The organism is Rhodocyclus purpureus, assembly GCF_016653115.1.
Lineage (GTDB): Bacteria > Pseudomonadota > Gammaproteobacteria > Burkholderiales > Rhodocyclaceae > Rhodocyclus > Rhodocyclus purpureus.
This window is the reverse complement of sequence record NZ_NHRX01000069.1, coordinates 1-55863: the sequence shown is the minus strand read 5'-3', so window position 1 is coordinate 55863 and position 55863 is coordinate 1. Positions and strand designations below refer to the sequence as shown.

The window sequence follows — 55863 nt, the reverse complement described above, 5'->3', positions numbered from 1 at the left end:
ACTGTGGAGGTTCGAGTCCTCTCCTGGGCACCAAGATTCAGAAAAAGCCGACTTTCGAGTCGGCTTTTTTGTTTTCAGCCTTCCCTGCTGCGCCGACGCGCGCTGTAGCGATGGCACATCATACCAGCCTGCAGCCGGCAAGGCCCGCGCATCCGACGCGCCGCCCTTCATGGGAGGGGCGGCAGCCGCGACGCCGCCTGGCACCTTGCTGCCTGTCACACGCCCATTCGCGGCTGCCGCCGCTCCCACGAGCAGCGCACGCAGCCTCAGCCTGGGGTGGGAGGGCCGGCAGGCCCGAATGCAGGACCTGCCCCGCTGAAGTTTCACGTTAAAATGCGGCCGACGCGTACCGGAACGGAGCGAGGAATACCGTTGCGGGCGCCTTGCAGAAGCATCGGGACAAGGATCCCTACCGTCACACCCCTCACGGAGCACGCAAGCCCATGGAAACCGGCACCTCTTCTTCCGTCGCACAAAAGACCAACTCGGCGCTGCTCGGCCTCATCGTCATGGCCCTGGTCGCACCGGTGGTCGGCTGGATGTGGATCTACTGGAAACTGCCCGCCCTCATCTTCTCGGGCGTCGTCCTGCTCGGCGGGACGAAATTCCTGCCCAAGGGCGCGCGCTGGCAAAGCTTCGGCAGCTTCCTTGTCTACGGCACCTTCCTCGGCACCGTCGTCGCACTCGTCGTCGAGTTCTTCTACTTCGGCATATAGAGGGATCGCGCGGGGCGCTGCCTCACGCCAGGTCGCGCGCAGATTCGTGGCTTACGCCACTCCCACGAAAAGCGCTCCCGCGGCATTCGCCTGCCGTGGGAGGGCCGGAAGGCCCGAATCGAGGCCTTCCCGCCCGGAAAGTTTCAGGGTAAGGAGCGCAGCCCCGGGCGCCCGATCTGGTCAGCGGCGGCGCTTGTCCAACTTCACTGCGGGTGCCTTCGCAGCACGCGGCGCCCGCCTGGCTTCCCCGTTTGCAGCCCCCTTCCCCGCTCGCGGCGTCGTTGCGCGCGCGACCGTTCCGTTGCGCTGCGGCTCATTGCGCCGCAGCGCCGGCCGCTGATCGCCGCGACCGGGCAGAGCCCCCGGACTCGTCTCGCCGCGCTGCAGCGTGTGCCGCACCCCGGCCCTGCCCGTGCCGGCGCCTGCAGCATGCGCGTCGACGAAACCAGCCGGCTGATGCGCCGGAATCAGGTGCTTCTTGCCCGGACCGATCAGGTCGGCACGACCGATGCTCTTCAGCGCGTCGCGCAGCATGGGCCAGTTGGCCGGGTCGTGGTAGCGCAGGAAAGCCTTCTGCAGGCGGCGACCGCGACCGCTGCGCTCGGTCTCGAGTGGCGCCGAATCACGCTTCAACGGCCGTAGCGGGTTGCGCCGCGAGTGGTACATGGTCGTCGCCAGCGCCATCGGCGTCGGCAGGAAGGTCTGCACCTGGTCGAGGCGGAAGTTGTTGCGCTTCAGCCACAGCGCCAGATTGACCATGTCCTGCAGGCTGGTCCCCGGATGCGCGGCGATGAAGTACGGGATCAGGTACTGCTCCTTGCCCGCCGACTGCGAGAAGCGGTCGAACAGCTCCTTGAACTTCTCGTAGTCGCCGATCCCCGGCTTCATCATCGCCGACAGCGGCCCTTCCTCGGTGTGCTCGGGGGCGATCTTCAGGTAGCCGCCGACATGGTGCGCGGCCAGTTCGCGCACGTACTCGGGCGAGCGCACGGCGAGGTCGTAGCGCACGCCGGAACCGATCAGCACCTTCTTGATGCCGGGCAGCGCGCGCGCCTTGCGGTAGAGCTGGACCAGCGGCGAATGGTCGGTATCGAGGTTCTCGCAGATGCCCGGATAGACGCAGGACAGCCGCCGGCAGCTCTGCTCGATCGCGCGGTCGCGGCAACCGAGGCGGTACATGTTGGCGCTCGGCCCGCCCAGGTCGGAAATGACGCCGGTGAAGCCCGGCGTGCGGTCGCGGATTTCCTCGATCTCGCGCAGGACCGACTCCTCCGAACGGCTCTGGATGATGCGCCCCTCGTGCTCGGTGATCGAGCAGAAGGTGCAGCCACCGAAGCAGCCGCGCATGATGCTCACCGAGAAGCGGATCATCTCGTAGGCGGGAATGCGCGCCTTGCCGTAGGACGGGTGCGGCCGCCGCTGGAAAGGCAGGGCATAGACCGCGTCCATCTCGGCAGTCGTCAGCGGGATCGGCGGCGGGTTGAGCCAGACGTCGCGCTCGCCGTGCGCCTGTACCAGCGCGCGCGCGTTGCCGGGGTTCGATTCGAGGTGCAGCGTGCGCGAGGCGTGCGCGTAGAGCACGCGGTCGTCGCGCACCGCTTCGTAGGAAGGCAGGCGGACGACGCTGTGCGCACGTGCCGCGCGCCGGTACTCCATCCGCGCCAGCCGCGTCACGCGTGCCTCGGGGTCGATGCGCACCGGCTGCAGGTCCTCGTACGGACTCTGGTGCGGGTCCACGATGCGCGGGATGTCGAAGCTGGTCGAGTCGACCTCGATCCAGCCGCGCTCGGCGAGGGCGCCGCGCTGAGTCAGATAGGCGGTGCCGCGCAGGTCGCGGATCGATTCGATCGACTCGCCGAGCGCGAGCCGGTGCGTGAGTTCGACCAGCGCGCGTTCGGCGTTGCCGTAGATGAGGAGGTCGGCCTTGGCGTCGGCCAGCGCCGAGCGGCGCACCTTGTCCGACCAGTAGTCGTAATGCGCGATGCGCCGCAGGCTGGCCTCGATCGAGCCCATCACCACGGGAACTCCCGCGTAGGCCTCGCGGCAGCGCTGCGCATAGACGACCGCAGCGTGGTCGGGCCGCCGGCCGGGCTCCGCGTCGGGCGTGTAGGCGTCGTCGCTGCGGATCTTGCGGTCGGCCGTGTAGCGATTGACCATCGAATCCATGTTGCCGGCAGTGACGCCGAAGTACAGGTTCGGCCGGCCGAGCACGCGGAAGGGGTCGGCCGAACGCCAGTCGGGCTGGCTGATGATGCCGACGCGGAAGCCCTGCGCTTCGAGCAGGCGGCCGATCAGCGCCATGCCGAAGCTCGGGTGGTCGATGTAGGCGTCGCCGGTGACGAGGATCACGTCGCAGGAGTCCCAGCCGAGATTGTCCATCTCGGCGCGCGACATCGGCAGGAAAGGGGCGATCCCGAAGCGCCTGGCCCAGTACGGGCGCCAGGAGAAGAGGCCTTTCGGCGGCGAGAACGGCGAGGGGGGGAGGACGATGGCGGTCATTTGCGCGCGATTGTACAGGCTGCCGGAGCCAGCCGGGCGGCGACGCGAGTTCCGTTGAGGGCATGCTTGATTCTCACGAAACAGGCAGGCCCTCAACGAAAAATGCAAATTGCATCATGCGGCAAGCTCGGCTAGGATTAACCATGCTTCTTGCAGGTCATTTAACTTGCCTCGCGTCCTTGCCGCACAGCATCCGAGCGACAGTGGCCGCGCAACTCATTGCGGGAGAACACGAATGATGAAGAGCAGTGTCCTGTCGGTCGCCCTGATTGCCAGCTTCGCAGGAGCGGTCGCTGTCGACCCGGCGCAAGCCGCGGGCAAGGAACCGATCCAGCCGATCGCGCCAGCCAGGATCACCAATCCGGCGCTGGTCGAACTCGGCAAGAAGCTCTTCTTCGACCCGCGCCTCTCCAGGTCGGGCTTCATTTCGTGCAACTCCTGCCACAACCTGTCGCTGGGCGGCACCGATAACCTGAAGACCTCGATCGGCCACAACTGGAACGAAGGCCCGATCAACTCGCCGACGGTGCTCAATGCGAAGTTCAACATCGCCCAGTTCTGGGACGGTCGCGCCGCCAACCTGCAGGCACAGGCGGGCGGGCCGATCGCCAACCCCGGGGAAATGGCTTTCAGCCACGAGCTCGCGGTCGAAATATTGCAGTCGATCCCCGGTTACGTGAGCGAGTTCAAGAGGGCGCTCGGCTCCGACAAGATCGACATCGACAAGATCACCAAGGCCATCGCCGCCTTCGAGGAAACCCTGGTCACCCCGAACTCGCGTTTCGACAAGTGGCTGAAGGGCGACAAGAAGGCGCTCAGCCAGCAGGAACTGGCAGGTTACCAGTTGTTCAAGGAGGTCGGCTGCATCGCCTGCCACAACGGCACTGCAGTCGGCGGCAATTCGTTCCAGAAGCTGGGCGTCGTCGAGCCCTACGTGACGAGCAACCCGGAGCAAGGCCGCATCGAAGTCACCGGCAAGGACGCCGACCGCTTCAAGTTCAAGGTCCCGACCCTGCGCAACGTCGAACTGACCTACCCTTACTTCCACGACGGTGCCGCCAACACCCTGCCCGAAGCCGTCAACACCATGGCACGCATCCAGCTCGGCCGCTCGCTCACGGTCGACGAGAACGCCAAAATCGTCGCCTTCCTGAAGACGCTGACCGGCGATCAGCCGAACTTCAAGCTGCCGATCCTGCCACCTTCGGCCGACAACACGCCGCGCCCGACGCCGTTCGCGAAGAAGTAGGCGCCCTTCAATTCCCCAGACCTCTTGCACAGTGCAACCCAAGCTGATGTAATAACGTTGTTATTACTCTCTCGGAGAACCGCCATGCGTACCGCTGTCAGGAAGATCGGAAACTCTCGTGGCGTGCTCATTCCGGCGGCGCTGCTCACCGAATGTGGCATCACCAACGAAGTCGAACTCCGACTCGATGGCACGCGAATCGTGATCGAACCAGTAAAGCCCGCCCGAGAAGGCTGGTTTGACGGTTATCGAGCCGAAGCCGATGCAGACGCGTGGGAAGGACTTCCCGCCGATGCCGACAGCGGAGAATGGGAATGGTGAGGGCAGAAACCCGAGTTCGCCGTGGCGACGTCTACTGGGTCAATCTTGACCCCACCATCGGCAGCGAGATCAAGAAAACTCGTCCGGCACTGGTGGTGTCGCCGGACGACATGAACGCCGCCTTGCCACGCGTGATCGTCGCCCCCATCACCAGCCGTGGTCAGCCTCTGGGATGTCGTCCCGAACTGACGTTCAACGGCAAACCCGCCCGCATCCTGCTCGACCAGATTCGCTGCGTAGACAAGGCACGGCTCGCAGGCAAGCTCGGGGAAATTCCCGCCTCGGTTTGGCAAGGCGTGCTGCTGGAAATGCTCGAATAGCCCCTATCCCCCCGCCCGCAGCGCGTGCATCGGCGGCGTCGCCAGCAGGCGCGAGGCGGCGATCCAGCCGGCGCCGGCGACGAGTACTGCGCCGCTGCTGGTGGCGAGCAGCGGTAGCCACGGGTCGAGCGGCAGGGTGACGTTGAAGATGCGCCCGGCGAGCAACTGCCCGACCGCCATCGCGCCGATCGCGGCGATCAGGCCGGAGAGCGCGCCGATCGCCGCGTATTCGCCGAGCAGCGCGCGCGCCAGTTGCGCGCGGCGGGCACCGAGCGCGCGCAGCAGAGCGAGTTCGTAGCGGCGTTCGTCGGCGGCCGAGACCAGCGCCGCCCAGAGCACGACCAGCCCGGCGGCGAGCGTGAACAGGAAGATGAACTCGATCGCGTGCGAGACGAGGTCGAGGATGGCCTGCAACTGCGCGAGGATCGCGCCGACGTCGATCACCGTCAGGTTGGGAAACTCGCCGACCAGGCGGTTGACGAAGGCGGCGTCGGCAGCTGGCAGGTGGAAGGAAGTGATCCAGCTTGCCGGATACGCTTCGAGCACCCCCGACGGGGTGATGATGAAGAAATTGACGCGCATCGAGTCCCAGTCGAGCTTGCGCAAGGCGACCACCTCGACGGCGAGCGCCTCGCCGGCGACGTCGAAGAGCAGCCGGTCACCGACCTGCAGTCCGAGCGTCCGGGCGAGCCCCGCCTCGACCGAGACGACGCCGCGACCGCGGTCGGCGTCGGCGAACCAGCGACCGGCGACGAGCTTGTTCCCCTCGGGCGGCGCGTCGCGCCAGGACAGGTTGAACTCGCGCTCGATCAGCCGTTGCGCGCGCGTGTCGGTGAAGCCGTCGGCGCTGACCGCCGCGTCGTTGATCTGCGTCAGCCGGCCGCGCACCATCGGTGCGAACTCGGGCCGATAGCCGGCGTCGGCAAAGAAGCCGCGCACCGCGTCGAGCTGGTCGGGCTGGATGTTGATGACGAAGCGGTTCGGCGCATCGGGCGGTGCCGAAGCGCGCCAGGCAGCGATCAGGTCGCCACGGATCGCGGTAAGCAGGAGCAGCGCCATCAGCCCGATCGCCAGCGCGCTGATCTGGATCACGCTGGCGCCCGCGCGCCGCTCGATGCCGAGCAGGCCCTGCCGCCAGCCGCGCCCGCGCTCGCCGGCCACGAGCGGCCAGCGCCGTGCGGAGAGCGCAACCAGCCAGACGGTTGTGCGCCCGATGAGCGCGAAGGCGAGCAGCGCCGCAGCGAAGCCGCCGAACACCCAGGCACCGAGCTTCAGGTCGCCGGCGATCCAGAGCATCAGTCCAGCCAGCGCAGCGATGCCGACGGCAACACCGCCGAGCACTCCGGCGCCCGGCGCGCCGAGGTCGCGGCGCAGCACGCGCAAGGTCGACACGCGCCGCAATTGCAGCAGCGGCGGTGCGGCGAAGGCGAACAGCAGGGTCAGGCCGAGCACCAGACCCTGCGCCGCCGGCCGCCAGCCGGGCGCGGGCAAGGGACTGGCAAGCAGTTCGGCGATCACCGCGTGCAGGACGAAATGCGCGGCGTAGCCGAGCGCACAGCCCGCCGCCGCTGCAAGCAGCCCGAGCAGGACGAACTGGCAGCCGAACAGCGCGAGCAGTTGCCCCTGCGTGGCACCGAGGCAGCGCATCACCGCGCAGGCGTCGAGGTGGCGCTGCGTGTAGCGGCGCGTCGCCAAGGCGACTGCGACCGCGGCGAGGATCGCCGTCAACAGCGCCGCCAGACCGAGGAAGCTGCCGGCGCGGTCGAGCGCCGAGCGGATCTCGGGACGCGCGCCCTGGGTGTCCTCGAGGCGCTGCCCGCGCACGAGCAGCGGCGTCACCGCGCTGCGGAAATCGGACAAGCTAGCCTCGTCGCCGGCGAGCAGCAGCCGGTGAGCGATGCGCGCGCCCGGCTGGACGAGGCCGCTGGCGTCGAGGTCGGCGAGGTTCATCATCAGGCGCGGCGCGACCGAGAAGAAGCTGACGCCGCGATCGGGCTCCTGCGTCAGGATGGCGCCGACCGCGAGCGTCGCCTTGCCGACCGCGATGCGGTCGCCGGGCGCCGCGGCGAGCGCGAGTGCGAGCCGCTCGTCGATCCAGACGACACCGGGCGACGGCACGCCGACGGCGGCGGCGTCGGGCGCGTTCAGCGCCGGCGCGATGCGCAGCCTGCCACGCAGGGGATAGCCTTCACTCACCGCCTTCACGTCGGCCAGGTTCGAACGCGCGCCCTGCCCCGCCGCTGCGGACGAGTCGGCGAGCTTGCTCACCATGCTCGGGAAGGACTGGGTGCGCGCCGTGCGCAGGCCCGGACGCGCGGCGAGCGCATCGACCTGCGCCGACGGCGGATGATCGGAGACGAGCACCAGATCGGCGGCGAGCAGCTGGCGCGCCTCGGTGTCGAGCGCGAGGCGGACGCGGTCGGCTGAGAAGCCCACCGCGCTCAGTGCGGCGACGGCGATCGCCAGCGCCGCGGCGAGCAGGCGCAGTTCACCGCCGCGCGCGTCGCGTTTGAGCATGCGCCAGGCCAGTCGCCAGATGTTCAAGCCGGTCTCTCCTTGGTTGTGTCTGCGCTTCGATAGTTAAGGTGAAACGTGGAACAATTTCGTGAAACATCGGCCGACGCGATCTTCGGAAGCCATCGCGACCAGCAGCCCGTCAGTCGGCGGGGCCGCGAAATTGGAAGAACGAACTGGATTGCCACGGCGCTACGCGCCTCGCAATGACGGCAGCAAATCTGCGTTTCATGCGCAGTGGTGGCACGACTCGCCATGAACGTTAGTCGGGATTGTCGGCTTACGGTTCCCCGAGCCGGGCCGGCAGCATTGGCGGCGGCCGCCGCACAAAAACCGCTGCTACAGTCGTGGGAGGGCCGTGAGGCCCGAATCATAGAGCACCCCCTGAGGTCCCTTGGTAAACCTTACTCCAGCTCGCGCAGGCGCGACACCGCTTCCTCGACGCGCGCCACCGCGATCGTCTCGATGCCCTCGATCGGCTGCTTGGGCGCATTGGCCACCGGGATCAAGGCGCGCGTGAAGCCGAGCTTGGCGGCTTCGCGCAGGCGCTCCTGGCCACGCGGCGCCGGCCTGATTTCGCCGGTCAGGCCGATCTCGCCGAAGACGATCAGCTTCTCGGGCAGCGCGCGGTTGGTGAGCGAGGAGACGATCGCCAGCGTCACCGCGAGGTCGGCGGCCGGCTCGATGATGCGCACGCCGCCGACGGCGTTGACGAACACGTCCTGGTCGAAGCAGACGATGCCCGCATGCCGGTGCAGCACCGCGAGCAGCATCGCCAGGCGCTGCGCGTCGAGGCCGACGGTCAGCCTCCGCGGATTGCCGTGGGCGGCGTCGACCAGCGCCTGGATTTCGACCAGGAGCGGCCGCGTCCCCTCCTGCGTCACCATCACGCAGGCGCCGGGCGCCGCCTGCACGCGCGAGGGCAGGAACAGCGCCGACGGGTTGCTGACCCCCTTCAGCCCGCGTTCGGTCATGGCGAAGACGCCGATCTCGTTCACCGCGCCGAAGCGGTTCTTCACCGCGCGGATCAGGCGGAAGGCCGAGTGCGTGTCGCCCTCGAAGTAGAGCACCGTATCGACGATGTGTTCGAGCACGCGCGGGCCGGCGATCGCGCCCTCCTTGGTGACGTGGCCGACGAGCAGGATGCTGGTGCCGCTCTGCTTGGCGAGCCTTGTGAGTTGCGCCGCGCACTCGCGCACCTGCGCGACCGATCCCGGCGCCGACGACAGCGCGTCCGACCACAAGGTCTGGATCGAATCGATCACGGCGACAGCGGGCTGGTCGCGCCGGAGAACGTCGAGGATCTGTTCGAGCTTGATCTCGGCGAAGAGGCGCAGCGCGCCGGTGTCGAGCGACAGGCGCCGTGCGCGCATCGCCACCTGCTCGCCCGACTCCTCGCCGGAGACGTAGAGCACGCGTTGCGTCGCCGCGAGGCTGGCCAGCGCCTGCAGCAGCAGCGTGCTCTTGCCGATGCCGGGGTCGCCGCCGATCAGGGTGACGCCGCCGGCGACCAAGCCGCCGCCGAGCGCGCGGTCGAACTCGCCGATTCCGGTGGGAAAGCGCTCGGCCTCGCGCGCCTCGATCTCGGCAAGGACGCGCGGCAGCGCGGTCGTCCCGGCGAGCGCGGCAAAGCGCGGCGAGGCAGCCGGCGCCGCGCGCGTCTCGATGAGCGTATTCCAGGCGCCGCAGGCCGGGCACTGCCCCTGCCACTTCGGCGCCGTGCCACCGCACTCGGCGCAGACATAGACGTTCTTCTCGCGCGACACGCTCAGTCCCCGCCTGTCTCGATCACCGGCACCCGCTTCGTCAGCGCGCAGAACATCTCGTAGCTGAGCGTTCCTGCTGCCGCCGCGACCTCGTCGGCCGACAGGCCCTCGCCGAACAGGGTGACCGGGCTGCCGACTCCCGCACCGGGAAGTTCGCTCAGGTCGCAGGCGAGCATGTCCATCGACACGCGGCCGATCGTCTGCGTGCGCCGGCCGTCGACCAGGATCGGCGTCCCGCCCGGCGCATGGCGCGGGTAGCCGTCGCCGTAGCCGCAGGCGACGACGCCGACCCGCGTCGGCTGCGTCGCGGTGAACAGTCCGCCGTAGCCTACCCGCTCGCCGGCAGCGACTTCCTGTACGGCGATGATGCGGCTGCCGAGCGTCATCACCGGCAGCAGGCCGAGGCTCTCCGCGCTTTCGTCGGCGAAGGGGCTGCCACCGTAGAGCACGAGGCCGGGGCGGACCCAGTCGTGCACGGTGTGCGCGTGACGCAGGAGCGCCGCCGAGTTGGCGAGCGACACTTCACCCGCGAAGTCCGCGATCAGGGGCGCCAGGCGACGGTACTGTTCGTCTACACCGCGCGGGCCGTCGGCGTCGGCGAAGTGGCTCATCAGCAGCACCGACTCGACCGCCGGCAGCGTGCGCAGTTCGGCGAGCACCGCCGGCACCACTGCGGGGCGGAAGCCGAGCCGGTTCATGCCGCTATTGACCTTGAGGCCGACCGCAAGCCGGACCCCGGGCGGCGCCGCGCGCAGCATCGCAATCTGCTCGGCGCAGTGGATCGCCGGGCGCAGGCCGTATTCGGCGCAGACGGCGACGTCGCCAGTTGCGAAGATTCCTTCGAGCAGGACGATCGGCTGGGTGATGCCGGCATCGCGCAGCGCGACCGCATCGGCGAGGTCGAGCAGCGCGAAACCGTCGGCGAGGTCGCGGAGCGCGCGCACCGTGCGCAGCAATCCGTGGCCGTAGGCATCGGCCTTGACCACGGCGAAGGCGCGCGCAGCGCCGGCATGTCGGCGCGCGACGAGGTAATTGTGGCGCAAGGCGGCGAGGTCGATACGCGCCCGGATCGGGCGCGAGATCAGCGAGGGCTTGGAATGGGACACGGAAGGGACACGGAAGGGAGGCGCGACGGGGGATGGCGGGTTCGAGGACTGAGCGCTGCGCTGAGCATGGCTGCGCGCTGACGGGAGTTGCGCCCGACAGTAGCGAGGCATCGGCAAGCTGGATGAGGCAGGAAGGGGTGCCATTCAAGCACAAAAAGCCGGATCCCGACAGAGCCAAAGGCGGGAGCCGACGATCTTCCGTGGCGAAGAAAATGCAGGAAAACGCCGGCAACTGACCTGCTCCGGGCACTTTGGCCGCCGACCCGGCAGACCATTCGGGAGCTAACAAGTTCAGGGCGTTCATGGTATAAACGGCCGAAATCCTTTGGGAAGTTGCTTCCGGATGCCTTTCGGCTTCTACATCATCATGGCCGCGCAGTTCTTTTCCGCGCTGGCCGACAATGCCTTGCTCATCGCTTCGATCGCCGCCCTGCGCGACATGCACGCGCCGAGCGAGTACGAGCCATTGCTGAAGACCTTCTTCACGGTTTCCTACGTCGTCCTCGCCGCCTTCGTCGGCGCCTTTGCCGACTCGATGCCGAAGTGGCGGGTGATGTTCATCAGCAACACGATCAAGATCGGCGGCTGCGCACTGATGTTCTACAGCGTGCATCCGCTCGTCGCCTACGCCGTCGTCGGCCTCGGCGCGGCGGCCTACTCGCCGGCCAAGTACGGCATCCTCACCGAGTACCTGCCGCACCGCCTGCTGGTCGTCGCCAACGGCTGGATCGAAGGACTGACCGTCGGCGCGATCATCCTCGGCGTCGTCATCGGCGGCGCGCTGATCAAGCCCGACATCTCCGCGGCGCTTCTCGCCTTCGACTTCCCGCTGATCGACACAGGCATCGACACCCCCGGCGAAATGGCGATCTGCGTCGTCGGCGTGCTCTACATCCTGGCCGCACTGTTCAACCTGTACATCCCGGACACCGGCGTCGACCACAAGCCGCTCAAGCGCAATCCCTTCTACCTGATCCACGAGTTCAATCATTGCCTGATGCTGCTCTGGCGCGACCGGCTCGGGCAGGTCTCGCTGGCGGTGACGACGCTGTTCTGGGGCGCCGGCGCCACCCTGCAGTTCATCGTCATCAAGTGGGCGGAAGCCGCGCTGGGGCTCGACCTCGCGCATTCGAGCATGCTCCAGGGCGTCTGCGCCGTCGGCGTCGCGCTCGGCGCCGCGGTGGCGGCAAAGATGATCACGCTGCGCAAGTCGGTCCGCGTCATCCCGCTCGGCATCGCCATGGGGCTGATCGTGCTGGTCATGAACTTCGTGAACAGCATCTGGATCGCCATCCCGCTGCTGGTCATCATCGGCGGCCTGTCCGGCTTCTTCGTCGTGCCGATGAACGCGCTGCTGCAGCACCGCGGCCACATCCTGATGGGCGCCGGCCACTCGATCGCCGTGCAGAACTTCAACGAGAACCTGTCGATCCTGGTGATGACCGGGCTCTACTACGCGATGGTCAAGGCCGACCTGTCGGTATACTGGGTGCTGACCCTGTTCGGCCTGTTCGTCAGCAGCGCGATGTTCCTGGTCAAGCGCCGGCACGAAGCCAACCAGCGCGAGCGCGACGACGTGATCCACCTCGACGACGGCGGAACGCACTGATTGTCAGCACCTCGCGGCAAACGCGGGAGAACAGGAGGCGGGCATGGACATCGAACTGCGAGCGGCAACCGCCGCTGACGCCGAACGCTGCGGTCAAATCTGTCACGCCGCCTTCGCCGATATCGGCGGCCGTCACGGCTTCCCGTCGGATATGCCCGAGCTTGAATGGGCGATCGCCGATTTCATGCGCTGGATCGCCCACCCCGGTTACCACGTCATCGTCGCCACCGACGAAGCCGGAGCCATCGTCGGCTGCATGGCCATCGACGAACGCTCGACGATCAGCGGCCTTGGCCCGATCGCCGTCGAACCGACGCTGCAAAGCCGGTCGGTCGGACTCAAGCTGCTCAACGCGGCCTTGAACCGCTCGCGCCGACGCGAAGTCCCCGGCGTGCGCCTCGTCCAGGCTGCGTTCAACGGCTGCACCATGGGCCTCTGCGCGCGCGCCGGCTTCGTCGTCCGCGAGCCGCTCGTCACGCTCCAGGGACCGGCGCTGGCGCTGGCGATCCCCGGCTACCGCGTGCGCATCGCCACCGAATCCGACCTCGCCGCCGCCGACGCTCTGTGCCGGCGCATCCATGGCCACGAGCGCAGCGGCGAACTGCGCGACGCGATCGCCACCGGCAGCGCGCGCATCGTCGAGCACGACGGGAGAATCACCGGCTACGCCAGCGAACTCGGCTTCGGCGGCCACGCGCTCGGCGAGAGCAACGAAGCCCTCAAGGCGCTGATCGGCGCCGCAGGGGAATTCACCGGACAAGGCTTCAACCTGCCGACGCGCAACAGCGAACTTTTCCGCTGGTGCCTCGAACACGGGCTGCGCATCGTTCAGCCGTTGACGCTGATGAGCCTGGGCCTCTACAACGAGCCGCAGGGCATGTTCCTGCCGTCGATCACCTATTGAGCGACGGCCCGGGTAAGCGCCGCAGTGCCTGCATGTGACCTGTCACAGGCGCACGGCCAGGGACGCGACGGACCTTGCCACTGCTCCAGCGCGCTCAGAGCAGCAGCGGCTCGTCGGGCAGCTCGTTGGGGTTGTCGCCGAGGGGCGGGTAGTGACGGGCGAGTTCGCCGCCGATCGTCTCGATCGCCGCGAGCGCGCCGCGAAGGAAATCACCATGGGCGAAAGCGGTTTCCATGTCGCGGCAGACGGACTGCCAGAAGCTTTCGCCGAGTCGCGCGTCGATGCCGCGGTCCGCGACGATCTCGACGCGGCGGTCGACGAGCTGGACGTAGATGAGCACGCCACTATTGTCCTGCGTATCCCAGACGCCGAGCTGAGCAAACAGCTCGAGCGCGCGCTGGCGCGGGCTCCGCCCGTGCCAGAGGTCGGCGATCGGTAGACCGCCCTCGACGACGAAACGGAGTTCACCGCGATGCCTGGTCTCGGAGGCGGCGATCGCCGCCGTGATCGCCTGCTGCGCCGCCGGCGGGAACTGGCGCTGCGACCACCAGTGCGGCAGCGCGCTGTGGCGCAGAAATCTCGACCACTGCATCACCACCTCCCCGAGGCACCGCCGCCGCCGAAGCCGCCGCCACCGCCGGAAAATCCACCGCCTCCGGAGAATCCGCCGCCGCCACCGAAGCCTCCCCCCGGGGGAAAGCCGGAGCGGGTCGCGGCCAGTCCGGCGAACAGGGAGACCACGAAGGCGAGCAATCCGGCGCCGAGGGCGACCAGCAGCGCGCCGACCAGGAACCAGGCGAACGCGGCCGCGGCCAGCCCGATCAGCAGCGCGGCGGGCAGGCGCCCGAGCAGGCTGCGCAGGATGCCGCCGACGAAGAAGACGAGGATGAAGCCGACGAAGAACAGGGTATCGAGCGGATTATCGCCGGCGATGGGATCACGCTGCGCGGGCGGCGGCAGCGACTCGCCGGCAGCGACCGCCATCATCGCCGTCACGCCGGCGTCGATGGCGCCGTAGACCTCGCCCGCCTTGAGCTTCGGCACGATCACCTCGGCGATGATGCGCTTGCAGACGGCGTCGTTGAGCACGCCTTCCAGCCCGTAGCCGACCTCGATGCGCAACTCGCGGTCCTTGAGCGCGAGCAGCAGCAGGGCGCCGTCGTCGATTCCCTTGCGCCCGAGCTTCCAGGCCTCGACGACGCGGATTCCGTACTGCTCGATCGTCTCCGGCTGTACCGTGTCGGTGACGAGCACGGCGATCTGCGTGCCGCGCTCGCGCTCGTAGGCGGCGAGCTTCTGCTCGAGCGTCGTTCGCTGCTGCGCCGTCAGCGCGGCGACGCGGTCGGTGACGCGTGCCGTCAGGCTCGGCACCGGCTGCAGCGTCTGCGCCGCGGCGAGCCCGGCGAAAGTGGAAAAGGCGGCGCCGACGAGGGCGCAGACGGCAGCAAAGAAGAGCGCGCCGGGCGTCCCGCGCCGCAGCCCGAACATCAGCCGGCTCCGTTCAGCGCTGCGCCGCAGCCGGGCGGCCGAAATCGACCTTCGGCGCCTTCGCCACGGAGGCTTCGTCCTCGACCGTGAAGTTGGGCTTCACGTGATAGCCGAAGGCCATCGCCGTCAGGTTGTTGGGGAAAGTGCGCACCGAGACGTTGTAGGCCTCGACCGCCTTGATGTAGCGGTTGCGCGCGACGGTGATGCGGTTCTCGGTGCCTTCGAGCTGCGCCTGCAGGTCGCGGAAGGCAGCGTCGGCCTTCAGCTGCGGATAGTTCTCGGAGACCACCAGGAGCCGCGACAGCGCGCTGGTGAGGCCGGCCTGCGCCTGCTGGAAGCGGGCAAAAGCCGCCGGGTCGTTGATCAACTCCGGCGTCGCCTGGAGGCTGCCGACCGTCGCGCGCGCCTGCGTCACCGCGGTCAGCACTTCCCGCTCGTGGCTGGCGTAGCCCTGGACGGTGCTGACCAGGTTGGGAACGAGGTCGGCGCGGCGCTGGTACTGGTTGATCACTTCCGACCACGCCGCCTTGGCCGCTTCGTCGCCGCTCTGGAACTGGTTGTAGCCGCAGCCCGACAACAGGCTGACGACGAAGGCAAGGACGATGAGGAGTCTGTTGCGCATGCTGTTCTCCCGATGATTCCGCATACCGTGCCGGCCACGCTGCTCTGCGGCCGAGGCCATGCACCTGCCCGCCCAGATGGCGGCGGGCGGCCGGATCTCAAGCGCCCTTGGCCTCGCGCATCAGGGCGCGCGCCCGGCACAGGTCTTCCCAGGCACGCGCCTTGTCGAGCGGCGTACGCAGAAGATACGCCGGATGGTAGCTGATGACAACGGGAATCCTGCGGCCGGCAACTTCCCAGAAGTGGGTGCGCCCGCGCAGGCTGCCGAGCGGCGCGTCGAGGCCGAGCGTCGCCTGCACCGCGGGTTTGCCGAGGACGAACACCAGACGCGGTTGCAGCAGCGCCACCTGCCGCTCCAGGTACGGCCGGCAGGTGGCGATCTCGGCAGCGGTCGGCGTGCGGTTGTTGGGCGGGCGGCATTTCACCGCGTTGGCGATGTAGACGTCTTCGCCGCGCTTCAGGTCGATCGCTGCCAGCATCGCGTCGAGCAGCTTGCCGGCCGGACCGACGAAAGGCTCGCCGCGCCTGTCCTCCTCGGCACCCGGTCCCTCGCCGATGAACAGCCAGTCGGCATGCACATCGCCGACACCGAGCACCGCCTGCTGGCGCTGTTCGCACAGGCCGCAGGCACGGCAGCCGGCCACCTCGCGGCGCAGCGCGTCCCAGGATTCAGCCTCGTTCGCCTCCACGAGCGGCGCTGGCGCGCAGGGCGCCTGCTCGATGGCGGCGGGCGCGGCCGTGGGCCCCCCCTCCTCCACGCTTGCGCTCGCGGCCCCAGGGCGAACATCCGCGGGAACGGCCTCGGGAGACAGTGGCGGACGGCGCAGTTTCCACAGCGGACCGAGGCCCATTTCGAGCAGCATCTCGTCGCGCGAGAGCTTCACGCCGGCAGCTCCTCGACGCTGCGCGTGAGCACCAGCGCGTCCTCGCGCCCGCTCGCGGCCGGATAGTAGCCGCGGCGGACACCGATCTGCCGAAAGCCGAAGCCCTGGTAGAGCGCCAGCGCACGCAGGTTCGACGGCCGCACTTCGAGCAGCAAGGTCGTCGCCCCGAGCGTACGCGCGACCGCCAGCGCGTCGGCGAGCAGTTGCGCGCCATAACCCTTGCCCTGCGCGCGCGCGGCGACGCTGATGTTGAGCAGGTGCGCCTCGTCGACCACCGGCATGATCACCGCGTAGCCGAGCAGTTCGCCGCCGACGCGCAGCACCCGGCCATGGTAGCCGGCCGCCAGCGAATCGGTGAAATTGCCGCGACTCCAGGGGTGCGAGTAGACGTCGTATTCGATGCGCAGGACTTCGTCGAGGTCGCTCTCGCACATCGGCGCGATCAGGCAGCGCGGTTCGCCCCCGGCTGCTGCCCCTGCCTCGTCCCCGGCGGCCGGCAGCGCCAGGCTCATGCCCGCCCGCCCTGCGCCAGGCGTTCGGCGACGGTGAGCGCGACCTTGTCGCGGACATAGACCGGAACGGCGTCGGCGGCGGCGATGCGCTCGCCGCGCGCGAGCCGCGGTGCCGCCAGCCGGGCGACGGCGGCCGCGGCAGGCAAGAGGTCCGGCAGGCAGCGCGTCACCCTGCCCTGCAGCCGGTCCGCGAGTTGCGGATAGGCGGCGAGCGCGTTGCCGCAGGCTAGCCAGTCGTCGCCTTCCGGCAGCGTGATCGCCTCGGGCGGCAGGACGACGAGCGGCGCCTGCGCGACGCCGCCGACGTAGGCGCCGAAGTAGATTTCCCCCATGCGCGCGTCGAGTGCAACGAGAACGCGTTCGCCGCCGCTGGCCAGCGCCATCGCCTCCAGCGTCCCGACCGGGAACAGTGGCAGATCGTGCGCGAAGGCGAGACCCTGCGCGATCGCGCAGCCGACGCGCAGGCTGGTGAAGGCACCGGGACCGGCGGCAAAGGCGATGCCGTCGAGGTCGGCGCAGCCGAGGTCGGCTTCGGCGAGGAGGCCGAGGATGCACGGCAGCAGCGTCTGCGAATGCGTCGTTCCGGTAGGCTCGCCGGAAGGACAGGCACGCTCGACGATCCCGCCGTCACGCCAGAGCGCGATCGATCCGGCGTCGGTCGAGGTTTCCAGCGCGAGCAGGTTCATCGTCTCTCCCAGCACGATTCGCGCGGTCGGCATACCGTCATCGCGAGCCCGAAGGGCGTGGCGATCCAGTCTGTAGGGCTGTTGCCGATTCTTCCGCGGCTATCGGCTGACGACACAAATACAGAGGTACGAACTGGATCGCCACGGCCTGCGGCCTCGCGATGACGGAAGCTGGGCGCCGCGAATGGACGCGGTGCATGGCGGCGACCGCCGCTTCGCGCCCGCCGGCGCTCCCGCGACGGCAGGCGTCGCCGCGTCGATTCAACGCCAGCCTGGGCGGGAGTCGCCATGGTCCTCAGAGGAACGGGTGCCGGCGCAGGATCGTCTCGTCGCGCTCGGGGCCGGTCGAGATGATGTCGATCGGTGTCTCGACGATTTCCTCGATGCGCGCAAGGTAGGCGCGCGCCGTCTCCGGCAGGTCGGCGAGGCTGCGCGCGCCGAAGGTGGATTCGCTCCAGCCGGGCATCGTTTCCAGGATCGGCTCGCAGCCGGCGATCTCTTCGGCCGACAGCGGCAGGAGGTCGACGACGCGGCCGTCGAGCTTGTAGCCGGTGCAGATCTTCAGTTCGGGCAGGCCGTCGAGGACGTCGAGCTTGGTGATGCACAGGCCGGTGACGCCGTTGATCTGGATCGAACGCTTCAGCGCGGCGAGGTCGAGCCAGCCGCAGCGACGCTTGCGTCCGGTGACCGTGCCGAATTCGCGGCCGACCACCGACATCTGCGTGCCGGGCAGGCCTTCGCCCTCGATGTCGAGTTCGCTCGGGAAGGGGCCGCCGCCGACGCGCGTGCAGTAGGCCTTGGTGATGCCGAGGATGTAGTTGAGCTTGCCCGGGCCGACGCCCGAGCCGGCAGCCGCCTGACCGGCGACGCAGTTCGACGAGGTGACGAAGGGGTAGGTACCGTGGTCGATATCGAGCAGCGCGCCCTGCGCGCCTTCGAAGAGCAGGTTGCCGCCGGCGCGGTTGACCGCGTGCAGTTCGGCCGAGACGTCGACCACCATCGGCTTCAGTTCCTCGGCGTCGGCCAGCGCCTGCGCCAGCGTCGACTCGTAGTCGATCGCCTCGCAGCCCAGGTACTGGGTGAGCACGAAGTTGTGATAGGCGAGGTTCTCGCGCAGCTTCTCGGCAAAGCGCTCGGGATGGAAGAGGTCATAGACGCGCAGCGCACGGCGCGCAACCTTGTCCTCGTAGGTCGGGCCGATACCCTTGCCGGTGGTGCCGATGCGCGTGTCGGCGCAGCGCTTGGACTCGCGCGCGCGGTCGAGCGCCGAGTGGTAGGGCAGGATCAGCGGGCAGCCGGGGCTGACCTTCAGGCGCGAGCGCACTTCGAGGCCGCCGGCTTCGAGGCTGCGGATTTCGGAAAGCAGGTGGTGCACGTCGAGGACGACGCCGTTGCCGATGTAGCAATTGACGCCCTCGCGCACGATTCCCGACGGCACCAGGTTGAGCTTGTACACCGTCTCGCCGACCACCAGCGTGTGCCCGGCATTGTGCCCGCCCTGGAAGCGGACGACCCCCTGCGCATGATCGGTCAGCCAATCGACGATCTTGCCCTTACCTTCGTCGCCCCACTGCGTGCCGACGACGACTACGTTCTTCGCCATGATGTTTGCTCAGTCCCTGTTGATTGCTTCGATGGTCCATTGTCCAGCGCGCTCGACCAGACGGCGGTCGCAGCGGCTGTCTTCTTCTGTTCCCGGAAATTGCTCGATGACGGCTTCGCCGGCGGCACGCAGCCCGGCGATCGCCTGCGCCAGCGGGCTGCCGGCGGCCTCGGCGAACGGTGCCGCGATCGCGCGCGGCGACGCCTCGCCAGGCGCCAGGCGCGCGAGTTCGCGCAGGTCGAGCGAGAAACCGGTCGCCGGTCGCGCGCGACCGAAGGCCGCGCCGGCGCCGTCGTAGCGGCCGCCGCGCGCGATGGCGCCGGCAAAACCTTGCCGGTAGGCGGCAAAGACGACGCCGTTGTGATAGTGGTAGCCGTGCAGGTCGGCGAAGTCGAAGGAGAGCGGCAGTTCCGGCACTGCCGCCGCCAGCCGGCGCAGCGCTTCGATGGCGGCGGCGATCGCCGGCAGCGCCGGCAGTTCGGCTCCGGCGCGCTCGAGCGTGCTCGCGTCGCCGTAGAGCTCGGGCAGGCGCAGGAGCGCACCCCGCCACGGTTCGGCGATCCCGGCACAGGCCACGCGCAGGCTCGGCAGGTCCTTCTGCTGCATGAGTTGCAGGAGCGCCGCCTCGGCGTCATCGTCGAGCCCGGCAGCTTCGGCCAGCGCAGCGAAGACGCCGACGTGACCAACGTCGATGCGCTCGGCCGGCGCGCCGAGCGCGGCGAGCGTGGTCGCCAGCAGGCGCAGCGCCTCGAAGTCGGCCTCGACCCCGGCATGACCGTAGAGCTCGGCGCCGAGCTGGATCGGTTCGCGGTTGCCCGACTGCGCCGCCGGCAGCGTGTTGAGCACGCTGCCGCAGTAGCAGAGACGCACGACGCCGTCGCGGTTCAAGAGATGCGCGTCGATGCGCGCGACCTGCGGCGTCATGTCGGGGCGCACGCCGAGGGTGCGTCCCGACAACTGGTCGACGAGCTTGAAGGTGCGCAGCCTGAGATCCTGCCCCGAGCCGGTGAGCAGCGATTCGAGGTGCTCGACCAGGGGTGGCATCACCAGCTCGTAGCCGTGCCGGGAGAAGAGGTCGAGCGCGCGGCGGCGCAGGCGTTCGAGTTGCGCCGCCTCGTGCGGCAGCGCGTCGGCCAGGTAATCGGGGAGCAGCCAGTTCAATTCAACACCATCAGCAAAGCCAGCCCGACCAGCATCACGGTCAGGCCGATGAATCGGATCTGTCCGTCGGAAAGCTCGGTCAGCCGACGGAAACCCTCGCGCCACGCGCTCGGCGCGGCGAAGGGAACGACGCCTTCGAGCACCAGCATCAGTGCGAAGGCGAGCAACAGCGTTTGTCCCATTTTCCCACTCTCGGGGCGGATTCTCGGCGAGCGTCGCGGCGGCTGCCGCGACCCACTCCCCGACTACTTGCGGGCCTTGTCGCCGCCGCGCCCGACGCTCTTCATGTACTTGAAGAAATCGGAGTTCGGCTCGACCACGAGCACGTCGTTCTTGTTCTTGAACGACGCCGAATAGGCTTCGAGGCTGCGGTAGAAGGAATAGAACTCGGGGTTCGCCGAGAAGGCCTGCGCGTAGATCGCCGCCGCCTTGGCGTCACCCTCGCCCTTGATCTTCTGGGCGTCGCGGTAGGCCTCGGCGACGATCACCTCACGCTGGCGGTCGGCGTCGGCACGGATCTTCTCGGCCTCGGCCGAACCCTGCGAACGCAGCTCGTTGGCGACGCGCTTGCGCTCGGCCTCCATGCGCCGGTACACCGATTCGCTGACCTCGAGCGGCAGGTCCACCCGCTTGACGCGCACGTCGACGATCTGAACGCCGATCTTGCGCGCGTCCTGGTCGGCCTTCTCGCGCATCTGCTCCATGATCTGGTCGCGTTCGCCGGAGACCACGTCGTGCACCGTGCGCTTGCCGAACTCCTCGCGCAGGCCGGCGTTGACCGTCTGCGACAGGCGGGTCTTGGCGCGCGACTCGTCGCCGCCGACCGAGATGTAGTAGAGCTTCGGATCGATGATCCGCCACTTGACGAAGGAATCGACGAGGACGTTCTTCTTTTCCGAGGTGATGAAACGCTCGGGTTCGGCGCTGTCGAGGGTCAGGATGCGCTTCTCGAAGTAGCGCACGTTCTGGATCAGCGGCACCTTGAAGTAGAGCCCCGGCTCGGTGATGACGTCGCGGACTTCACCGAGTTGGAAGACGATCGCCGACTGGCGCTGATCGACGGTGAAGATCGACGCACTGAGCAGGCCCACGAGCGCGGCCACGCCGATGCTGAGCGCATTGAGATTGGGTTTCATCAGCGGACCTCCCGCTCACGCGAGCGCAGCGATTCGCGCGAGCGCGTGTCGCGATCGAGCTGTGGCGGCGCTGCTTCGGGCTGTACCGCGGCCGCACCGGACGCCGCCGACTGGGCCGGGCGTCCCGCTGCCGCCGAGTCGGTGGCCAGGGCGCCGGCGGCCGTCGCCTGCATCAGCTTGTCGAGCGGCAGATAGAGCAGGTTGCCCTGCCCCTTGGCGTCGATCATCACCTTGCTGGTATTCGTATAGACCTGCTGCATCGTTTCGAGATACATGCGCGTACGCGTCACTTCGGGCGCCTTCGCGTATTCGACGTTGATCTGCTTGAAGCGGCTGGCGTCGCCCTCGGCGGTGGCGATGATGCGCTGGCGATAACCCTCGGCCTCCTGCAGCAGGCGCGCCGCGGTACCCTGCGCCTTCGGAATGACGTCGTTGGCGTAGGCCTGGCCTTCGTTCTTCTGCCGCTCGCGGTCCTGCCCCGCCTTGACCGCGTCGTCGAAGGCGGCCTGCACCTGTTCAGGCGGCTGCGCGTTCTGCATCGTCACCTTCGAGATCAGGATGCCCGTATCGTAGAGGTCGAGCGTTTCCTGCATCAGCTGGGCGGCGTCGACGGCGATCTGCTCGCGTCCCTCGTAGAGCACGAAGTCCATGCGGTTCTTGCCGACGATCTGGCGGATCGCGGTCTCGGCGACCTGCATCACCGAATCGTCGGGATGGCGGTTGTTGAAGACGTAGGCGACCGGGTCCTTGAGGATGTACTGCACCGCGAACTGGATGTTGATGATGTTCTCGTCGTCGGTCAGCATCAGTGCTTCCTTGAGCACCTTGTTGCGCTCGCTGCCGCGGTAGCCGACCTCGACCGTGCGCACGCCGGAGATGTTCACCAGTTCGTGCGCCTCGATCGGGTAAGGCAGTCGCCAGCGCAGGCCCGACTCGGTCGTTTCCTTGAACTTGCCGAAGCGCAGGACGACGCCGCGCTGCGAGGCATCGACGATGTAGAAGCCGCTCGCCAGCCAGACGATGAAGGCGAGGACGAGCAGGACCCCGGCACCACCGCCGAGCATGCGCGGACTGAGGTTCGCCGGCGGCAACTGGCCGCCGCCACCGCTACCACCGCCCTTCTTGCCGATCATTCCGGACAGGCGGCGGTTGAAATCGCGCCACAGTTCTTCGAGGTCGGGCGGCCCTTGGTTCGGACGCCTGCCGCCACCATTGCCACGACCTCCCCATTGCGGGTCGTTCAGCGACATGAGTACTCCGATGCTTGCAATCATAGGGAGGGGAGTCGATCCTTTGCAGTTTCGGCCGAGCCGGACAATGCCGGCGAGCCCGTCTCGGTTGAGGGGAGACGCGAATCGGTGAGGCGCAGATCGCGGGCTTTCGCGAGTGCCGCCTCGGCGAGCGCGTCGCGCAGCAGGGGCAAACCCTCGCCGGTCATCGCGCTTACGCGGATGAGCCGGATTCTACCATAGTCGTCCCGCTCGACCGCCGGCGGCAGGCCGGTGAGATCGGCCTTGTTCAGCACCTGGATCTGCGGCACATCGGCGGCGCCGATCTCGCGCAGCGTCTTGTCGACCTCGGCGATCTGGTGCTCGCGTGCCGGACTTGCCGAATCGACGACATGCAGGAGCAGGTCGGCCTGGGCGGTGGCTTCGAGCGTGGCGTGGAAGGCGGCGACCAGTTCGTGCGGCAGGTCACGGATGAAACCGACCGTATCCGAGATGACGATGTTGCCGGCCTCCGGCAGCCACAGCCGGCGCGACGAGGTGTCGAGGGTCGCGAACAACTGGTCGGCGGCATAGGCGCCGGCGTGGGTGAGTGCGTTGAACAGGGTCGACTTGCCGGCGTTGGTGTAGCCGACCAGCGACACGCTCAACACAGCGCTCTTCTGCCGCGCGCGGCGCTGCACCACGCGCTGCTTTTCCAGACGGGCAAGGCGCTCGCGCAACAGCTTGACGCGCACGCCGAGCAGGCGGCGGTCGGTTTCGAGCTGCTTTTCCCCCGGACCGCGCAGGCCGATGCCGCCCTTCTGCCGCTCCAGGTGGGTCCAGCCACGCACCAGGCGTGTCGCCAGGTGGTCGAGTTGCGCGAGTTCGACCTGCAGCTTGCCGGCTGCGCTCTGCGCACGCAGCGCGAAGATGTCGAGGATGAGGCGGGTGCGGTCGAGCACCCGGCAGCCGAGCGCGCGTTCGAGGTTGCGTTCCTGCGCCGGCGACAGCTCGTGGTTGAAGATCACCAGTTGCGCGTCGGCAGCGGCGACCAGCGCCGCGATTTCCTGGACCTTGCCCTTGCCGGCGAAGGTCGCCGGGTCGGGGCTGGCGCGCCGCGCGCACACTTCGCCGGCGATCTCGGCGCCCGCGGACAGCGTCAGCAGGCGCACCTCTTCGAGCTGCTCGACGACGTCGTCGACACCGAAATCGAGTTGGACGATCAGCGCGCGCTCGGCGCCAGGCGGCTTACCCATGCGTGGGCGGGAGGGCTGCCCCTCAGGCTTCGGCGGGCTGGTCGGACTGGATGTGCACCGGACGTGCCGGCACCACGGTCGAGATGGCGTGCTTGTAGACCATCTGCGTCACCGTGTTCTTGAGCAGCACGACGTACTGGTCGAAGGATTCGATGTGGCCCTGCAGCTTGATGCCATTGACCAGGTAGATCGAAACCGGAACATGCTCGCGGCGCAGCGTGTTGAGGAACGGGTCTTGTAGAAGTTGCCCTTTGTTGCTCATGGGTGAAGCTCCATCTTGTAAGTTTTCGGGTGGGCGCCGGGCGCGCCCCAAGCATGCCAGGATGCTGACCTGCAGTGCAGCTTAATTGATTTTCTTGGCTCTGGCCATCGCCTGCTTGCGCCGCTCGAACGCATCCGAGGGCTTTCCGGCAGGTTTCTTGCGCTCGGCGAAGGGATTGTGCGAGACGTTGAACTGGATGCGCAGGGGCGTCCCCTGCAGGCGGAAGGTCTCGCGGAAATAGCCTTCCAGATAGCGGCGATAGCTCTCCGGCACCTTCTCCAGCGCATTGCCGTGGATCACGATCAGCGGCGGATTGCGCCCGCCCTGGTGCGCGTAGCGCATCTTCGGCCGGAAGATGCCGGCACGCGGCGGCTGCTGGCGCGACACCGCGTCGATCAGCGCGCGCGTCAGTTGCGGCGTCGGCAGCGTCGCGGTGGCCGCCTTGTACGCGGCATCGACCGAGCGGAAGACCTGTTCGAGCCCGGTCCCCTGCAGCGCCGAGACGTAGTGGAACTTGGCGAAATCCAGGAACTTGAGCTTGCGCTCCAGGTCGGCCTTCACCCGCTCGCGCACGTAGGGATCGAGCCCGTCCCACTTGTTCACGGCGACGGTCAGCGCACGTCCCGATTCGACGATGAAGCCGGCGATGTGCGCGTCCTGGTCGGACACTTCGGCGCGCGCGTCGAGCACGAGGACGACCGCGTTGGCCTCCTCGATCGACTGCAGGGTCTTGATCACCGAGAACTTCTCGATCGTCTCGAAGACCTTGCCGCGACGACGCAGGCCGGCGGTATCGGTGAGCCGGTACTTGCGGCCGCCGCGCTCGAAATCGACGTCGATCGCGTCACGCGTCGTACCCGGCTGGTCGAAGGCGATGACGCGCTCCTCGCCGAGCAGCGCGTTGATCATGGTGCTCTTGCCGACGTTGGGACGACCGACGATGGCGACCTTGAGCACGCCGTCGTCCTCGGCGTCGGCGACCGCGGCCGCCGACTCGTCCTCGCCCGCCGGCGCCTGGCCGAGCGCGTCGAGCGCATCCTCGACCAGCGCGCGCACCCCCTCGCCGTGCGTGGCCGAGATCGGATGCGGGTCGCCAAGCCCGAGTTCGTGGAACTCGGCAGAGACGACGCCTCGGTTGAGGCCCTCGGCCTTGTTCACGGCAACGAGCGCCGGACGTCCGGCGCGGCGCAGTTTGACGGCGATTTCCTTGTCCTGCGCAGCGAGCCCGGCGCGGCCGTCGACGACGAAGACGACGACGTCGGCCTCGGCGATCGCCTGCTCGGTCTGGCGCGCCATCTCGTGCATGATGCCGTCCTTGGCCTGCGGCTCGAAGCCACCGGTATCGACGACGAGGAAGGGACGCTCGCCGACGCGGCCATGGCCATAGTGACGGTCACGCGTGAGACCGGGAATGTCGGCGACCAGCGCATCGCGCGTCTTGGTCAGGCGGTTGAAGAGGGTGGACTTGCCGACGTTCGGCCGCCCCACCAGGACTATGGTCGGTTTCATTGCATCTCGATCGAGTAAATTCCGCCGTCGCTGGTCTGCACGACGATGCCGTCGGGGCCGACCTGGAGCGGAGCGACGACCGGACTGCCGTCGGTTTTCACGCGTGCGGCAAAGGCGCCGTCATCGCGGTTGAGGAAGTGCACGACACCCTGCAGGTCGGCGACAGCGACCAGACCGCGGCGCGACAGCGGCGCCGTCAGCTGGCGCAGGAAGAGGCGGTCCTGCTTCCAGATGCTCGCGCCGCTGTCACGGTCGAGCGCATGCACCGCGCCCTTGTCGTCGCTGACATAGACGTAGCGCTTGTCGATGGCCAGACCGGCCGCGCTCGAAATGTCGCGTGCCCACATCTGCGAACCGTTGCCGAGATCGAAACAGGCGACGCGCCCCTGGAAGGCGGCGGCGCAGATCTGCCGACCGTCGATCACCGGCGTGCTGGTGATGTCGGCGACGCGGTCGAGCTCGGTGACCCCCTTCGGAATGGCGACGGTACCCTCCCAAGTCAGCGCGCCGTTGGCGAGATCGACCGCGACCAGCTTGCCGCCCGGGAAGCCGGCGAACACGTAGCGATCGGCGATCAGCGGCGCCGCGGCGACGCGCACCGACAGCGGCGGCAGCGGCCGCTGGTAGAGCCAGCGCCGCTTGCCGTCCTCGACGGCGTACGCCGCCAGGCGGTTGTCGCCACTACGGACGATCACGAGATCGTCGGCGACGACCGGCGGCGCCAGCAGTTCGCTGGTCGCCCGCGCCGACCACAGGCGCGATCCGTCGGCAGTGGAGAAGGCGAGCAGTTCGCCCTTGGGCGTACCGACGACGACGACGCGCTCGCTGGCGCCGACGCCGGCAGAAATGGCCTGGCCGACCTTGACCCGCCAGACCTGCTTGCCAGCCTCGAAGCGCTTGAGCACGCCGTCGCGGTCGACCGCATAGACGCTGTCGCCGACCACTGCCGGCGAGAAGACGTAGCTGCCGGCCTTGCCGACGCTGTCGCTCCAGACGACGCGGGTTTCCGCGCTGGCAACGAAGGGCTGCAGTTCGGCGACCTTCGGCCCGCCCTTGGCGGCAAACGGGTTGATCGCATCGAGCGTCGAGCAGGCACCGAGCAGCGGCAGCAGCGCGACAGCGGCGGCGCGCGCGAGCACGCGCGTGTCGATCCTTCCACCGTTCATGGTCGCGGCCTTCACTTGACTTGCCCTGCCGCGCCGGCGAGTGCATCGGGCACACTTTCACCGCTGGCTTCGAGCTTCAGCCGCAGCAACTCGCGATACGACGAATTGGCCTCGCGCGCCTGCGCCGCACCCGTCGCGAGCGCGGCCAGGGCCTGCTTCCACGCCGCCGCGGCTTCCGCCTTCCTGCCGGCAGCGGCGAGCACGTCGCCGCGCACGTCGGCGAAACGCGCGGCGAAGCCCTCGGCGACCGGGCCGTCGAGCAGGCGCAGCGCCTCGTCCCAAGCCTTCTCGTCGATCAGGAGCGTTGCCAGGCGCAGCCGCGCCAGCTCGCGCGCTTCGTCCTTGCCGTTCTCCACCACCCAGCCGAGCTGGGCACGCGCGGTCTTGACGTCACCGGCGTCGAAGGCGGCCCTGGATGCGGTCAGCGCGCCGAGCGCGGCGACCGGCGTGCTGCCGAACTTTTCGAGCAGTTCACCGCTGGCCGCCTTGACCCGCTGCGAATCGCCGCGCTCGGCAGCCTCCTTCAGCACCGAGAAGATGGCCGAAGCCTGCGCCGCCTGCTCGCGCTGATACCAGTTCCAGCCCTGCCAGCCAGCGACCGTCAGCGAAGCGGCGAGGAGAGCGCCGACCACCTTGTTGCCATGCTGCTTCCACCAGCTCTTGATTTCGGCAAGCTGTTCCTGTTCTTCGAGGTCATACGCGGCCATCAGGATTCGTCCTCATCGAGCAAAGATTGGATGATCGCCTCGGCGAGCGCGTCGATGGCGATGCGGGTTTGCGCGCTGCCAAATTCGCCGTCGCCTTTGCCAAACTCGCGCAGGGGCTTCAGGCTGACTTCGCCGGCGTTGGCCTCGTCGTCACCGATGATAACGGCAAACGGTGCGCCGCTGGCGTCGGCCTTCTTCATCTGCGACTTGAAGCTGCCGCCGCCGCAATTGAGCAACACGTCGAGGCCCTGGTCGCGCAGGCCTTCGGCAACGCGCGGCGCCAGCCGCGAGGCCGCTTCGCCCTGATGCACGATGTAGGCGTCGACCGGCAGCGCCGTCGGTGCGCCGCCGCCCTCGGACAGCAGCGCGATCAGGCGCTCGACGCCCATCGCGAAGCCGCAGGCCGGGGTCGGCTTGCCGCCGAGTTGCGCGACCAGCCCGTCGAAACGCCCGCCGGCGCAGACGGTGCCCTGCGCGCCGAGGCGGTCGGTGACCCACTCGAAGACGGTCAGGTTGTAGTAGTCGAGCCCGCGCACCAGCCGCGGGTTGATCGTGTACGGAATGCCGACATCACGCAGCACGCGCTGCACGCCCTCGAAATGCGCGAGCGACTCGGGTCCCAGGTGGTCGGCGAGCTTCGGCGCGCCGGCGATCAATTCCTGCATCGCCGGGTTCTTGCTGTCGAGGATGCGCAGGGGATTGCTGTGCAGGCGGCGGCGCGCGTCCTCGTCGAGCAGTTCCTCGTGCTCCTCGAAATACTCGATCAGCTCGGCGCGATGGCGGGCGCGCTCCTCGGGCTGGCCGAGCGAGTTGAGTTCGAGGCGGATGCCGTCGAGGCCGAGGTCGTCCCACAGGCGCGCGCCCATCAGGATGTGTTCGGCGTCGATGTCGGGGCCGGTGAAGCCGAGCGCCTCGATGCCGATCTGGTGGAACTGGCGGTAGCGCCCCTTCTGCGGGCGCTCGTGGCGGAACATCGGCCCCGAGTAGTAGAGGCGCTGCGGTCGTTCGGCGGCGAGGTTGTGCTGGATCGCCGCGCGCACGCAGCCGGCGGTGCCCTCGGGACGCAGCGTCAGCGGCTCGCCGTTGAGGCTGTCGACGAAGGAGTACATCTCCTTCTCGACGATGTCGGTGACGGCGCCGATGGCGCGCGCGAACAAGGGCGTCGGCTCGACGATCGGCAGGCGGATCGGCCGGTAGCCGTAGCTCTTCAGCCAGCTGCGGACGATCTCCTCGAAGCGTTCCCAGAGTTCGGCTTCATCCGGCAGGATGTCGTTCATCCCGCGGACGGACTGGATGTTTCGGCTCATGACGGGAGGCGGTTCTTTCTCTGATAGGTGCGCGCCACGTAGCGCTCGACGATGGCGGTGAATTCCTCGGCGATGTTCTCGCCGCGCAGGGTGACGGTCTTGACGCCGTCCTCGAATACCGGCGCTGCCGGCGCCTCGCCCGACCCGGGCAGGCTGATGCCGATGTTGGCGTGCTTGCTCTCGCCGGGGCCGTTCACGACGCAACCCATCACCGCCAGCGTCATGTTCTCGACGCCGTCGTACTCGTTGCGCCAGTCGGGCATGCGGTTACGCACGTGGTTCTGGATGTGCTGCGCAAGTTCCTGGAAGACGGTGCTGGTGGTGCGCCCGCAGCCGGGGCAGGCGGTGACCATCGGTGTGAACGCCCTGAGCCCCATGGTCTGCAGGATCTCCTGCGCGACGATCACTTCCTGGCTGCGGCTGCCGCCCGGTTCCGGCGTCAGCGAGACGCGGATGGTATCGCCGATGCCCTCCTGCAGCAGCACGGCGAGCGCGGCGGTCGAGGCGACGATCCCCTTGGAGCCCATGCCGGCTTCGGTCAGGCCGAGATGCAGCGCGTAGTCGGCGCGCGCGGCGAGCTCGCGGTAGAGCGTGATCAGCTCCTGCACGCCGGAGACCTTGCACGAGAGGACGATGCGCTCGCGCGCCAGTCCCAGTTCCTCGGCCTTCGCCGCCGATTCGAGCGCCGAACCGATCATCGCCTCGCGCATCACCTCGGCGAGTTCCATGGGCTCTGCGCGCCGCGAGTTCTCGTCGAGCATGCGCGCGAGCAGGTCCTGGTCGAGGCTGCCCCAGTTCACGCCGATGCGCACCGCCTTCTCGTAGCGGCAGGCGAACTCGATCATCTGCGCGAACTGCTCGTCGCGTTTCTTGCCGTGACCGACGTTGCCCGGGTTGATCCGGTACTTGGCGAGCGCCTCGGCGCACTCGGGGAAGTCGGCGAGCAGGCGGTGGCCGTTGTAGTGGAAATCACCGATCAGCGGCACCTCGAGGTTCAGCTTCGCCAGATGCTCGCGGATGCGCGGTACGGCGGCGGCGGCTTCCGGCGTGTTCACGGTGATGCGCACCAGCTCCGACCCGGCGCGCGCCAGTTCGGCACACTGGATCGCGGTGGCGAGCCAGTCGGCGGTGTCGGTGTTGGTCATCGACTGGACGACCACCGGCGACTTGCCGCCGATGGTCACGGGGCCGACGCGCACTGCACGCGTCGCCTTGCGCAAACTCGAACTCATCGATAAATCCTGTTCAATCAATCACGTAGAGACCCTGCCCGCCGACATTGCGACCGGAGAGCTCAAGCTGTTTGCCCTTGTGGAGAACGCTGACCGTGCTCGACTTGCCGACGCGAACGGTGAACGGCGGGCTGCCACTGACGCTGTATTCGCTGCCGGGCGTGCTCAGTTGCGAGAAGACGACCTTGCCGCTGGCATCGCGGACCTCGACCCACGAATGCTTGACGAAGGTGAGGCCGAGCGCAGTGTCGCCCGCCGCAGCCTTGCCCGTGGCCGACGGGGTCGGCGCCGGCGGCGTCACCTGCGGCTGCGCGGCCGGCGTCGGCACAGCGCCCGCTGCCGGACTCGCCAGCGGCCTGGGCTGGAGGTTGCCGAGCGGGGTCACGGTCTCCTGCGGGCCTGGCATGGCCGCTGGCTGCTGCGCTGCCGGCCCAGCGGACGCTTCCTGCGGCTGCACCGGGGTATCGGCCGGAGTCGCTTCGCTGGCCGCGGCGGCAGCGGACGCAGTCTGGCCGGGTTCGCTCGCCTGCTCGGCCGACGTCGCAGCGCCCTCATCGCGCGCACCATCCGGGACCAGGAAATAGACGGCCAGCGCGCCAAGGACCAGGGCGAGGCCCGACAGCATCACCATCCGGTCACGCCTCCGCTCGCCCCCGGCGAGCGGCATCGACGCCCCCTCGCAGTGCGGCTGCAGGTCTTCGGGGGGCGCGGGTGCGGGCTGCACCGCATCGAGCGCGGCGAGCAGCGGATCGGGATCGATCGCGAGAAAGCGTGCGTAGTTGCGAATGAAACCGCGGACGAAGACCCCTCCGGGCAGGTGCGACCAGTCGTCCGCCTCGAGCGCCTCGACCTGGCGCGTGCTCAGTTTCAGCGACTGCGCGACGGCAGCGATCGGCAGTCCCTTGGCTTCGCGTGCTGCGCGCAGCAGGCTGCCGATACCCGGCTGAACTGCCGGCGCCGGCGCGCTGCCCGACTGTGTGTTGTTGACCTCCGGGCTGACCGGCGCGGGGGTGGCTTCACTCATTCGTATTCGCCCTTCGACAGCATCTTGCGTGGGAGAAGCGCCGGCAAGGCACGGCGCCAAAGTATCGGTTGGAGGCTCGCTTGCGCATCATCGTCACCGCGCGCGCCCTCAGTCGAGCTTGCGCACATCGACGATGCGCCGCTCGCTGCGCCGCGTACGATCGTCGACCTGGCCGGCGAGCTGGCCGCAGGCGGCGGCAATGTCGTCGCCGCGCGTCTTGCGCGTCGTTGCGACGACACCCGCCTCGATCAGGATCTCGGCGAAGCGGCGAATGCGCGGTGCCGGCGAACGACGGTAGGGCGAGCCCGGGAACGGGTTGAAAGGAATCAGGTTGAACTTGCACGGCGTGTTGCGCGTGAGCGCCAGCAGCGCGCGCGCATGCGCGTCGGAGTCATTGACGCCGTCGAGCATGACGTATTCGAAAGTGACGAAGTCGCGCGGCGCGCGTTCGAGGTAGCGCCGGCAGGCAGCCATCAGTTCGCGCAGCGGATACTTGCGGTTGATCGGCACCAGCACGTCGCGCAACGCATCGTCGGGCGCGTGCAGCGAAACCGCGAGTGCCACCGGGCATTCGTCGCGCAAGCGGTCCATCGCCGGCACGAGGCCCGAGGTCGACACCGTCACGCGGCGGCGCGACAGGCCGTAGGCGTTGTCGTCGAGCATCAGGCGCAGCGCGGTGATCGCATTGTCGAGGTTGGCCAGCGGTTCGCCCATCCCCATCAGAACGACGTTGCTGATGATGCGCTCGCCCTTCGGGTCGGCGCCGCGCGCACCCAGGACACAATTCGCCTGCCACAACTGGCCGATGATCTCGGCGGTGGTCAGATTGCGGTTGAAGCCCTGCTTGCCGGTCGAGCAGAAGGCGCAGTCGAGCGCACAACCCGCCTGCGTCGAGATGCACAGTGTGCCGCGGTCGTCCTCGGGGATGAAGACACTCTCGACGGCGTTGCCGGCCCCCACGTCGAACAGGAACTTGCGAGAACCGTCGCCGGAGAGCCGGTCGGCAACGATCGCCGGCGGGGTGATCGTCGCGATCTGCTTCAGCTTCTCGCGCAGACTCTTGGCAATGTCGGTCATCGCGTCGAAGTCGCCGACGAAGCCGCGATGGATCCAGCGCAGCACCTGCCGCGCGCGGAAAGGCTTCTCGCCGCGTTCGGCAAAGAAGGCGGTGAGCCCCGCGGCGTCGAAATCGAGGAGATTGACGGGCTGGGGAGTGGCTGACTGCAAGGCGGACATTGCGTCTCTTCAAATGCAAACGCAGCGCCGCGCCGACCGGAGTCCACGCGGCGCTGCGCTGGGCGGCTTAGCGGCCGGCGAAGACGTCGAGCGTCGGGAAGAAGAAGGCGATTTCGACCGCGGCGGTTTCGGGGGCGTCGGAACCGTGCACGGCGTTGGCGTCGATCGAGTCGGCGAAGTCGGCGCGGATCGTTCCCGGCGCGGCCTTCTTCGGATCGGTGGCGCCCATCAGCTCGCGGTTCTTGGCGATCGCGTCTTCACCTTCGAGCGCCTGGATCATCACCGGGCCGGAGGTCATGAACGAGACCAGATCCTTGAAGAAGGGACGGTCCTTGTGCACGGCGTAGAAGGCACCGGCTTGTTGCTCCGACAGCCAGGCCATGCGCGCCGCGACGACCTTGAGGCCGGCACCTTCGAAGCGCGAGTAGATCTGGCCGATGACGTTCTTGGCGACGGCGTCGGGCTTGATGATGGAAAGGGTGCGTTCGATAGCCATGAATCAGTTCTCCACAGGAGGCAAGGGGATGAAAATACGGGGGGCGCCGACGCCGGTCGCTGCCGGCCAGGCGGCAGCAGCCGGCACCGGTACGAGGCCGGCAACGCGGCGAGACATCGGCACGCAACTTGCCATTCTACCAAGAGTCGGTGCCGAATGCCGAATACTCGCCTGCGCGCCGCGCCTTTCCCCGCTACATCATCCCCAGCGTCCGTGGCAGCCAGGTCGACAGCGGCGGCCAGTAGGTGACCAGCACCAGGAAGCCGAGCATCGACAGCAGCCATGGCCAGACCGCGACCGTCAGCTCGGTGATGCCCATGCGGGTGATCCCCGAGGCGACGTAGAGGTTGAGCCCGACCGGCGGGTGACACATGCCGACTTCCATGTTCACCACCATCAGGATGCCGAAGTGCACCGGATCGATGCCGAGCTTCACCGCCACCGGGAAGAGGATCGGCGCGAAGATGAGCACGATCGACGACGGCTCCATGAAGTTGCCGGCGAGCAGCAGGATCACGTTGACCGCGAGCAGGAAGGTGATCACGCCGAGGCCGTTGCCGATCATCCAGTCGGCGAGCGCCTGCGGGATGCCCTCGTTGGTCATGATGAACGAGAAGAGGACGGCGTTGGTGATGATGTAGAGCAGCATCGCCGACATGTTCGCCGAGTTGAGCAGCACCTTCGGCACGTCCTTCAGCGACATGTCCTTGTAGATGAAGACGGCGACGATGAAGGCATAAACGGCGCTCATCGCCGCAGCTTCGGTCGGCGTGAACATCCCCGAGTAGATGCCGCCCATGACGACGACGATCAGCAGGAGCCCCCACACCGAATCGCGGAAGGCCTTGATCCGCTCGGCCAGGCTCGCCTTCGGCTGCCGCGGGTAGTCGAACTTCTTCGCGCGGTACCAGGTGACGCCGCCCAACACCGCCGCCAGCGCGAGCCCCGGGATGACGCCGGCCATGAACAGCGCGCCGACCGAGGTGTTGGTCGCCACCGAGTACATGACCATCACGATCGACGGCGGGATGAGGATGCCGAGCGCGCCCGAGGTGGTGATGACGCCGGCGCCGAAGCGGTTGGGGAAGCCGGCCTTGACCATCGCCGGCAGCAGGATCGCGCCGATAGCCACCACCGTCGCCGGGCTCGACCCGGACACCGCCGCGAACAGCGCACACGCCACCACCCCGGCGAGCCCGAGCCCGCCGTGCCAGTGCCCGACCATCGCCGTGGCGAAGTTGATCATCCGCCGCGCGACGCCGCCGTGGGTGAGGAAATTGCCGGCGAGGATGAAGAACGGGATGGCCATGATCTCGAACTTCTCGATGCCGGTGAACAGCTTGAGCGCCACCGACTCCAGCGGCACCTGCGTCATCGTGAACAGGAAGGTGAGGACGGTCAGGCCGAGCGAGATCGAGATCGGCATGCCGGTGAGCATCAGCGCGAGCAACACCCCGAAAATGATTGCAGCGTTCATTTACGCTCGCCTCCTTGTTGCTTGTCTGGCTCTGCGCCGCCCGGCGCCGGGTGTTTCAGGTCACGCGGATGCAGGTCGTCCTGCATTGCGAAGTGGTTGAAGTCGACCGGCGAAGCGCCATCCTTTTCCGCCATCTGCGCCAGTTCCTGTTCCTCTTCCAGACCCTCGACGTGACCGTGGTCGTGATGCGGCAGGTCGCCGGTGCGCAGGAAGTTCCAGTTCACCTGCAGGAAGCGGAAGCACATCAGCGACGAACCGAGCGGGATCGCGCTATAGACGATCCAGGTCGGCCATTCGAGGTCGGGGGTCGTCGGTCCTTCCGGAACGTCGCCGGGGTCGGCGCCGGACCAGGTGAGGAAGGCGTAATGCGCGCCGTTTTCCCAGACGAAATTCGCACCGAGCGTGGCGATGATGCCGGTGAACAGCGCCCCTGCCAGGAGGCCGAAGACGATGAAGACGCGCCGCTTGCGCTCGTCGAGGCGGTTGATCAGCACGTCGACGCCGACGTGAATGCCGGTGCGCACGCCGTAGGCGGCACCGAACTTCGCCATCCAGACGAACATGATGATGCACAACTCCTGCGCCCAACTGAAGTTGAGGCTGAGCAGCCAGTCCTGCACGCCGGGAATATCCACCCCGGCCAGATAGCGATGCACGACGGCGACGAAGATGATCGTCGTCGCCGCCGCCATGAGGAAGGTGACGATCCATTCCTCGAGATGATCGAGCCACTTCATTCCAGTTCTCCAGCAGTGTCGGCAGCCCGGACGGACCTCGGTCCGCCCGGGCTACCGCCGTCCTCCTTACAGCTTGCTCGGGTCGAACTCGGTTTCCTTGTAGATCGCCTCGATCAGTTCCTTGCCGATGCGCGACTCCATCTTCTGATGCACGGGCACCAGCGCCTTCTTGAAGGCCAGGCGTTCGGCCGCGGTCGGCACATAGACGGTGGTCCTGCCGCTCTTCTTCACCGACTCGAGGTCCTTGTCGTTCTGCTCCTTGGCGATCCGGTTGGCGTAGTCGGTGGACTCCTTCATCGCCTTTTCGAGCTGGCCGCGCACGTCAGCCGGCAGACCGTCCCAGAACTTCTTGTTCACGATCACGGCGTAACCGAGATAGCCGTGGTCGGTCAGGGTCAGGTGCTTCTGCACCTCATGCATCTTCTGCGTGTACAGGTTCGAGATCGGGTTCTCGGTGCCATCGACGACGCCCGTCTGCAGCGCCTGGTAGACCTCGGAGAAGGCCATCACCTGCGGCAGCGCGCCGAGCGTGCGCATCTCCTCTTCCAGCACCTTCGACGACTGGATGCGCATCTTCTTGCCCTTGAGGTCGGCCGGCGTCCTGATCGGCGTGTTCGCCGAGAACGACTTGAAGCCGTTGTCCCAGAAGGCCAGCCCGCGGATCCCCTTCGGCTCGAGCTTCTTCAGCATCGCCTGGCCGACCGGGCCCTGCGTCACCTTGTGCAGGTCGTCGTAGCCGTCGAAGATGAACGGCAGGTCGAAGGCCTCGAACTCCTTGACGCCGAGCGGGCCGAACTTGGCCAGCGACGGGGCCAGCATCTGCACGGCGCCGAGCTGCAGCGCCTCCATCTCTTCCTTGTCCTTGTAGAGGGTCGAGTTGGCATACACCTCGACCTTGACCTTGCCCTTGGTCAGTTCCTCGCTGCGCTTCTTGAAGAACTCGGCAGCCAGGCCCTTCGGCGTATCGACCGCGACGACGTGGCTGAACTTGATCACGATCGGGGCATCGGCAGACGCGGTGGCGGACAGCACGCACGCGGCCAGGCCGAGCAACAGTGCGGAAATCTTCATGGGGTCTCCTTTTTCGGTCAAAACTCGCAGGACGAAGGCAGTCCGTCGCCATCGACGGACCAGGGTGCGGAGTATCGAACTTCCGCGACGGTCGCCGCTATTGTGGAAATCCGCAATACGTTGCCGCAGGCCAAAAGACCGCCCCGGCGCGAACTTCGGTAAGATCGGCAGGATGCCGACAAGCCCCCCCGTCACGGACCGACCCGCGCAAGCCTGGTCGAGTTGGTACCTGACCCTGCCCAAGATCGCGCTGGCGCTGCTGCTGGTGCTCTTGGTCGCGCTGCTCTGGCTGTGGCGCCAGAACGAAGTCGAGGAGCAGCGCTCGACGCTGATCGCCGACGCGCTCTGGCTGGAGCAGAACGTCCGCTTCCATCTCGACGGCAACGCCGAGGCGCTGCAGCAACTGGCGCTCGACCTCGCGCTCGACGGCGACCCGCAGCCGCTCTTCCGCACCCGCTCCCGGCACCTGCTGCGCATCGCGCCGGCACTCAGGCAGATACGCTGGATCGATGCGGAGGGCCGCAGCGTCGACGCGCTGCCTCGGGACGCTGCGGGCAGCGCCTCCGCGGCGGCCAGCGAACGCGCCGGCAAGCTGGCGCGGCCCGTCTATTCGGAAGTCTTCGTGCAGGACGGCGAATACCGCTTCGAACTGCACCTGCCGCTCGGCAACGGCGTGGCGCAAGGCGCCGGCGCCCGGAAAGCGGGCGGCGAACTCGTCGCCATCTACTCGCTCGACGCACTGCTCAAGCAGCAGACCCCGTGGTGGCTCGCCGAGAAGTACCTGGTGCGCGTCGTCGACGGCAACGGCAAGGTGCTCGCCAGCAAGTCGCAGCTTGCCGCCGGCGACACGGCGCCGCGCCTGGCCGACGACCCGCAGCTCAGCTACCGGCTGGCCTTCGATCCGCCCGGTGACGGCCTCCACTTCCAGCTCGATGCGCACCGCGCTGCGGGCAGCGTCGCGCAGACCTGGCTGGCGACGCTGATCCTGATCCTCGCCGCCGCCGTGCTGGCGAGCCTGTGGCTGGTGCGCGTGCTGATCCAGCGCCGGCTCGCGGCCGAGCAGGCGCTGCGCTCGGCGCACGCCTTCCGCAAGGCGATGGAGGATTCGCTCACGGTCGGCATGCGCGCGCGCGACCTCGACGGCCGCATCACCTACGTCAATCCGGCCTTCTGCCGCATGTTCGGCTTCGCTGCCGAGGAACTGGTCGGCCGCGCGCCGCCGATGCCTTACTGGGATGCGGAACATCGGGAAAAGACCGAAGCGATCCACAGCGACGTCCTCGCCGGACGCGCGCCGCGCGAGGGCTTCGAGCTGCGCTACCGGCGCAAGAGCGGCGAGACCTTGGACGCGCTGGTCTATGAAGCGCCGCTGATCGACGCCGATGGCAGGCATACGGGCTGGATGTCGTCGATCCTGGACGTCACCGCGCGCAAGCGCGCCGAGGAGACCGCGCGCCAGCAGGAGGAGAAGCTCCAGCTGACCTCGCGTCTGGTCGCCATGGGCGAGATGGCCTCGACGCTGGCGCACGAGCTGAACCAGCCGCTGGCCGCCATCGCCAGCTACAACGCCGGCTGCCTGAACAAGCTCGATTCGGGCAAGTTCGATGCCGCCGAGCTGCGCGAGGCGCTGGCCAAGCTCGGCGTGCAGGCACAACGCGCCGGCCAGATCATCCGCCGGGTCCATGACTTCGTGCGCAAGCGCACGCCGCAGCTGTCCCCCTGCGACCTGGCGCCGGCCGTCGAGGAGAGCATCGCCTTCATCGAGCCGCTGGCCCGGAAGCACGGGATCGTCATCCTGCGCGAGATCGAACGCGCTGGCCCGCCCGCCATCGCCGACAGCGTGATGATCGGACAGGTGCTGCTCAACCTGATGCGCAACGCGATCGAGGCGATGGCCGGGATGCCGGCCGAGCGCCGTGTCCTGCTGGTCAGGCTCGTCCGCCAGGACCGACAATGGCAGCTTTCGGTCAGCGATCGCGGACCGGGAATTCCCGACGAGATCCGCCAGCAGCTGTTCACGCCGCTGCTCTCGACCAAACCAGAAGGAATGGGCATGGGCCTCAACATCTGCCGTTCGATCGTCGAACTCCATCACGGACGTCTCTGGCTCGAAGCGAACCCCGCCGGTGGCTGCGTCTTCGTCATCACCCTGCCGATCACCGGGGAGGAGAGGCCATGAGCGCACGCGCCTGGCTGATCGACGACGACGAAGCGATCCGCGATGCGCTCGCCTGGCTGCTCGCCTCGCGCGGCGTCGCCTGCACCGCCTGTGCCAGCGCCGAAGAATTCCTCGCCAGATGGAGCAGCGACATCGGCGGCTGCATCGTGCTCGACATCCGCATGGCCGGCATGAGCGGTGCAGAACTGTTCCAGGAACTGCGCCAGCGCGGCAACCGCCTGCCGGTGATCTTCCTCACCGGCCATGGCGACGTGCCGATGGCCGTCGCCGCGATCAAGCAGGGCGCCTTCGACTTCGTCGAAAAGCCGTTCAACGACAACGAACTCGTGGACCGCATCATCGCCGCGCTCGAGGTCGACGCGCGACGGCGCGCCGCTGCCGGGTCGGGCGAGTCAAAGCAGGCCCTGCTCGCGCGGCTGACGCTGCGCGAACGCCAGGTCATGGAACTCGTCCTCGCCGGCAAGTACAACAAGGTGATCGCCGACGAACTGAACATCAGCATGCGCACGGTCGAAGTGCATCGCGCGCGGCTGTTCGAGAAGATGGGCGTCAAGACCGCCGTCGAGCTGGCGCAGCTGCTCGCCGCTGCTGACGAAAACTGAACGACGATTCGCGGCTGCCGCCGCCACCCCGGAAACGCTCCCCCCGCAAGCGCCGCGGCTTGCCGAGGGAAGGCCGGAAGGACCGAATTGGACCTGAAGGGCCCGCGCTAGGCCGGGACGAAGTCGAGCACGAAGCCCGGCTCGCCGTCGGCGCAGGCGAAGGCGGCATCGACGCCGACGCCGCCCACCCAGGCGAGCTGCTCGCCGCTCCACAGGAGCGGCAGGTGTTCGCGCTGCCAGGGTGGCAGCCCGCGCTCCTGCAGGAGCTTCTTCAGGCTGCGCCGTGGCCGGCGCGGGTCGGGCTGCAGCCGCTCGCCGCCCTGCCGCCGCGTGAAGCAGACCTCGCCGGCGAGGAGGCGCGCGCGGCTGATGCCGGCGCCGACCGCCGCGCGGATGGAGAGCGGCTCGCCGCCCCAGTCGAGCGTCGCCGCCGTGCCGAGGCTTTCGGGCCACGCCAGCCGCAGCGGCGGCTCGGGCCGCGCCGGCAGCAGGTGCAGAAAACCGCGAAAGACGCGCAGCGCAGCGCCAGACAGCTCGACGCAGGTTTCGGGAGACGCGCACGCCAGCTGCCGCCGCGCCTCTTCCAGCCAGCGCGTATCCGGCGCCGGCAAGCCGCAGGCCTGCAGTTCGTGGCGCAGCAGGTTGCGCGCGCGCGGCGCCGGCAGCGCGTTGAACGCGGCGAGCGGCAGCGCGCCGCCGGCCGGCGCCAGTCGCTCGCGGTCGATCAGCGCGAGCTCGTCGAGCAGCTGGCGCGCTTCGGCGAAGTGGCCGGCGGCGCGTGCCAGCGCGGCGTCGGCGCCGGGGAAAACGGTCGCCAGCTGTGGCAGGATGCGCTGGCGCAGGAAATTGCGGCGATGACGACAGTCGGCGTTGCTCTCGTCCTCGACCCAGGCGAGCCCGTGCTGCGCGGCGTAGTCGGTGAGCAGCGCACGCGGCAGGTCGAGCAGGGGGCGGATCAGCCGTGGCGCGCCGGGCGCCTGCGCGGCGAGCGCGCGCTCGACCGGGATGCCGGCGGCACCGGCGACACCGCTCCCGCGCAGCAGGCGCATGAGCAGCGTCTCCGCCTGGTCGTCGCGATGATGCGCCAGCGCCAGCCAGTCGGTCCGGCAGCGCGCGAAGGCCGCGTAACGCAGGCGGCGCGCCGCCGCTTCCAGGCCTTCGCCGGCGGCGTCGATCGGACCGAGTTCGACGATCTCGAGCGGCAGCTCGCGTTCGGCGCAGAACGCCGCGCAGAAGCGCGCCCAGTCAGCGGCGTTGGCGCTCAGCCCGTGGTTGACGTGCACGGCGGAAAGGACGAAGCGTGGCAGCTCGCCTGCAGCAGTCTGGCCGCGCGCCAGGCAATGCAGGGCGTCGAGCAGGACCAGCGAATCGCGTCCGCCGGAAAAGGCGACGCCGAGCCGATCGCCCGGGCGCAGGCGCGTGGCCAGGAACTGCGTGAGGTGCTTGAACAGTGTGGCGGACGCCGTCGTCCCCGGGTCCGCGTCTCCCGGGCCACTCGGGCCCGGGGAGGGCACGGGCTCAGCCGGGCGACTGCTCTTTCGTCCGGCCATAGGCCATCAGCCGCTGGTAGCGCGTGTCGAGCAGGGCCTCTGTCGACAGCCCGGAAACACGCGCCAGCGCGTCCTGCAGCGCCTGCTTCAGGTTCTGCGCGGCGGTGCCGTGGTCACGGTGCGCACCGCCGAGCGGCTCGGCGATGACGTGGTCGACGAGCCCGAGCGACTTCAGCCGCGCCGCGGTGATTCCCATCGCCTCGGCGGCGTCGGAGGCGCGCGCCGCACTCTTCCACAGGATCGACGCGCAGCCCTCGGGCGAGATCACCGAATAGGTCGAGTACTGCAGCATCTGCACGACGTCGCCGACGGCGATCGCCAGCGCACCGCCGGAACCGCCCTCGCCGATGATGGTGACGATCACCGGCGTCTTCAGTTCGGCCAGTTCATAGAGGTTGCGACCGATCGCCTCGGACTGGCCGCGCTCCTCGGCATCGATGCCGGGATAGGCGCCCGGGGTGTCGATGAAGGTGAACACGGGGATCGCGAACTTCTCGGCGAGCTTCATCAGGCGCAGCGCCTTGCGGTAGCCCTCGGGACGCGGCATGCCGAAGTTGCGCAGGATCTTTTCCTTGGTGTCGCGGCCCTTCTGGTGGCCGATCACCATCACCGGCTGGCCGTTGAAACGCGCCAGCCCACCGACGATCGCGTGGTCGTCGGCAAAGGCACGGTCGCCGTGCAGTTCGTTGAAATCGGTGAACAGGCGGCCGATGTAGTCGAGCGTATACGGACGTTGCGGGTGCCGCGCGACCTGCGAGATCTGCCAGGGCGTGAGCTTGGCGTAGATGTCCCGGGTCAGCGACTGGCTCTTCTTCTCCAGACGCGCGATCTCTTCGGAGATGTCGAGCTCGGCATCGTCCTGGACGGAGCGCAGCTCTTCGATCTTGCCTTCCAGTTCGGCAAGGGACTGTTCGAAATCGAGGAAAGTGGTCTTCATCTGGCGCGGCCCGATCGGCAAGAGGGCGCACATTTTAACCCAGAATCCTGGTCCACCCTTTCTCCCGCTGCGGGCGGGCCGCCGCTCAGCCGATCGGGGAAGCTGGGGCGAAGGCCGCCAGTTCCGGGCAGGCGACGACCGACTGCAGCAGCAGGTCGAGCGCCAGCTCGTGCTCGAAGGCCTCGATCGCCTGCTGCAACTCGGACATGCGCTCGCCGAGGAGCGGCGCCAGCAGGCCGCGCTGTTCGCGCCAGCGCGACTCGACCGCGAAATCGTTCGCCGCCAGGAGCGGCGCCAGCTCGCTGACCGCCGCGCCGACCGCTGCCCAATCGAGCGCACGCCTGGCGGCCGTGCTTGCCGCGGTGCTGGACCTCTGCGCCGCCTGCGGGACAGAGGCGGCCCGAGAAAGCGGCAGCGGCACGCTGAACCAGAAGGTGCTGCCCACGCCCCGGGGTGCTGTCGAGGCCGATCTCGCCGCCCATCAGGTCGAGCAGGCGCTTGGCCAGCGCCAGACCGAGGCCGATGCCGTCGTTGGCGCGCCGCGTCGAGGAATCGCCCTGGCTGAAGCGCGCGAACAGCCGCGCCTGCAGTTCGGGAGCAATGCCGCAGCCCTGGTCCTCGACCTCGAAGCGCAGCGTCGCCTGCCGGCGCTGCCGCGCGACTTGCAGGACGCGCAGCGCGATGCGCCCGCCAGCGGAGAACTTGACCGCGTTGTCGAGCAACTGGCGCAGGATCTGCTCGAGCCGCACCGGGTCGCCGCGCCAGCCCCGCGGCAGCGCCGGGTCCAGGTAACGCTGGATCTGGATGCCCTTGCCTGCCGCCAGGTTGCGGATTTCACCCTCGGCGTGGTCGAGCAGCGTGATCAGGTCGAAATCGACGCTTTCGATCCCGATGCGGCCACCCTCGCTGCCGGCGAAATCGATGACGTCGTTGATCAGGCGCAGGAGCTTGGTGGACGCCTCGGCCGTCTTCTCCAGCAGTTCGCGGCCGTGCGCGTCATGGACCTCGCGCGCCAGCAGGTGCGTGTAGCCGATGATGTGGTTCATCGGCGTGCGCAGCTCGTGGCTGACGCTGGCGAGGAAAGCGGACTTCGCGCGATTGGCGCTTTCGGCCTGGTCGCGCGCTGCCGCCAGCTCGCGCGTGCGCGCCAGCACCTGCGCCTCCAGATCGTGGCGGTAGCGCGCCAGCTCGAGTTGCAGCGCGACGCGCGCGCGCACCACCGCCGGATTGACCGGCTTGTGGATGAAATCGACGGCGCCGCCGGCCAGTGCGCGTGTCTCGCTGTCGCCGTCGGTCTTGGCAGTGACGAAGATCACCGGAATTCCACTCGTCTCGGCGTCGCGCCCGAGCGCGGCGCACAGCTCGTAGCCGTCCATGTCGGGCATCATCGCGTCGAGCAGGATCAGGTCGGGACGCAGGCCGCCCTGCAGCAAGGCCAGCGCCTGGCGGCCCGAAGTCGCCGCCGACAGCCCGTAATCGTCCTCGAGGATGGCGATCAGCACCTCGATGTTGGCCGGCGCATCGTCGACGATCAGCAGATGAGACGGGGAAGCGCCCATGGTGACCCTCAGCACGGCGGCAAACGGGTGGCCACGAACCCGCGCAACTGCTCGCGCGCCTGCTCGAAGTCGAAATGGGCGATCGCGCGCTGGATCGGTGCCCAGTCGTGGTGCCAGGAAGAGCCCGCGAGCAGTGCGTCGACCTCGGCGCCGCACTGCCGCGCGCGGATGTGGCCGCCGGCGAGCAGGGAGTCGAGCCGGTTCACGGCCGAGGCAAGCGCCGCGCAATCGAGCTCGCGATCGGCCGGGGCGGTGGGATCCGCGCCGTATCCTGGGTCGGCAGCGGGGTCGGGGGGGAGCGCGGGTGTCGCGAGGACGGGAAGGCCGCCGGCCGCGCGTTCGTCGGCGCCGTCGAGCCGGTGCACGCAGGCAGTGAAGGAGAAGGTGCTGCCCTGCCCCGGCGTGCTGTCGACCGAGATCTCACCGCCCATCAGCTCGACCAGCCGCTTGCTGATGCTGAGACCGAGCCCGGTGCCGCCGTAGCGGCGCGTGATCGACGCATCCCCCTGATGGAAAGGCGCGAACAGTCCCGCGCACTGCTCGGGCGACAGACCGATGCCCGTGTCGCTCACCGAAAACCTGAGCCGGACCTCTTCGCCGCCGCAGCACCCGCCGTCGTCGGCAAGATCGACGCGCACGAAGACACTGCCCTGCTCGGTGAATTTCACCGCGTTGCCGAGCAGGTTGTTGAGCACCTGCAGCAGCCGCAGCGGGTCGCCGAGCACGACCGGCGGCAAGCCCGGCGCCAGTTCGCAGGAGAGCGTGAGCTGCTTCAACTCGGCCTGCAGGCCGAACAGCGCCATCGACTTGGCGACCAGGTCGGCGATGCGCAGGGGCACCGCCTCGATGCGCAGGTAACCGGACTCGAGCTTCGCGAAGTCGAGGATGTCGTTGAGCAGTTCGAGCAGCGTCTCGCCGGCGCGGTGGATCTTGCCGACGAAGTCCCTCTGCTGCGCACTCAGCGCCGACTCGAGCAACACGCTGGAGAGGCCGACGACCGCGTTCATCGGCGTGCGCACCTCGTGGCTCATGTTGGCGAGGAAAGCGCCCTTGGCGGCGTTGGCGGTCTCGGCCGCCTGCGTGGCCCGCTTGAGCTCGACGGCCTGCTCGCTCAAGGCGAGTTCGAGCGACTTGTCGACCAGGAGCAGCAGCGAATGCGCCGATGGCGCCGCCTCCTGCTGCAGGTGGATGATCTGGATGTCGCAGGGCAGCGCGCCGGTCGCGCCCTTGATCAGCGCGCGCTGGATGACGATCGGCTCACGCTGCAGCCGGTCGCGCAGCGCTTCGATCAGGCGGAAACGCTCGCCACCGAGCAGGAACTGGGCGATCGAGTAGCGCTGCTGCAGACTGCTGCCGCGCAGCTTGAGGAAGTCCTGCGCGGCGCGGTTGGCCTCGACGATGAAGCCCTGATGATCGACCAGCAGCGCCGGCAGCGGCAGGTTGACGAACAGCGAACGGTACTTGTCGAGCGCCAGCGACAGCTGCTCCTGGCTGGCGACCAGCTCGTGGTTCTGGATCTCCAGTTCGGCCTGGTAGACGCGCAACTCCTCGAGCAGGTGCTGCGCGTCGTCGCCGGCGAACGCAGACACCTCGTCCCTGGCCGCGCGCACCGCGCGTTCGGCGCGCTGGCGCAACTCGTCGATATTAACGGCGTGCGGCGTCTTCATCGGCGATCCCGCGGAACCAGCTGGAGATGTTGACGTGGCTGACTACGGCGCCGAACTCTTCGCTGCTGCGCACCGGCGCCACGTTCATCACGAACCAGCGCTGCTCGAGCGGGGAATGGCAGGGATACTGCAGGGAGAAGCTCGGCAGCGTGCCGTCGAGGACGCCGCGCACGCCTTGCGCCGCTGCGGTCGCATTGGCGAAGTCGGGGGCGGTGCCGGCCCTGACATTGCTGCAGGCGTCGAGATAATTGACGCCGATCCCCGACTTGCGCAGGTCAGGGTCGCCGTTGGCCTGCGCAAAGCGGCGCCAGGCGAGGTTGACGAGGACGATCCTGCCGGCCGGGTCGAGCACGGCGATGTGCTCGGGCAGCGCGTCGATGATCGTCTGCAGGCGCAGCGCGTCGTGGAAGGCCGAGATGTCGATGAAGGTGGCGACCGCGCCACGCAGCGTGGTCGAGGGGATCGCGTAGGGCAGGATGCGCGCCATATAGACGTTCTTGCCGCTCAGTGTCTTCACCTCGCGCTCGATCATGCGCTCGGTCTGCAGGGTCCGCTCGAGGTCGCCGACCAGCCCCGGGTAATCGAGCAGGTGGGTGATGTCGTCGAGGCGCCGGCCGATGTCCGACTCGCGCAGCTTGAAGATCTGCATCGCGTCGGGGCTGAAGCGGGTGATCAGCATGTCCGAGTTGACGAACACGGTGGCGACGCCGGAGGCCTTGGCCATGCTGTCGATGTCGGCGTTGATGCGGTTCAGGATCTGCATCTTCTCCTGGAACTCGGCATTGACCGTGCTCATTTCCTCGTTCACCGACTGCAGTTCCTCGTTCGAGCTCTGCAGTTCCTCGTTCGACGCCATCAGCTCCTCGTTGGTCGCCTGCAACTCCTCGTTCGAGGTTTCGAGTTCCTCGATCGTCGCCTGCAGGCTCTCGCGCGTCGCCGCGAGTTCGCGTTCGAGCACCGAGATGCGGGCGACGGTCTCGGCGTCGACATCGACCGGTTCCGGCGTCGCCCCGCCCTTGCCTGGGGCGCCCTCGAAGCAGAGCAGGCTCAGGCGTTCGCCGTCGTGCCTGAGCGGCTGCGCCGCCAGGCGGACATGGCGGCGCTCGCCGTTGGCGAGTTTCACCTCGATCGTGTCGGAGACGAGCTCGCACTCGTCGCGCGCCACCTTGTAGAGCAGCGCCGAGGCCACCGGCACCAGGTTGTCGGGCAGGAGCCGGTTCAGTTCGAGGCTGGCGACCCCCTCGCGCGGCTGGAAGTAGCTGCTCACCTCGCCGTACAGATGCACCACCTCGTGCGCGGCGTTGACCACCACCGCCGCCGGCGCATAGCGCGCGAGCAAGGCGGCGATGCCGATGTCGGCGATGTTGTTGCGCTCGGCAGCGAGGCGGCGGCCGCTGCCACAGGCCAGCGCGACCGGTGCCGACAGCGGGCGCGTCGTGCTCCCGCGCCGGTCGAGCAGCGGCAGCGAACTCGCACCGGTGCGGCGGAACAGCTTGTGCTTGGCGCTGACGATCTGCAAGCCGTCGCTGACCGAGGCCAGCGACTCGCTCGGGCCGAGCAGCAGCGCTCCGCCCTCGCGCACCGCGTACTGCAGCGAGCGCAGTGCACGTTCCTGCGCGCCGGACTTGAAATAAATCAACGTATTGCGACAAACCACCAGGTCCATCTTGGTGAAGGGCGGGTCGGAGAGCAGGTTGTGGCGCGCGAAGACGATGCACTGCCGCAGTTCGTTCTTGACGACGAAGTAGTTGCCCTTCTTGACGAAGAAGCGCTCCAGCCGCTCCGGCGACAATTCGGCGGCGGTCGATTCGGGATACTGGCCGATGCCGGCGGTCTCGATGCAGGCCTGGTCGACGTCGGTCGCAAACACCTTCAGGTTGGGCCAGCGGCGGTGGCGCTCGCAGGCCTCGATGAACAGCATCGCCAGCGAATACGCCTCCTCGCCGGTGGCAACGCCGGCACTCCAGACGCGCAGGGTCGTTCCGGTGGGTGCCTCGGCGACCATCGGCGAGATGACCTTCTCGAACAGAAGTTCGAAAGTGTCCGGGTCGCGGAAGAAGCTGGTCACCGAAATCAGCATGTCGCGGCGCAGGGTGAGCAACTCGTTGCGCTCGTTTTCCAGAAGATCGAGGTACTGGTGCATTTCCGGCGTGTGCTGCACCTGCATGCGCCGCTCGATGCGGCGCAACACGGTGGCCGGCTTGTAGTCGCTGAAATCGATGCCGCTGGCGTGGTTGAGCAACTGCTGGATCGCCGCCAGCACCTCGGCAGAGTTCATCTTCGCGTGCGGAACGATGCGCACCTCACTGACCGGCTTTGCCACCGGCAGCTTGTGGATGTGCGCGACCAGCCGCGCCGGCATGTCCTCGGGCGCGAGGATCGCGTCGAAGATGCCGGTGGCGATCGCACTGCGCGGCATGCCGTCGAACTTGGCGCTCTCCGGATCCTGCACCATGACGAAGCCGCCGCTCGAATTGACCGCCCCGGCGCCACGCGTGCCGTCGGTGCCGGTGCCGGAGAGGATCACGGCGACCGCGCGCGGACCATAGACCTCGGCCAGCGAGGCGAAGAAGATGTCGATCGGCAAGGTCAGGCCGCGCGGGTTCTTCGGCGTCAGGTGCAGGTGGCCCTGGCTGACACGCATGATCGCCCCCGGCGGGATCAGATAGACGTGATTGGCCTCGATCGGCATCTCGTCCTCGACCATGATCACGGGCATCTCGGTATGCCGCGCGAGCAGGTTGTTCATGATGCTCTTGTGGTCGGGCGACAGGTGCTGGATGACGACGATGGCCGCGCCCGTATTGCTCGGGCACGCCTTGAAGAAGCGCTCCAGCGCGTCGAGCCCGCCGGCCGAAGCACCGATGCACACCAGATACCCGTCGAAGCCGCCCCGCTGCGCGCCGCTCTCGTGGGCGCCGTCCGCAGATCTGCTTTTCATGAACAGTTCCAGCCCTGCGCTCGGGCCTTGGCCTGCAGGCCGATCATGGGCAGCCTCTCGATAAAAAAATGCGCCGCGACCAACGGCACTTGCATGATTTTACTGCAGCACCGACCCGGCGGGGTTGTCACAGCGGCGCGGTGCCGTCCACGGCATAAGCAAAAATCATATTCGGAAGACGGCCGTGGAGCAAGACCAGCGCAGGGGGCAGGACATCGCCCCCGAGCCCGCGCCGGACGCGCTCAGTAAGCGACCGGGACCGGGTCGAGGCTGCGCCAGAGGTACCAGGTCGCCACCGAGCGCCACGGCCGCCAGCGCTCGCCCTGCGCGGCGAGCGCACGGCGCGACGGCCGCTCGCCGCCGGCGTAATGCAGCGCCACCGCGCGCTGCAGGCCGATGTCGTCGAGCGGCAGCACGTCCGGGCGCAGCAAATTGAAGATCAGGAACATCTCGGCGGTCCACACGCCGATGCCGCGCACCGCGGTCAGTTCGGCGATCACCTCGGCGTCGCTCATCGCCGACCAGCGCTCGACCGCGAGCGCGCCGCTGACGAAATGGCCGGCCAGATCGACGAGGTACTCGACCTTGCGCGCCGACAGCCCGGCCCCGCGCAGCGTCACCGGGTCGGTCGCCAGCAGCGCTTCGGGAACGAATTCCGGCACCGCATAGGCCAGCTTCCGCCAGACGCTGTCGGCGGCCGGCACCGAGATCTGCTGGCCGACGATCGAGCGCGCCAGCGTCGCGAACGGGTCGCCGCGCGAGGCGAGCGCCGTGTCGGCGTAGCGCTCGACCAGCATCGCCAGCACCGGGTCGGCCGCCGCCAGTTCCTGCGAGGCCTGCCGCCACCAGCCGGGAATCACGCGGCTTCTCCCGCCGCGTCGGCCTGGCGTCGGCGCGGCCGGCGCGGCGCCGCGTCGCCGATGCGCTTGAGATGACTGCCGCAGTCGGCGTGGCAGTCGCTGGCACCGAAACCGGCGACGACGATCTCGCCTGGAGTCTGCCGATTGACCTCGCACTCGGGCTCGGTCAGACGCCGCACCTCGACCATGCGTACGCGCGGCGCCGCGAGCAGGTAGTCGATGTGCCAGCGCAGGCGTTTTTCCTTGGCCAGGTGGCGGCGGATGCGCGCCTCGAAGGCGCGCTTCGCGCTGCCGGTGTAGCAGTAGCGGCCGGCGGGAAAGTCGAAGCAGCCGAAGCGGCCGACGCTGACGCGCCTGGCCACCGGCAGGTCGAAGATGAGCTGGTAGGTGCGGAAAGGCGCGGGCGCTGCGCAGTCGGCCGCCTCAGTCACCGCAGAAGGGGTTGCTGCGCCGCTCGCGGCCGAAGGTCGACATGGGACCGTGTCCCGGGATGAACTCGACGTCGTCGCCGAGCGGCCACAGGCGGCTGCGGATCGACGTGATCAAGGTGTCGAAATCGCCGCGCGGGAAATCGGTGCGGCCGATCGAACCGGCGAATATGACGTCGCCGACCAGCGCCAGCTTCGACGGCCGGTGGAAGTAGACGACGTGCCCCGGCGTGTGCCCGGGGCAATGCAGCACTTCGAGCACGACCTTGCCGAAGCTGACGACATCGCCGTTCTCCAGCCAGCGGTCGGGCGTGAAGCTGCGCACGTCGGGGAAGCCGTACATGCGGCTCTGCTGCGGCATGCCGTCGATCCAGAACTGATCCTCGCGCTGCGGCCCCTCGACCGGTAGCGACAACTGCTCGGCGAGCGCGGCGACGCCGCCGGCGTGGTCGATGTGGCCATGCGTGACAAGGATCTTCTCCAGCGTCGCCCCCTCACGCGCCACCGCGGCGAGGATGCGGTCGATGTCGCCGCCGGGGTCGACCACTGCCGCGCGCAGGGTCTCCTTGCAGACGAGCAGGGTGCAGTTCTGTTCAAACGGGGTGACGGGAACGATTCGATAGTACATGGCAGCTCGGGAGAAGAAAACTGCGCTGCATTGTACCGACAATTGCCGCGGAAACACGACCGCGGTCGCTCGTCCCGAAGCGCCGCAAACGGCGGCCGGCATGTGCAGCCGAACGCCCGGCGCGCAGCGCGTCCGGCTCAGTAGCCCGGGCGCCGCAGGGAGGTGTTCTCAGGTCTTGCCCCGCCATCGCGCGTCGCAGCGAGGTAATCGTCGATGGCCTCGTGGAAGGCCGCGGTGAACTCGGCCAGCGATTCGGCGTGGAAGGTGATCGGCTCGTCGATGTGCAGCACGTGACCGACGAGGATATGGTCATGGGGATCGAATTGCACCCTGGCCGTGCAGCCACGATAGCTCAGCCTCTCCTTCATCGTCCGCCCTCCTGGTACGGCAAGCGCTCATCCGGTCTGCTCGCCAAGGACGGCGGATCGAGGTCGCGATCCGCCCTCCTCGCAACGCGGCGTCGGCACCGGCGAGGCGCCGACGCTTCCATTCAGGATAGACCATTCATCGCGGAAAGATGACGGATGCCGCCACCGGGCAGCTAGCGCGACTGCACCGTGGCGGCTGCGAACTTGCCCGCCTCGTAGTCGCGGATGGCGGCATGGATCTGCTCGCTCGTGTTCATCACGAACGGGCCGTACTGGACGATCGGCTCGCCCAGCGGCCGTCCGGCGACGATCAGCACGCGCGCATCCTGCTGCGCCTCGATGCAGACGCCTGCGGCACCGTCGTTGGCGAGGATCGCCATCTGCCGGTCGGACAGCGTCCGGCCGGCGATGGTGACACTGCCGCGGTAGGTGTAGGTGAAGGCGTTGTGACTGGCCGCGATCGGCTGCACGAAACGGCTACCGGCGGGCAGATGCACGTCGAGGTAGAGCGGCTCGCTGTGTGGGCGCTGGACGGCGCCGGCCACCCCATGGCTCTCGCCGGCGATGACGCGCACGCGCACGCCGCCGTCGGCGGAGAACTCGGGAATCGCCGCCGGCGGGATGTCGCGATACCAGGGCGCGCTCATCTTCTCGGCAGCGGGCAGGTTGATCCAGAGCTGGAAGCCTTCCATCAGCCCCTCTTCCTGCTCGGGCAGCTCGGAATGGATCAGCCCGCTGCCGGCGCTCATCCACTGCGCACCTCCCGGACCGAGCAGTCCCTCGTTGCCGGCGCTGTCGTGGTGCCGCATGCGCCCGGCGATCATGTAGGTCACCGTCTCGAAACCGCGGTGAGGATGGTCGGGAAAACCGCCGATGTAGTCGTCGGCATGCTCGTTGCGGAACGCATCGAGCATCAGGAAGGGGTCGAGCCTACGCTGCAGGTCCTGGGTCAGGACGCGCGTCAGGCGGACGCCGGCGCCATCGGAGGTGGCGATACCATGGACGATGCGCTCGACGGCTCTGGATTGCACTGCGGAAGGCGAGAGGCTCATGGCGGACTCCTGCGGGGATGAAGATGGACGCGAGAAGGTGGCGGGCGGCAATGCCGCCCGCTGCAACCGATCAGCCGATCAGTTCGGCAATGCGCACATCGGCGTCGGCAAACGCCTTCTCGGCCGCCTCGGCGCCCATCGCCAGGCCTTCGGCGTAGATGAACTCGACATCGGTCATGCCGAGGAAGCCGAGGACGGTCTTCAGGTAGGGCACCTGCGTGTCGGCCGGCGTGTCGCGGTAGAGGCCGCCGCGCGCCAGCGCGACATAGACCTTCTTGCCCTTGATCAGGCCTTCGGGACCGTTCTCGGTGTAGCGGAAGGTGACACCGGCACGGGCGATGCCGTCGATCCACGACTTCAGCTGCGCCGGGATGCCGAAGTTGTACATCGGCACGCCGATGACGATCACGTCGGTCGCCTGCACCTGCGCGATCAGCGCTTCGCCGAGCGCGACACGCGCGGCCTGTTCTGGCGTGCGCTGGTCGTCCGGGGTGAAGAGCGCGCCGACCGCCGCTTCGTCGAGCAGCGGTGCCGGGTTGCTCGACAGATCGCGAACGGTGACGACGGCAGCCGGGTTCTTCGCCTGCAGGCGCGCGGTGATGGCGTTGGCGACGCGCGTCGAGTTGGAGGCGGCGGCGCGGACGCTGGTGTTGAGTTGCAGGATGTTCATGGTGTCTTCTCCTCGAAGCAAGATGTAAGTGGAAAGTCGCAGGTGGAGGCAAGTCCGGGATCCGTCACGACCGTGATTCACATTGTATTGATGCCATCAATGAACGAGAAGACGCCATAACGGGTATCATTGTTCCAATTATGGAACGTAAAGCCATGTCACTCGACGCCAACGACCTGATCCTCTTCGCCCGTGTGATCGCCGCCGGCAGCTTCGCGCGCGCCGCCGAACGCAGCGGGCTGCCCAAATCGACCGTCTCGCGGCGGATCAGCGCGCTCGAGGCGCGCCTGGGGGAGCGACTGCTGACGCGCAGCACGCGCCGGCTGGCGCTCACCGACTTCGGCGAGCGCATCCTCGAACACGCGCGCCGGCTGCAGGAGGAAACCGAGGCGGCGTCGGCGCTGGCGCAGCACCGGCAGGGAATCCCGCGCGGCGTGCTGCGCGCATCGCTGCCGCCCGACTTCATCGAGCTCGACCTGGCGCCCTTCCTGATCGAATTCGCCGCCAGCTACCCCGAGGTGCGGCTGGAACTCGATCTCTCGCCAAGGCGCGTCGACCTCGTCGCCGAGCGCTTCGACGTCGCCCTGCGCATGGCCAGCCGCCTGCCCGACGACAGCACGCTGGTGGCGCGCAAGCTGGCGGAGCTGCACAACGGGCTCTACGCGAGCCCGGCCTATCTCGCGCGCTACGGGCAGCCCGAGCGCCCCGAGGACCTGCTCGCGCACGTCGGGCTGCGCCTGATCAGCGCCGGCGGCGAAGCCCTGCCCTGGCGCCTTACCAACGGATCGGCGCAGTGGGAAGGCATGCCCGACGGGCCGCTGGCCGCCAACTCGCCGGGCCTGCAGCGCGAGCTCGCCGCCCACGGCATGGGAATCGTCGCGCTGACCGACCGCTTCGTCGGCAAATGGCTCGAACAGGGACTGCTGGTGCGCGTCCTGCCCGAGTGGCGGCTGCCGGCGATCACCATCTGGTGCGTCACGCCGGGCAGAAGCCTGCTGCCCGCGCGCACGCTTGCCTTCATCGAGATGCTGCGCGCGGCGCTGGCCAAGACTTGAGGTGAAACCGCGAAGGGCCGGCGCCAAGGTCCCGGCCGGAACTTCAGCACGTCATCGCGAACCCGCAGGGCGTGGTGATCCAGTGTATAGCTCTCGCATCGGGTCGCGCGTGGATGGCGGCCAAGGGCGAGGAGACGGAAGAACGAACTGGATTGCCACGGCGCTGCGCGCCTCGCAATGACGGCGGAGCCAGGAGCGCATGGAGAGGGGCCGAGAGCGTAACCGTCATCGCGAGCCCGCAGGGCGTGGCGATCCAGTGAGTAGGTCTCGCATCGTGCAGGGCGAGGAGACGGAAGAACGAACTGGATTGCCACGGCGCTACGCGCCTCGCAATGACGGCGGAGCCAGGAGCGCATGGAGAGGGGCCGAGAACGTAACCGTCATCGCGAGCCCGCAGGGCGTGGCGATCCAGTGCGTAGGGCTGAATGGAAGAACGAACTGGATTGCCACGGCGCTGCGCGCCTCGCAATGACGGCGGAGCCAGGAGCGCATGGAGAGGGGCCGAGAGCGTAACCGTCATCGCGAGCCCGCAGGGCGTGGCGATCCAGTGAGTAGGGCTGAATGGAAGAACGAACTGGATTGCCACGGCGCTACGCGCCTCGCAATGACGGCGGAGCCAGGAGCGCATGGAGAGGGGCCGAGAGCGTAACCGTCATCGCGAGCCCGCAGGGCGTGGCGATCCAGTGCGTAGGTCTCGCATCGTGCAGGGCGAGGAGATGGAAGAACGAACTGGATTGCCACGGCGCTGCGCGCCTCGCAATGACGGCAGTGCGAGGCGCGCATGGAGAGGGCCTGAGACCGTAACCTTCATCGCGAGCCCGCAGGGCGTGGCGATCCAGTACCCGGGGCTGGTAGCTAATTTGGAGGGCTGGAGCGTGCCGGTGCTTCGTTCAGCACGTAGGCACGCGTCGTCAGGTAGAGCAGGAGACCGTCGAGCAGGTGCCAGAGGAAATGCGTGCCGATCGGCCAGTACGGGCACAGCGGCGCATCGAGCGTGCGGAAGAGCAGCGCCAGCAGCAGGACGAAGGCGGAGAGATGCAGGATCAGCGGCTCGCGCCGGCGCTGCGCGCGGTGATGCACGGCGAAGGCCGCGATGAAGAGCAGCGCGGGGACGTAGCCCAGCGATCCGTTCAGCCACTCGCGCGGCAATGCCACGAACGCGAAGCTGAGCAACAGGAAGGCGAGCAGCAGCGAGCCCACCGTGGCGCTGCCGAAACCCGCCACCCGCCGCGCGTAGAGTGCGACGAAGGCGAGTTCGTAGACGAAGATCGACCCCACGTCGGCGAGCATGGTCAGCCGGGTGGAGAAGGTATGGAAGAGGAAGCTGGCGACGCCGATGGCGAAGACCAGCGCGGTGAGGAGGATCGCCGCGACGCTGACGGGCGGACCGCCGGCCCCTTCACCACGCCGGCGCAGCAGCACGAGCAGCGCCAGTCCCGCGCAGAGGAAGGACAGGTTGCTCAGCGCGTTGACCGGCTCTGCCCAGAAACCGATGGCGCTGCGTTCGCAGTAGAGGTCGATCGCGTTCATGATCACGAGCCCGTCCTGGCGAGTCGATCGGCATATCTTACACAGCTTCGGGAAAGTCGCGGTGCTTGGCGAAGGGCTGCGCAGCACACATTTTGCAGCGCAATAATGAGAAAATGCGGATCCGCCTCGCCGGCGCTGCCCTCCTGGAGTCCCGATGTCCGACCGTCTGGCCGTGCTGCCGCAATACCTGTTACCGAAACTGGCGCTGACCCGCCTCGCCGGGCGCACCGCCAACTGGCGCTCGCAAGCCTGGACGCGCGCCTTCATCCCCTGGTTCGCCGCGCGCTACGGCATCGACATGAGCGAGGCCGCCAACCCGGATTTCGCTGCCTACGCCTGCTTCAACGACTTCTTCACGCGCGCCCTGCGCCCGGGTGTGCGCCCGCTCGCCGACGCCGACTACGTCTGCCCGGTGGACGGCGCCATCTCGCAGCTCGGACCGATCGCCGGCGACCAGATCATCCAGGCCAAGGGCCACAGCTACAGCACGCGCGCGCTGGTCGGCGGCGATGCCGAACTCGCAGCGCAGTTCGAGAACGGCGAGTTCGCGACCATCTACCTCTCGCCCAAGGACTATCACCGCATCCACATGCCGTGCGCCGGCAGGCTCACGCGCATGATCCACGTCCCCGGCGACCTGTTCTCGGTGAACCCGACCACCGCGCGCGGCGTCCCCGGCCTGTTCGCGCGGAACGAGCGCGTCGTCTGCGTGTTCGAGGGCGAGCGCGGCCCGTTCGTGCTGACGCTCGTCGGCGCCACCATCGTCGGTAGCATGGCGACGGTGTGGCACGGCGTCGTGAACCCGCAACGTCCGGGGACGCTGCGCGAATGGAAGTACGACGACCGGCAGATCGTGCTGCAGAAGGGCGAGGAAATGGGCCGCTTCCTGCTCGGCTCGACCGTGGTCCTGCTCTTCCCGAAGGACACGCTGAAGTTCCGCGCCGACTGGGCGCCGACGCGCGGCGTGCGCATGGGCGAAGCGATGGGGACCCGGGCCGCGGACTGAGCCGCAGCGCTCAGCCGCGCGGCGGTGGCAGCGCCGGCACGGACATCCGGAAGACCACGATCGCCGCCAGCGACAGCGCCGCCGCGAGCGCGAAGGACAGGCCCGGCGCGAACTGAACGGCGCGGGATGGCTCAGCCGCCCTCTTCCTCCAGCCGCCGCCGGCATGCGGCGCGCAGTTTTTCGGCACCGGTGGTGAGGCGCTTCTCGGCGTGCCAGGCGATGTAGAAGCGCCGTTCCATCGGGATTTCCGGCAGCGGGATGACGGCGAACTCGCCGCGCGCGAGTTCCCGTTCGATCGAGCGACGCGAGGCGCAGGAGATGCCGAGCCCGAGCCGGACCGCCTCGCCCACCGCCCCGCCGCTGCCGAGTTCGAGCAGCAGGTTCATCCACCCGAGATGCGGCAGCAGCAGGGATTCGAGCATCTGGCGCACGCCCGAGCCGGCCTCGCGCATCACCCACGGCGTCGCCGCCAGTTCGGACAGGCTGAACGGGCGCGCCAGCAGCGGATGGTCGGCGCGCGCGAAGACGACCAGTTCGTCGCGCAGCCAGCGTTCGCTGACCAGTTGCCGGTGCGTGAGCGGCGCCTCGATCAAGCCGATGTCGGCGAGTCCGTCGAGCAGGTGCTCGACGACCCGGCGCGAGTTGCCGATCAGCACCTCGTAACGGTCGTCGGGATTGGCGCGCATCAGCTCGCCGAGGAGCCCCGGCAGCACGAAATTGCCGATGGTCAGGCTGGCGGCGATGCGCAGACGGCTGGGCACGCCGGCGGCGTAGCTGTCCTCCAGTTGTTGCGCCTGGGCGAGCAGTTCCTCCGCCCGCGGCAGCAGGAAGCGTCCGTGCTCGCTAAGCTTATGCGATCAAGAAATAAGGAAGCCCCCTGAGTCAAGATAGTTGTCGGTGTGCCAAGAAGACGTAGCGGCAAACGTCCGCGAAGTCATGCTGTACCAGTGATGAGGGCGGGCCCCTCGGTGTCGCCGATCAGGCGGAGATGCCAAACCACCCTGAGCTGCGGTCGTAAAGAGCGACTGTGGTGAGCGTCATGGGAAAA

51 protein-coding genes and 1 tRNA gene (1 of these 52 only partly in view) are annotated in these 55863 nt (G+C 68.3%); 11 read left to right on the top strand and 41 right to left on the bottom strand.

From position 1 onward, the window contains the following. Positions 1-33: transfer RNA gene (locus tag CCR84_RS16280), tRNA-Leu, on the top strand (it extends 54 nt beyond the left edge of the window). 410 nt (positions 34-443) lie between these two features. Continuing rightward, positions 444-716: a hypothetical protein gene (locus CCR84_RS16275; RefSeq protein ID WP_201214777.1), complete on the top strand. Its 273-nt coding sequence runs from the start codon at positions 444-446 to the stop codon at positions 714-716. A 180-nt stretch (positions 717-896) separates the two neighbouring features. Here the strand turns inward: CCR84_RS16275 and CCR84_RS16270 are convergent, their stop codons facing one another. Further along, positions 897-3110, bottom strand: a complete 2214-nt coding sequence (locus tag CCR84_RS16270) for a YgiQ family radical SAM protein (protein WP_242508793.1) — start codon at positions 3108-3110, stop codon at positions 897-899. Positions 3111-3450: 340 nt separating this feature from the next. Here CCR84_RS16270 and CCR84_RS16265 point away from each other — a divergent pair, with 340 nt between their 5' ends. The 3 genes from CCR84_RS16265 (at position 3451) to CCR84_RS16255 (ending at position 5105) form a co-directional block, all read left to right on the top strand. Next, positions 3451-4464: a cytochrome-c peroxidase gene (locus tag CCR84_RS16265; protein ID WP_201214775.1), complete on the top strand. Its 1014-nt coding sequence runs from the start codon at positions 3451-3453 to the stop codon at positions 4462-4464. A gap of 84 nt (positions 4465-4548) precedes the next feature. After that, positions 4549-4785, top strand: a complete 237-nt coding sequence (locus CCR84_RS16260; RefSeq protein ID WP_201214774.1) for an AbrB/MazE/SpoVT family DNA-binding domain-containing protein — start codon at positions 4549-4551, stop codon at positions 4783-4785. Further along, complete coding sequence (locus tag CCR84_RS16255; RefSeq protein WP_201214773.1) at positions 4779-5105, top strand: type II toxin-antitoxin system PemK/MazF family toxin; 327 nt, start codon at positions 4779-4781, stop codon at positions 5103-5105. The genes CCR84_RS16260 and CCR84_RS16255 overlap by 7 nt, the downstream gene beginning before the upstream one ends. Before the next feature lie 3 nt (positions 5106-5108). On the opposite strand, the gene CCR84_RS16250 is transcribed toward CCR84_RS16255, so the two are convergent. The 3 genes from CCR84_RS16250 to alr all read right to left on the bottom strand — a co-directional run bounded on the left by CCR84_RS16250 (position 5109) and on the right by alr (position 10491). Continuing rightward, positions 5109-7649: an ABC transporter permease gene (locus CCR84_RS16250; RefSeq protein WP_338052642.1), complete on the bottom strand. Its 2541-nt coding sequence runs from the start codon at positions 7647-7649 to the stop codon at positions 5109-5111. A 374-nt stretch (positions 7650-8023) separates the two neighbouring features. After that, entirely contained in the window at positions 8024-9385 is a 1362-nt protein-coding gene (gene radA, locus CCR84_RS16245; protein WP_201214771.1) for a DNA repair protein RadA, read from the bottom strand. A 2-nt stretch (positions 9386-9387) separates the two neighbouring features. Continuing rightward, the gene (gene alr / locus CCR84_RS16240; protein WP_338052641.1) at positions 9388-10491 is read right to left on the bottom strand and encodes an alanine racemase; all 1104 of its coding nucleotides are present in this window, start codon (positions 10489-10491) and stop codon (positions 9388-9390) included. Positions 10492-10834: 343 nt separating this feature from the next. Here alr and lplT point away from each other — a divergent pair, with 343 nt between their 5' ends. Further along, complete coding sequence (gene lplT / locus CCR84_RS16235) at positions 10835-12100, top strand: lysophospholipid transporter LplT (RefSeq protein WP_201214765.1); 1266 nt, start codon at positions 10835-10837, stop codon at positions 12098-12100. A gap of 43 nt (positions 12101-12143) precedes the next feature. Then, complete coding sequence (locus CCR84_RS16230) at positions 12144-13004, top strand: GNAT family N-acetyltransferase (protein ID WP_201214762.1); 861 nt, start codon at positions 12144-12146, stop codon at positions 13002-13004. 94 nt (positions 13005-13098) lie between these two features. On the opposite strand, the gene CCR84_RS16225 is transcribed toward CCR84_RS16230, so the two are convergent. The 24 genes from CCR84_RS16225 to CCR84_RS16110 form a co-directional block, all read right to left on the bottom strand. Next, positions 13099-13596: a TPM domain-containing protein gene (locus CCR84_RS16225; protein WP_201214749.1), complete on the bottom strand. Its 498-nt coding sequence runs from the start codon at positions 13594-13596 to the stop codon at positions 13099-13101. Next, entirely contained in the window at positions 13596-14492 is an 897-nt protein-coding gene (locus CCR84_RS16220; protein WP_201214746.1) for a TPM domain-containing protein, read from the bottom strand. Before CCR84_RS16220 ends, CCR84_RS16225 begins: the two co-directional genes overlap by 1 nt. Before the next feature lie 13 nt (positions 14493-14505). Beyond that, complete coding sequence (locus tag CCR84_RS16215; protein WP_201214742.1) at positions 14506-15114, bottom strand: LemA family protein; 609 nt, start codon at positions 15112-15114, stop codon at positions 14506-14508. A gap of 97 nt (positions 15115-15211) precedes the next feature. Beyond that, positions 15212-15997, bottom strand: a complete 786-nt coding sequence (locus tag CCR84_RS16210; protein ID WP_338052640.1) for a uracil-DNA glycosylase — start codon at positions 15995-15997, stop codon at positions 15212-15214. After that, on the bottom strand, positions 15994-16509 hold the full coding sequence (rimI, locus tag CCR84_RS16205; protein ID WP_338052639.1) for a ribosomal protein S18-alanine N-acetyltransferase: 516 nt from the start codon (positions 16507-16509) through the stop codon (positions 15994-15996). The genes CCR84_RS16210 and rimI overlap by 4 nt, the downstream gene beginning before the upstream one ends. Further along, positions 16506-17228 carry a tRNA (adenosine(37)-N6)-threonylcarbamoyltransferase complex dimerization subunit type 1 TsaB gene (gene tsaB / locus CCR84_RS16200; protein ID WP_242508788.1) on the bottom strand — a complete coding sequence of 241 codons (723 nt, stop codon included), beginning with the start codon at positions 17226-17228 and terminating at the stop codon, positions 16506-16508. The genes rimI and tsaB overlap by 4 nt, the downstream gene beginning before the upstream one ends. A gap of 262 nt (positions 17229-17490) precedes the next feature. Then, positions 17491-18798, bottom strand: coding sequence for an adenylosuccinate synthase (locus CCR84_RS16195; RefSeq protein ID WP_201214740.1), 1308 nt, complete (start codon positions 18796-18798; stop codon positions 17491-17493). A gap of 9 nt (positions 18799-18807) precedes the next feature. Then, complete coding sequence (locus CCR84_RS16190; RefSeq protein ID WP_201214738.1) at positions 18808-19959, bottom strand: ATP phosphoribosyltransferase regulatory subunit; 1152 nt, start codon at positions 19957-19959, stop codon at positions 18808-18810. After that, positions 19956-20141, bottom strand: coding sequence for a DUF2065 domain-containing protein (locus CCR84_RS16185; RefSeq protein WP_201214736.1), 186 nt, complete (start codon positions 20139-20141; stop codon positions 19956-19958). Before CCR84_RS16185 ends, CCR84_RS16190 begins: the two co-directional genes overlap by 4 nt. A gap of 63 nt (positions 20142-20204) precedes the next feature. Next, complete coding sequence (gene hflC / locus CCR84_RS16180; RefSeq protein ID WP_201214734.1) at positions 20205-21095, bottom strand: protease modulator HflC; 891 nt, start codon at positions 21093-21095, stop codon at positions 20205-20207. After that, a complete protein-coding gene (gene hflK, locus CCR84_RS16175) occupies positions 21095-22345 on the bottom strand; it encodes an FtsH protease activity modulator HflK (RefSeq protein WP_201214720.1) in 1251 nt (416 codons plus the stop codon). The genes hflC and hflK overlap by 1 nt, the downstream gene beginning before the upstream one ends. 20 nt (positions 22346-22365) lie before the next feature. Further along, on the bottom strand, positions 22366-23559 hold the full coding sequence (gene hflX / locus CCR84_RS16170) for a GTPase HflX (RefSeq protein ID WP_201214716.1): 1194 nt from the start codon (positions 23557-23559) through the stop codon (positions 22366-22368). Between the two features lie 22 nt (positions 23560-23581). After that, the gene (hfq, locus tag CCR84_RS16165) at positions 23582-23821 is read right to left on the bottom strand and encodes an RNA chaperone Hfq (protein WP_201214703.1); all 240 of its coding nucleotides are present in this window, start codon (positions 23819-23821) and stop codon (positions 23582-23584) included. An 81-nt stretch (positions 23822-23902) separates the two neighbouring features. Then, on the bottom strand, positions 23903-25330 hold the full coding sequence (gene der / locus CCR84_RS16160; RefSeq protein WP_201214698.1) for a ribosome biogenesis GTPase Der: 1428 nt from the start codon (positions 25328-25330) through the stop codon (positions 23903-23905). Next, complete coding sequence (gene bamB / locus CCR84_RS16155; protein WP_201214688.1) at positions 25327-26496, bottom strand: outer membrane protein assembly factor BamB; 1170 nt, start codon at positions 26494-26496, stop codon at positions 25327-25329. The genes der and bamB overlap by 4 nt, the downstream gene beginning before the upstream one ends. Positions 26497-26507: 11 nt before the next feature. After that, on the bottom strand, positions 26508-27203 hold the full coding sequence (locus CCR84_RS16150) for a YfgM family protein (RefSeq protein WP_201214687.1): 696 nt from the start codon (positions 27201-27203) through the stop codon (positions 26508-26510). Further along, positions 27203-28510, bottom strand: coding sequence for a histidine--tRNA ligase (gene hisS, locus CCR84_RS16145; protein WP_201214686.1), 1308 nt, complete (start codon positions 28508-28510; stop codon positions 27203-27205). The genes CCR84_RS16150 and hisS overlap by 1 nt, the downstream gene beginning before the upstream one ends. Continuing rightward, entirely contained in the window at positions 28507-29742 is a 1236-nt protein-coding gene (gene ispG / locus CCR84_RS16140) for a flavodoxin-dependent (E)-4-hydroxy-3-methylbut-2-enyl-diphosphate synthase (RefSeq protein ID WP_201214684.1), read from the bottom strand. The genes hisS and ispG overlap by 4 nt, the downstream gene beginning before the upstream one ends. Positions 29743-29755: 13 nt before the next feature. Then, positions 29756-30766, bottom strand: coding sequence for a RodZ domain-containing protein (locus CCR84_RS16135; protein WP_201214670.1), 1011 nt, complete (start codon positions 30764-30766; stop codon positions 29756-29758). Between the two features lie 108 nt (positions 30767-30874). Beyond that, on the bottom strand, positions 30875-32002 hold the full coding sequence (gene rlmN / locus CCR84_RS16130) for a dual-specificity RNA methyltransferase RlmN (protein WP_201214669.1): 1128 nt from the start codon (positions 32000-32002) through the stop codon (positions 30875-30877). A gap of 67 nt (positions 32003-32069) precedes the next feature. Further along, positions 32070-32498 carry a nucleoside-diphosphate kinase gene (gene ndk, locus CCR84_RS16125; protein WP_201214664.1) on the bottom strand — a complete coding sequence of 143 codons (429 nt, stop codon included), beginning with the start codon at positions 32496-32498 and terminating at the stop codon, positions 32070-32072. 193 nt (positions 32499-32691) lie between these two features. Next, entirely contained in the window at positions 32692-33975 is a 1284-nt protein-coding gene (locus tag CCR84_RS16120) for a TRAP transporter large permease (protein ID WP_201214663.1), read from the bottom strand. Then, complete coding sequence (locus tag CCR84_RS16115; protein WP_201214661.1) at positions 33972-34712, bottom strand: TRAP transporter small permease; 741 nt, start codon at positions 34710-34712, stop codon at positions 33972-33974. Before CCR84_RS16115 ends, CCR84_RS16120 begins: the two co-directional genes overlap by 4 nt. 66 nt (positions 34713-34778) lie before the next feature. After that, positions 34779-35783 (bottom strand): TRAP transporter substrate-binding protein, encoded by a 1005-nt coding sequence (locus CCR84_RS16110; protein WP_201214658.1) that lies wholly within the window; start codon positions 35781-35783, stop codon positions 34779-34781. A 172-nt stretch (positions 35784-35955) separates the two neighbouring features. On the opposite strand from CCR84_RS16110, the gene CCR84_RS16105 reads away from it, so the two are divergent. Both CCR84_RS16105 and CCR84_RS16100 read left to right on the top strand, forming a co-directional pair. Continuing rightward, on the top strand, positions 35956-37962 hold the full coding sequence (locus tag CCR84_RS16105; RefSeq protein WP_201214655.1) for a sensor histidine kinase: 2007 nt from the start codon (positions 35956-35958) through the stop codon (positions 37960-37962). Further along, positions 37959-38564, top strand: coding sequence for a response regulator transcription factor (locus tag CCR84_RS16100; RefSeq protein WP_201214652.1), 606 nt, complete (start codon positions 37959-37961; stop codon positions 38562-38564). Before CCR84_RS16105 ends, CCR84_RS16100 begins: the two co-directional genes overlap by 4 nt. Positions 38565-38671: 107 nt before the next feature. Here CCR84_RS16100 and tilS read toward each other — a convergent pair whose 3' ends face one another. The 11 genes from tilS to CCR84_RS16045 all read right to left on the bottom strand — a co-directional run bounded on the left by tilS (position 38672) and on the right by CCR84_RS16045 (position 51224). Then, complete coding sequence (gene tilS, locus CCR84_RS16095) at positions 38672-40078, bottom strand: tRNA lysidine(34) synthetase TilS (protein WP_201214649.1); 1407 nt, start codon at positions 40076-40078, stop codon at positions 38672-38674. Between the two features lie 4 nt (positions 40079-40082). Further along, positions 40083-41051: an acetyl-CoA carboxylase carboxyltransferase subunit alpha gene (locus CCR84_RS16090; RefSeq protein WP_201214631.1), complete on the bottom strand. Its 969-nt coding sequence runs from the start codon at positions 41049-41051 to the stop codon at positions 40083-40085. Next, the gene (locus CCR84_RS16085) at positions 41048-42610 is read right to left on the bottom strand and encodes a hybrid sensor histidine kinase/response regulator (protein ID WP_201214628.1); all 1563 of its coding nucleotides are present in this window, start codon (positions 42608-42610) and stop codon (positions 41048-41050) included. Before CCR84_RS16085 ends, CCR84_RS16090 begins: the two co-directional genes overlap by 4 nt. 8 nt (positions 42611-42618) lie before the next feature. Continuing rightward, positions 42619-44277, bottom strand: a complete 1659-nt coding sequence (locus CCR84_RS16080; RefSeq protein WP_201214625.1) for a PAS domain-containing sensor histidine kinase — start codon at positions 44275-44277, stop codon at positions 42619-42621. Beyond that, positions 44255-47218, bottom strand: coding sequence for a chemotaxis protein CheB (locus tag CCR84_RS16075; protein ID WP_201214622.1), 2964 nt, complete (start codon positions 47216-47218; stop codon positions 44255-44257). Before CCR84_RS16075 ends, CCR84_RS16080 begins: the two co-directional genes overlap by 23 nt. Before the next feature lie 242 nt (positions 47219-47460). After that, entirely contained in the window at positions 47461-48078 is a 618-nt protein-coding gene (locus CCR84_RS16070; RefSeq protein WP_201214619.1) for a DNA-3-methyladenine glycosylase 2 family protein, read from the bottom strand. Continuing rightward, positions 48075-48509, bottom strand: coding sequence for a DUF123 domain-containing protein (locus CCR84_RS16065; RefSeq protein ID WP_201214618.1), 435 nt, complete (start codon positions 48507-48509; stop codon positions 48075-48077). The genes CCR84_RS16070 and CCR84_RS16065 overlap by 4 nt, the downstream gene beginning before the upstream one ends. Further along, entirely contained in the window at positions 48502-49134 is a 633-nt protein-coding gene (locus CCR84_RS16060; protein WP_201214616.1) for an MBL fold metallo-hydrolase, read from the bottom strand. The genes CCR84_RS16065 and CCR84_RS16060 overlap by 8 nt, the downstream gene beginning before the upstream one ends. A 137-nt stretch (positions 49135-49271) precedes the next feature. Further along, positions 49272-49502: a hypothetical protein gene (locus CCR84_RS16055; RefSeq protein ID WP_201214614.1), complete on the bottom strand. Its 231-nt coding sequence runs from the start codon at positions 49500-49502 to the stop codon at positions 49272-49274. A gap of 173 nt (positions 49503-49675) precedes the next feature. Beyond that, positions 49676-50554, bottom strand: coding sequence for a pirin family protein (locus tag CCR84_RS16050; RefSeq protein WP_201214611.1), 879 nt, complete (start codon positions 50552-50554; stop codon positions 49676-49678). A 70-nt stretch (positions 50555-50624) separates the two neighbouring features. Beyond that, a complete protein-coding gene (locus tag CCR84_RS16045) occupies positions 50625-51224 on the bottom strand; it encodes an FMN-dependent NADH-azoreductase (RefSeq protein ID WP_201214608.1) in 600 nt (199 codons plus the stop codon). Between the two features lie 155 nt (positions 51225-51379). On the opposite strand from CCR84_RS16045, the gene CCR84_RS16040 reads away from it, so the two are divergent. After that, positions 51380-52279 (top strand): LysR family transcriptional regulator, encoded by a 900-nt coding sequence (locus tag CCR84_RS16040; protein ID WP_201214606.1) that lies wholly within the window; start codon positions 51380-51382, stop codon positions 52277-52279. An 855-nt stretch (positions 52280-53134) separates the two neighbouring features. On the opposite strand, the gene CCR84_RS16035 is transcribed toward CCR84_RS16040, so the two are convergent. Then, positions 53135-53809 carry a ceramidase domain-containing protein gene (locus tag CCR84_RS16035; protein WP_207186311.1) on the bottom strand — a complete coding sequence of 225 codons (675 nt, stop codon included), beginning with the start codon at positions 53807-53809 and terminating at the stop codon, positions 53135-53137. 154 nt (positions 53810-53963) lie between these two features. Here CCR84_RS16035 and asd point away from each other — a divergent pair, with 154 nt between their 5' ends. Next, positions 53964-54815, top strand: a complete 852-nt coding sequence (gene asd, locus CCR84_RS16030) for an archaetidylserine decarboxylase (RefSeq protein WP_201214594.1) — start codon at positions 53964-53966, stop codon at positions 54813-54815. Between the two features lie 131 nt (positions 54816-54946). On the opposite strand, the gene CCR84_RS16025 is transcribed toward asd, so the two are convergent. Then, on the bottom strand, positions 54947-55576 hold the full coding sequence (locus CCR84_RS16025) for a LysR substrate-binding domain-containing protein (RefSeq protein ID WP_201214591.1): 630 nt from the start codon (positions 55574-55576) through the stop codon (positions 54947-54949). Positions 55577-55863: the final 287 nt, after the last annotated feature.

Excerpts from the sequence above, each read along its gene's own strand:
- CCR84_RS16040 (WP_201214606.1), top strand. The coding sequence starts at position 51,380 with ATGTCACTCGACGCCAACGACCTGATCCTCTTCGCCCGTGTGATCGCC.
- lplT (WP_201214765.1), top strand. The coding sequence starts at position 10,835 with ATGCCTTTCGGCTTCTACATCATCATGGCCGCGCAGTTCTTTTCCGCG.
- CCR84_RS16045 (WP_201214608.1), bottom strand. The coding sequence starts at position 51,224 with ATGAACATCCTGCAACTCAACACCAGCGTCCGCGCCGCCGCCTCCAAC.
- CCR84_RS16135 (WP_201214670.1), bottom strand. The coding sequence starts at position 30,766 with ATGAGTGAAGCCACCCCCGCGCCGGTCAGCCCGGAGGTCAACAACACA.
- CCR84_RS16230 (WP_201214762.1), top strand. The coding sequence starts at position 12,144 with ATGGACATCGAACTGCGAGCGGCAACCGCCGCTGACGCCGAACGCTGC.
- CCR84_RS16035 (WP_207186311.1), bottom strand. The coding sequence starts at position 53,809 with ATGAACGCGATCGACCTCTACTGCGAACGCAGCGCCATCGGTTTCTGG.
- CCR84_RS16050 (WP_201214611.1), bottom strand. The coding sequence starts at position 50,554 with ATGAGCCTCTCGCCTTCCGCAGTGCAATCCAGAGCCGTCGAGCGCATC.
- CCR84_RS16090 (WP_201214631.1), bottom strand. The coding sequence starts at position 41,051 with ATGAAGACCACTTTCCTCGATTTCGAACAGTCCCTTGCCGAACTGGAA.
- asd (WP_201214594.1), top strand. The coding sequence starts at position 53,964 with ATGTCCGACCGTCTGGCCGTGCTGCCGCAATACCTGTTACCGAAACTG.
- CCR84_RS16100 (WP_201214652.1), top strand. The coding sequence starts at position 37,959 with ATGAGCGCACGCGCCTGGCTGATCGACGACGACGAAGCGATCCGCGAT.
- CCR84_RS16265 (WP_201214775.1), top strand. The coding sequence starts at position 3,451 with ATGATGAAGAGCAGTGTCCTGTCGGTCGCCCTGATTGCCAGCTTCGCA.
- CCR84_RS16105 (WP_201214655.1), top strand. The coding sequence starts at position 35,956 with ATGCCGACAAGCCCCCCCGTCACGGACCGACCCGCGCAAGCCTGGTCG.
- ndk (WP_201214664.1), bottom strand. The coding sequence starts at position 32,498 with ATGGCTATCGAACGCACCCTTTCCATCATCAAGCCCGACGCCGTCGCC.
- CCR84_RS16085 (WP_201214628.1), bottom strand. The coding sequence starts at position 42,610 with ATGGGCGCTTCCCCGTCTCATCTGCTGATCGTCGACGATGCGCCGGCC.
- bamB (WP_201214688.1), bottom strand. The coding sequence starts at position 26,496 with ATGAACGGTGGAAGGATCGACACGCGCGTGCTCGCGCGCGCCGCCGCT.
- CCR84_RS16115 (WP_201214661.1), bottom strand. The coding sequence starts at position 34,712 with ATGAAGTGGCTCGATCATCTCGAGGAATGGATCGTCACCTTCCTCATG.
- CCR84_RS16120 (WP_201214663.1), bottom strand. The coding sequence starts at position 33,975 with ATGAACGCTGCAATCATTTTCGGGGTGTTGCTCGCGCTGATGCTCACC.
- hflK (WP_201214720.1), bottom strand. The coding sequence starts at position 22,345 with ATGTCGCTGAACGACCCGCAATGGGGAGGTCGTGGCAATGGTGGCGGC.
- CCR84_RS16255 (WP_201214773.1), top strand. The coding sequence starts at position 4,779 with ATGGTGAGGGCAGAAACCCGAGTTCGCCGTGGCGACGTCTACTGGGTC.
- hisS (WP_201214686.1), bottom strand. The coding sequence starts at position 28,510 with ATGAGCCGAAACATCCAGTCCGTCCGCGGGATGAACGACATCCTGCCG.
- CCR84_RS16275 (WP_201214777.1), top strand. The coding sequence starts at position 444 with ATGGAAACCGGCACCTCTTCTTCCGTCGCACAAAAGACCAACTCGGCG.
- CCR84_RS16215 (WP_201214742.1), bottom strand. The coding sequence starts at position 15,114 with ATGCGCAACAGACTCCTCATCGTCCTTGCCTTCGTCGTCAGCCTGTTG.
- CCR84_RS16055 (WP_201214614.1), bottom strand. The coding sequence starts at position 49,502 with ATGAAGGAGAGGCTGAGCTATCGTGGCTGCACGGCCAGGGTGCAATTC.
- rlmN (WP_201214669.1), bottom strand. The coding sequence starts at position 32,002 with ATGTCCGCCTTGCAGTCAGCCACTCCCCAGCCCGTCAATCTCCTCGAT.
- CCR84_RS16150 (WP_201214687.1), bottom strand. The coding sequence starts at position 27,203 with ATGGCCGCGTATGACCTCGAAGAACAGGAACAGCTTGCCGAAATCAAG.
- CCR84_RS16220 (WP_201214746.1), bottom strand. The coding sequence starts at position 14,492 with ATGTTCGGGCTGCGGCGCGGGACGCCCGGCGCGCTCTTCTTTGCTGCC.
- hfq (WP_201214703.1), bottom strand. The coding sequence starts at position 23,821 with ATGAGCAACAAAGGGCAACTTCTACAAGACCCGTTCCTCAACACGCTG.
- ispG (WP_201214684.1), bottom strand. The coding sequence starts at position 29,742 with ATGAGTTCGAGTTTGCGCAAGGCGACGCGTGCAGTGCGCGTCGGCCCC.
- CCR84_RS16225 (WP_201214749.1), bottom strand. The coding sequence starts at position 13,596 with ATGCAGTGGTCGAGATTTCTGCGCCACAGCGCGCTGCCGCACTGGTGG.
- hflX (WP_201214716.1), bottom strand. The coding sequence starts at position 23,559 with ATGGGTAAGCCGCCTGGCGCCGAGCGCGCGCTGATCGTCCAACTCGAT.
- CCR84_RS16060 (WP_201214616.1), bottom strand. The coding sequence starts at position 49,134 with ATGTACTATCGAATCGTTCCCGTCACCCCGTTTGAACAGAACTGCACC.
- CCR84_RS16080 (WP_201214625.1), bottom strand. The coding sequence starts at position 44,277 with ATGAAGACGCCGCACGCCGTTAATATCGACGAGTTGCGCCAGCGCGCC.
- CCR84_RS16270 (WP_242508793.1), bottom strand. The coding sequence starts at position 3,110 with ATGTCGCGCGCCGAGATGGACAATCTCGGCTGGGACTCCTGCGACGTG.
- CCR84_RS16110 (WP_201214658.1), bottom strand. The coding sequence starts at position 35,783 with ATGAAGATTTCCGCACTGTTGCTCGGCCTGGCCGCGTGCGTGCTGTCC.
- rimI (WP_338052639.1), bottom strand. The coding sequence starts at position 16,509 with ATGAGCCTGGCGCTGCCGGCCGCCGGGGACGAGGCAGGGGCAGCAGCC.
- CCR84_RS16195 (WP_201214740.1), bottom strand. The coding sequence starts at position 18,798 with ATGGCGAAGAACGTAGTCGTCGTCGGCACGCAGTGGGGCGACGAAGGT.
- CCR84_RS16075 (WP_201214622.1), bottom strand. The coding sequence starts at position 47,218 with ATGAAAAGCAGATCTGCGGACGGCGCCCACGAGAGCGGCGCGCAGCGG.
- hflC (WP_201214734.1), bottom strand. The coding sequence starts at position 21,095 with ATGAAACCCAATCTCAATGCGCTCAGCATCGGCGTGGCCGCGCTCGTG.
- der (WP_201214698.1), bottom strand. The coding sequence starts at position 25,330 with ATGAAACCGACCATAGTCCTGGTGGGGCGGCCGAACGTCGGCAAGTCC.
- tsaB (WP_242508788.1), bottom strand. The coding sequence starts at position 17,228 with ATGCCGACCGCGCGAATCGTGCTGGGAGAGACGATGAACCTGCTCGCG.
- CCR84_RS16260 (WP_201214774.1), top strand. The coding sequence starts at position 4,549 with ATGCGTACCGCTGTCAGGAAGATCGGAAACTCTCGTGGCGTGCTCATT.
- CCR84_RS16185 (WP_201214736.1), bottom strand. The coding sequence starts at position 20,141 with ATGGGACAAACGCTGTTGCTCGCCTTCGCACTGATGCTGGTGCTCGAA.